Source organism: Rahnella variigena, from assembly GCF_003610915.1.
Classification (GTDB): Bacteria; Pseudomonadota; Gammaproteobacteria; order Enterobacterales; family Enterobacteriaceae; genus Rahnella; species Rahnella variigena.
The window spans coordinates 2,073,567-2,131,237 of record NZ_NSDJ01000001.1 but is presented as its reverse complement, the minus strand read 5'-3'; the positions used below and the strand labels follow the sequence as shown (position 1 = coordinate 2,131,237).

50 protein-coding genes and 6 tRNA genes (2 of these 56 cut by a window edge) are annotated in these 57,671 nt (G+C 52.8%); 36 read left to right on the top strand and 20 right to left on the bottom strand.

Going from position 1 to position 57,671, the window contains the following annotated elements:
• The 5 genes in view from nei to pxpB are tightly spaced (at most 15 nt apart) and all read right to left on the bottom strand, a layout consistent with a single transcriptional unit that may run on beyond the window.
• A protein-coding gene (gene nei, locus CKQ54_RS09815; RefSeq protein WP_120160383.1) for an endonuclease VIII crosses the window boundary here: on the bottom strand, positions 1-716 show its 5' portion. The gene continues 79 nt to the left of window position 1, outside the view; the window shows 716 of its 795 coding nt (coding positions 1-716); the start codon lies at positions 714-716; its stop codon lies off the left edge, out of view.
• Positions 716-1,366 (bottom strand): pyroglutamyl-peptidase I, encoded by a 651-nt coding sequence (gene pcp / locus CKQ54_RS09810; protein WP_120160381.1) that lies wholly within the window; start codon positions 1,364-1,366, stop codon positions 716-718. Before pcp ends, nei begins: the two co-directional genes overlap by 1 nt.
• Before the next feature lie 15 nt (positions 1,367-1,381).
• Complete coding sequence (gene pxpA, locus CKQ54_RS09805) at positions 1,382-2,119, bottom strand: 5-oxoprolinase subunit PxpA (RefSeq protein ID WP_120160379.1); 738 nt, start codon at positions 2,117-2,119, stop codon at positions 1,382-1,384.
• The gene (pxpC, locus tag CKQ54_RS09800; protein ID WP_120160377.1) at positions 2,109-3,038 is read right to left on the bottom strand and encodes a 5-oxoprolinase subunit PxpC; all 930 of its coding nucleotides are present in this window, start codon (positions 3,036-3,038) and stop codon (positions 2,109-2,111) included. Before pxpC ends, pxpA begins: the two co-directional genes overlap by 11 nt.
• Positions 3,032-3,697, bottom strand: coding sequence for a 5-oxoprolinase subunit PxpB (gene pxpB, locus CKQ54_RS09795; protein WP_120160375.1), 666 nt, complete (start codon positions 3,695-3,697; stop codon positions 3,032-3,034). Before pxpB ends, pxpC begins: the two co-directional genes overlap by 7 nt.
• A gap of 276 nt (positions 3,698-3,973) precedes the next feature.
• Here pxpB and CKQ54_RS09790 point away from each other — a divergent pair, with 276 nt between their 5' ends.
• Positions 3,974-5,380, top strand: a complete 1,407-nt coding sequence (locus tag CKQ54_RS09790; protein ID WP_425272808.1) for an MFS transporter — start codon at positions 3,974-3,976, stop codon at positions 5,378-5,380.
• A gap of 116 nt (positions 5,381-5,496) precedes the next feature.
• On the opposite strand, the gene CKQ54_RS09785 is transcribed toward CKQ54_RS09790, so the two are convergent.
• The 5 genes from CKQ54_RS09785 to CKQ54_RS09765 form a co-directional block, all read right to left on the bottom strand.
• Positions 5,497-6,240, bottom strand: a complete 744-nt coding sequence (locus CKQ54_RS09785) for a type 2 GTP cyclohydrolase I (protein WP_112289171.1) — start codon at positions 6,238-6,240, stop codon at positions 5,497-5,499.
• Positions 6,241-6,267: 27 nt separating this feature from the next.
• A complete protein-coding gene (locus CKQ54_RS09780) occupies positions 6,268-7,251 on the bottom strand; it encodes an MBL fold metallo-hydrolase (protein ID WP_120160371.1) in 984 nt (327 codons plus the stop codon).
• Between the two features lie 31 nt (positions 7,252-7,282).
• On the bottom strand, positions 7,283-8,713 hold the full coding sequence (gene phrB / locus CKQ54_RS09775) for a deoxyribodipyrimidine photo-lyase (protein WP_120160369.1): 1,431 nt from the start codon (positions 8,711-8,713) through the stop codon (positions 7,283-7,285).
• Between the two features lie 10 nt (positions 8,714-8,723).
• Entirely contained in the window at positions 8,724-9,677 is a 954-nt protein-coding gene (locus CKQ54_RS09770) for a YbgA family protein (protein WP_120160367.1), read from the bottom strand.
• A gap of 279 nt (positions 9,678-9,956) precedes the next feature.
• Positions 9,957-10,163: a YbfA family protein gene (locus tag CKQ54_RS09765; RefSeq protein ID WP_095921190.1), complete on the bottom strand. Its 207-nt coding sequence runs from the start codon at positions 10,161-10,163 to the stop codon at positions 9,957-9,959.
• 303 nt (positions 10,164-10,466) lie between these two features.
• Here CKQ54_RS09765 and CKQ54_RS09760 point away from each other — a divergent pair, with 303 nt between their 5' ends.
• The 6 genes from CKQ54_RS09760 (at position 10,467) to kdpE (ending at position 18,516) form a co-directional block, all read left to right on the top strand.
• Positions 10,467-10,556 (top strand): K(+)-transporting ATPase subunit F, encoded by a 90-nt coding sequence (locus CKQ54_RS09760; RefSeq protein WP_071823630.1) that lies wholly within the window; start codon positions 10,467-10,469, stop codon positions 10,554-10,556.
• The gene (kdpA, locus tag CKQ54_RS09755) at positions 10,557-12,245 is read left to right on the top strand and encodes a potassium-transporting ATPase subunit KdpA (protein WP_120160365.1); all 1,689 of its coding nucleotides are present in this window, start codon (positions 10,557-10,559) and stop codon (positions 12,243-12,245) included. It begins immediately after the preceding gene.
• Positions 12,246-12,288: 43 nt separating this feature from the next.
• Positions 12,289-14,355 (top strand): potassium-transporting ATPase subunit KdpB, encoded by a 2,067-nt coding sequence (gene kdpB, locus CKQ54_RS09750; RefSeq protein ID WP_120160363.1) that lies wholly within the window; start codon positions 12,289-12,291, stop codon positions 14,353-14,355.
• Positions 14,356-14,388: 33 nt separating this feature from the next.
• Positions 14,389-14,967 (top strand): potassium-transporting ATPase subunit KdpC, encoded by a 579-nt coding sequence (gene kdpC, locus CKQ54_RS09745; RefSeq protein WP_208644616.1) that lies wholly within the window; start codon positions 14,389-14,391, stop codon positions 14,965-14,967.
• 166 nt (positions 14,968-15,133) lie between these two features.
• The gene (gene kdpD, locus CKQ54_RS09735; protein ID WP_113876041.1) at positions 15,134-17,830 is read left to right on the top strand and encodes a two-component system sensor histidine kinase KdpD; all 2,697 of its coding nucleotides are present in this window, start codon (positions 15,134-15,136) and stop codon (positions 17,828-17,830) included.
• Positions 17,827-18,516 (top strand): two-component system response regulator KdpE, encoded by a 690-nt coding sequence (gene kdpE, locus CKQ54_RS09730; RefSeq protein ID WP_120160358.1) that lies wholly within the window; start codon positions 17,827-17,829, stop codon positions 18,514-18,516. The genes kdpD and kdpE overlap by 4 nt, the downstream gene beginning before the upstream one ends.
• On the opposite strand, the gene CKQ54_RS09725 is transcribed toward kdpE, so the two are convergent.
• The 3 genes from CKQ54_RS09725 to seqA all read right to left on the bottom strand — a co-directional run bounded on the left by CKQ54_RS09725 (position 18,506) and on the right by seqA (position 21,629).
• Positions 18,506-19,222, bottom strand: a complete 717-nt coding sequence (locus CKQ54_RS09725) for a PadR family transcriptional regulator (RefSeq protein ID WP_112287657.1) — start codon at positions 19,220-19,222, stop codon at positions 18,506-18,508. The genes kdpE and CKQ54_RS09725 overlap by 11 nt on opposite strands.
• A 183-nt stretch (positions 19,223-19,405) precedes the next feature.
• Positions 19,406-21,049, bottom strand: coding sequence for a phosphoglucomutase (alpha-D-glucose-1,6-bisphosphate-dependent) (gene pgm, locus CKQ54_RS09720; protein ID WP_113876044.1), 1,644 nt, complete (start codon positions 21,047-21,049; stop codon positions 19,406-19,408).
• A gap of 25 nt (positions 21,050-21,074) precedes the next feature.
• A complete protein-coding gene (gene seqA, locus CKQ54_RS09715) occupies positions 21,075-21,629 on the bottom strand; it encodes a replication initiation negative regulator SeqA (RefSeq protein WP_112287655.1) in 555 nt (184 codons plus the stop codon).
• Positions 21,630-21,867: 238 nt separating this feature from the next.
• Here seqA and ybfF point away from each other — a divergent pair, with 238 nt between their 5' ends.
• Together ybfF and ybfE are read left to right on the top strand one after the other, a co-directional pair.
• On the top strand, positions 21,868-22,650 hold the full coding sequence (gene ybfF / locus CKQ54_RS09710) for an esterase (RefSeq protein ID WP_113876247.1): 783 nt from the start codon (positions 21,868-21,870) through the stop codon (positions 22,648-22,650).
• A gap of 261 nt (positions 22,651-22,911) precedes the next feature.
• A complete protein-coding gene (ybfE, locus tag CKQ54_RS09705; protein ID WP_056772022.1) occupies positions 22,912-23,193 on the top strand; it encodes a LexA regulated protein in 282 nt (93 codons plus the stop codon).
• 75 nt (positions 23,194-23,268) lie between these two features.
• Here the strand turns inward: ybfE and CKQ54_RS09700 are convergent, their stop codons facing one another.
• A complete protein-coding gene (locus CKQ54_RS09700; RefSeq protein WP_120160356.1) occupies positions 23,269-24,951 on the bottom strand; it encodes a methyl-accepting chemotaxis protein in 1,683 nt (560 codons plus the stop codon).
• 408 nt (positions 24,952-25,359) lie between these two features.
• On the opposite strand from CKQ54_RS09700, the gene fldA reads away from it, so the two are divergent.
• Positions 25,360-25,887: a flavodoxin FldA gene (gene fldA / locus CKQ54_RS09695; RefSeq protein WP_112287653.1), complete on the top strand. Its 528-nt coding sequence runs from the start codon at positions 25,360-25,362 to the stop codon at positions 25,885-25,887.
• A 313-nt stretch (positions 25,888-26,200) separates the two neighbouring features.
• Positions 26,201-26,656 (top strand): ferric iron uptake transcriptional regulator, encoded by a 456-nt coding sequence (fur, locus tag CKQ54_RS09690; RefSeq protein ID WP_015698140.1) that lies wholly within the window; start codon positions 26,201-26,203, stop codon positions 26,654-26,656.
• A 183-nt stretch (positions 26,657-26,839) separates the two neighbouring features.
• Here fur and chiQ read toward each other — a convergent pair whose 3' ends face one another.
• The 4 genes from chiQ to nagE all read right to left on the bottom strand — a co-directional run bounded on the left by chiQ (position 26,840) and on the right by nagE (position 32,875).
• Positions 26,840-27,181, bottom strand: a complete 342-nt coding sequence (gene chiQ / locus CKQ54_RS09685) for a ChiQ/YbfN family lipoprotein (protein ID WP_167459665.1) — start codon at positions 27,179-27,181, stop codon at positions 26,840-26,842.
• A 13-nt stretch (positions 27,182-27,194) separates the two neighbouring features.
• Positions 27,195-28,616, bottom strand: coding sequence for a chitoporin ChiP (chiP, locus tag CKQ54_RS09680; RefSeq protein ID WP_113876047.1), 1,422 nt, complete (start codon positions 28,614-28,616; stop codon positions 27,195-27,197).
• Between the two features lie 448 nt (positions 28,617-29,064).
• Positions 29,065-30,735, bottom strand: coding sequence for a glutamine--tRNA ligase (glnS, locus tag CKQ54_RS09675; RefSeq protein WP_120160352.1), 1,671 nt, complete (start codon positions 30,733-30,735; stop codon positions 29,065-29,067).
• A gap of 193 nt (positions 30,736-30,928) precedes the next feature.
• The gene (gene nagE, locus CKQ54_RS09670) at positions 30,929-32,875 is read right to left on the bottom strand and encodes a PTS N-acetyl glucosamine transporter subunit IIABC (RefSeq protein WP_120160350.1); all 1,947 of its coding nucleotides are present in this window, start codon (positions 32,873-32,875) and stop codon (positions 30,929-30,931) included.
• A 501-nt stretch (positions 32,876-33,376) separates the two neighbouring features.
• Between nagE and nagB the strand changes: the two genes are divergently transcribed.
• The 11 genes from nagB to CKQ54_RS09615 all read left to right on the top strand — a co-directional run bounded on the left by nagB (position 33,377) and on the right by CKQ54_RS09615 (position 40,470).
• Entirely contained in the window at positions 33,377-34,177 is an 801-nt protein-coding gene (gene nagB, locus CKQ54_RS09665; protein WP_112287648.1) for a glucosamine-6-phosphate deaminase, read from the top strand.
• A gap of 143 nt (positions 34,178-34,320) precedes the next feature.
• Positions 34,321-35,460, top strand: a complete 1,140-nt coding sequence (gene nagA, locus CKQ54_RS09660; protein WP_120160348.1) for an N-acetylglucosamine-6-phosphate deacetylase — start codon at positions 34,321-34,323, stop codon at positions 35,458-35,460.
• A 20-nt stretch (positions 35,461-35,480) separates the two neighbouring features.
• Positions 35,481-36,704, top strand: a complete 1,224-nt coding sequence (gene nagC, locus CKQ54_RS09655; protein WP_120160347.1) for a DNA-binding transcriptional regulator NagC — start codon at positions 35,481-35,483, stop codon at positions 36,702-36,704.
• Between the two features lie 57 nt (positions 36,705-36,761).
• Positions 36,762-37,514, top strand: a complete 753-nt coding sequence (locus tag CKQ54_RS09650; protein ID WP_113876248.1) for an HAD-IIA family hydrolase — start codon at positions 36,762-36,764, stop codon at positions 37,512-37,514.
• A gap of 362 nt (positions 37,515-37,876) precedes the next feature.
• Positions 37,877-39,541 (top strand): asparagine synthase B, encoded by a 1,665-nt coding sequence (asnB, locus tag CKQ54_RS09645; RefSeq protein WP_120160345.1) that lies wholly within the window; start codon positions 37,877-37,879, stop codon positions 39,539-39,541.
• 228 nt (positions 39,542-39,769) lie between these two features.
• Positions 39,770-39,846 (top strand) — tRNA-Met (locus tag CKQ54_RS09640).
• 8 nt (positions 39,847-39,854) lie between these two features.
• A tRNA-Leu gene (locus tag CKQ54_RS09635) sits at positions 39,855-39,939 on the top strand.
• Positions 39,940-39,962: 23 nt separating this feature from the next.
• Positions 39,963-40,037: transfer RNA gene (locus CKQ54_RS09630), tRNA-Gln, on the top strand.
• Positions 40,038-40,107: 70 nt separating this feature from the next.
• A tRNA-Gln gene (locus tag CKQ54_RS09625) sits at positions 40,108-40,182 on the top strand.
• A gap of 92 nt (positions 40,183-40,274) precedes the next feature.
• A tRNA-Met gene (locus CKQ54_RS09620) sits at positions 40,275-40,351 on the top strand.
• Between the two features lie 44 nt (positions 40,352-40,395).
• Positions 40,396-40,470 (top strand) — tRNA-Gln (locus CKQ54_RS09615).
• 99 nt (positions 40,471-40,569) lie between these two features.
• On the opposite strand, the gene ubiF is transcribed toward CKQ54_RS09615, so the two are convergent.
• On the bottom strand, positions 40,570-41,754 hold the full coding sequence (gene ubiF / locus CKQ54_RS09610; protein WP_120160343.1) for a 3-demethoxyubiquinol 3-hydroxylase: 1,185 nt from the start codon (positions 41,752-41,754) through the stop codon (positions 40,570-40,572).
• A 187-nt stretch (positions 41,755-41,941) separates the two neighbouring features.
• On the opposite strand from ubiF, the gene miaB reads away from it, so the two are divergent.
• The 9 genes from miaB (at position 41,942) to CKQ54_RS09560 (ending at position 51,419) form a co-directional block, all read left to right on the top strand.
• Positions 41,942-43,366, top strand: coding sequence for a tRNA (N6-isopentenyl adenosine(37)-C2)-methylthiotransferase MiaB (miaB, locus tag CKQ54_RS09605; protein WP_120160721.1), 1,425 nt, complete (start codon positions 41,942-41,944; stop codon positions 43,364-43,366).
• Positions 43,367-43,690: 324 nt separating this feature from the next.
• A complete protein-coding gene (locus tag CKQ54_RS09595; protein ID WP_120160341.1) occupies positions 43,691-44,767 on the top strand; it encodes a PhoH family protein in 1,077 nt (358 codons plus the stop codon).
• Positions 44,764-45,237: an rRNA maturation RNase YbeY gene (ybeY, locus tag CKQ54_RS09590; protein ID WP_120160339.1), complete on the top strand. Its 474-nt coding sequence runs from the start codon at positions 44,764-44,766 to the stop codon at positions 45,235-45,237. The genes CKQ54_RS09595 and ybeY overlap by 4 nt, the downstream gene beginning before the upstream one ends.
• Positions 45,238-45,337: 100 nt before the next feature.
• Positions 45,338-46,216, top strand: a complete 879-nt coding sequence (corC, locus tag CKQ54_RS09585) for a CNNM family magnesium/cobalt transport protein CorC (protein WP_015698153.1) — start codon at positions 45,338-45,340, stop codon at positions 46,214-46,216.
• Between the two features lie 6 nt (positions 46,217-46,222).
• The gene (gene lnt / locus CKQ54_RS09580) at positions 46,223-47,752 is read left to right on the top strand and encodes an apolipoprotein N-acyltransferase (RefSeq protein WP_120160338.1); all 1,530 of its coding nucleotides are present in this window, start codon (positions 46,223-46,225) and stop codon (positions 47,750-47,752) included.
• Between the two features lie 438 nt (positions 47,753-48,190).
• Entirely contained in the window at positions 48,191-49,087 is an 897-nt protein-coding gene (locus tag CKQ54_RS09575; RefSeq protein WP_112287639.1) for an amino acid ABC transporter substrate-binding protein, read from the top strand.
• 189 nt (positions 49,088-49,276) lie between these two features.
• Positions 49,277-50,017 carry an amino acid ABC transporter permease gene (locus CKQ54_RS09570; protein ID WP_112287638.1) on the top strand — a complete coding sequence of 247 codons (741 nt, stop codon included), beginning with the start codon at positions 49,277-49,279 and terminating at the stop codon, positions 50,015-50,017.
• A 2-nt stretch (positions 50,018-50,019) separates the two neighbouring features.
• Complete coding sequence (gene gltK, locus CKQ54_RS09565; protein ID WP_013576487.1) at positions 50,020-50,697, top strand: glutamate/aspartate ABC transporter permease GltK; 678 nt, start codon at positions 50,020-50,022, stop codon at positions 50,695-50,697.
• Positions 50,694-51,419, top strand: a complete 726-nt coding sequence (locus tag CKQ54_RS09560; RefSeq protein WP_095921160.1) for an amino acid ABC transporter ATP-binding protein — start codon at positions 50,694-50,696, stop codon at positions 51,417-51,419. Before gltK ends, CKQ54_RS09560 begins: the two co-directional genes overlap by 4 nt.
• Positions 51,420-51,481: 62 nt before the next feature.
• Here CKQ54_RS09560 and CKQ54_RS09555 read toward each other — a convergent pair whose 3' ends face one another.
• A complete protein-coding gene (locus tag CKQ54_RS09555) occupies positions 51,482-51,985 on the bottom strand; it encodes a zinc ribbon-containing protein (RefSeq protein ID WP_112287636.1) in 504 nt (167 codons plus the stop codon).
• Positions 51,986-52,253: 268 nt separating this feature from the next.
• On the opposite strand from CKQ54_RS09555, the gene leuS reads away from it, so the two are divergent.
• The 5 genes from leuS to rsfS all read left to right on the top strand — a co-directional run.
• On the top strand, positions 52,254-54,836 hold the full coding sequence (leuS, locus tag CKQ54_RS09550) for a leucine--tRNA ligase (RefSeq protein WP_112287635.1): 2,583 nt from the start codon (positions 52,254-52,256) through the stop codon (positions 54,834-54,836).
• A gap of 14 nt (positions 54,837-54,850) precedes the next feature.
• Positions 54,851-55,489, top strand: a complete 639-nt coding sequence (gene lptE / locus CKQ54_RS09545; RefSeq protein ID WP_112287634.1) for an LPS assembly lipoprotein LptE — start codon at positions 54,851-54,853, stop codon at positions 55,487-55,489.
• Positions 55,486-56,526 (top strand): DNA polymerase III subunit delta, encoded by a 1,041-nt coding sequence (holA, locus tag CKQ54_RS09540; protein WP_112287633.1) that lies wholly within the window; start codon positions 55,486-55,488, stop codon positions 56,524-56,526. Before lptE ends, holA begins: the two co-directional genes overlap by 4 nt.
• 15 nt (positions 56,527-56,541) lie before the next feature.
• Entirely contained in the window at positions 56,542-57,222 is a 681-nt protein-coding gene (nadD, locus tag CKQ54_RS09535; protein ID WP_120160336.1) for a nicotinate-nucleotide adenylyltransferase, read from the top strand.
• 206 nt (positions 57,223-57,428) lie between these two features.
• On the top strand, positions 57,429-57,671 hold the 5' portion of the coding sequence (gene rsfS, locus CKQ54_RS09530) for a ribosome silencing factor (protein ID WP_015698163.1). 75 nt of this gene lie beyond the right edge of the window; 243 of the gene's 318 nt are visible here — the first part of the coding sequence; its start codon is at positions 57,429-57,431; the stop codon falls past the right edge of the window.

Genomic DNA, 57,671 nt, shown 5'->3' with positions numbered 1-57,671 from the left:
CAAGGCATACCCGTGCGGCCAAACACCTTAAAGCGAAACAGCGCGCCGTGATGCACATTTTCATCCATCGTGCCGCGTGTAGCATAAGATAACCGCGCAACAGACAAACAGGCATCCGCCAGCGCATCCAGTTCCGCTTCGTTCAGTTCTTTCGGTTTATGATCTGGCAATAGTTTCGCCAGCCAGAGAATTTCCGCCCGCAGATAGTTGCCCAGCCCGGCCAGAAAAGCCTGATCCAGCAACATTCCGCCTAACTGCCGGTTGCAGAATTTAGGTGAAAGTAACCGCTCACGTACCTGTGCGACCGTCAACGTCTCATCCAGCACGTCGGGGCCGATACGTTGCAGGAACGGATGATTCTCGATTTCCGCCGAATCGTAAATACTGATTTCCGACGCGCTGTACAGCAGGATCGCCGCGCCGGTGGTCTGCAATTTTACCCGCAGCGAGCGTTTGGTTTCTTTCGCCACTTCACCGGCATTCACCACCCGCCAGACACCATAGAGCTGATTGTGGCTGTAGAGCGTCAGTCCGTTAGAAAAGTGCGTCAGCAGCGCTTTGCCACGCGTTTCAATCGAGGTGATTTTCGTTCCGCGCAGTGCAGACTGATATGGTTTTAATGAGGGAAACGCAAACCACGCTTCCGTAAGCGGTTTATTGACCACCGCTTCTGCCAGTAAATCGGCAGCGCGGCGGATTTCAGGACCTTCTGGCATCAGTGAGTCGCACCCTCAGCAATTTTCAAATCTTGTTCCGTGTGCAGCGCGATAGCGATAGTCAGCTCAAGGGCGTTCAGGACAGTGTGTACTGACATACTCGGCGCGCCAGGATGCTTCGCCGCCTGTTCCGGCAGATAAGGAATATGGATAAAACCGCCCTTCACCACCTTGCATGACGGCTGGGCCAGCCGGTGCATCAGCCCGTACATCACGTGATTACAGACATAGGTACCGGCGGTTTGTGATACGCACGCCGGAATACCAGATTCGCGTAATCCGCTGACAATCGTTTTGATCGGCAGTGAGGAAAAATAGGCCGCAGGTCCGTCGGCGACAATGGTTTCGTCCACCGGCTGATTGCCTTCGTTATCAGGAATACGCGCATCATCGACGTTGATCGCCACACGTTCGAGACTGAAATCGACGCGCCCGCCCGCCTGTCCGACGCAAATCACCATTTCCGGCAGGATTTCATCAATTGCCGTATTCAGCGCATCAATGGCTTTACCGAACACACACGGCAACTGACGCACCACAATCTGCGCGCCGGATAACTCCAGATCGCCGAGTTGTTTGACCACTTCCCATGACGGATTCACACGCTCGCCGCCAAAAGGCTCAAAACCGGTTACCAGAACTTTACGCATTGATATTCCCTAAGATCAGCCCGCGCTGATCTGAATGTTTTGCTCACCAAACGCTTCCCGCAACCGGCGGGCGAAAGTCAGTGCGTGCTCACCGTCGCCGTGAAGGCAGACAGTATCGGCGCTGACCGGCACCCAGAGGCCTTCGCGGCTGAGAACTTTGCCTTGTTGCACCATCGCCAGCGTCTGGTCCAGCGCCAGTTCGTCGCTTTCAATCATGGCATCCGGCTGACTGCGCGGCACCAGCGTGCCGTCACTTTGATACCGGCGGTCAGCAAATACTTCCTGACGCGTTTGCAGCCCGAGCCGCTCACCCGCGCGGATCAATTCACTGCCCGCCAGTCCGACCAGACGCAGCCCCGGGTTGATGGTATGCACCGCACGGGCAATCGCATCAGCCAGAATAGCGTCGGTCGCAGCCTGATTGTAAAGCATGCCGTGCGGCTTCACGTGAACCATTTCCCCGCCTTCCGCACGGGTGATGGCGGCCAGTGCGCCGAGCTGATACACCACCTGTGCGTACACCGTTTCAGGAGGCAACCGCATCGCAGTACGGCCAAAGTTTTCCCGGTCGGGAAACGACGGATGTGCGCCAATCGCCACGCCGTATTTCAGCGCCCAGCGTACAGACTGACGCATGGTCTGCGCGTCACCGGCATGGAATCCGCAGGCAATATTGGCGGAACTGACCAGTTGCAACAGTGCCTCATCGTTGGCACAGCCTTCGCCTAAATCCGCGTTGAGATCAACGACCATGCAGCCCCCGTTTTACCTGCTCAATAAACAGCGATTGCTCACGCAGCGCTTTCTGCGCCTCTTCTGGCGTACATTTCACAAAGTGAACGGGTTCGCCAAGGCGGATTTGCGCCAGATTATATAAATCGGCTTCGATGACACAGGCGATACGCGGATAACCGCCGGTAGTCTGGGCATCGGCCATCAGCACAATCGGTTGTCCGCCGTGCGGCACCTGTACCACGCCCGGTAACAAGCCGTGCGACAACATTTCGCGATCAGTTTCGCGCTTCAGGACATGCCCGTGCAGACGATAGCCCATACGGTTACTTTGCGGACTAAGCTGCCAGGAAGCACGCCAGAATTCTTCACGCGACTGCGCGCTGAATTCCTGATATTCCGGTCCCGGCAAGGCACGGATGCGGTTGCCGAAGAGCAACTGTTTAATGCCGCCGGAATGCTTCGGCTGCTGGGATGAGTCGCCGGTGGGAAGCTGATCGCCATCCTGCAACTGACGCCCCTGAAAACCGCCAAACCTGGCTTTCAGATCCGTACTGCGCGACCCCATGACTTGTGGCACATCAATCCCGCCGGAAATTGCCAGATAACTGCGCATACCGCGCGTCGGCATTTTCATCGTCAGAATCTGTCCCGGCTTCACCGGATAATTCCAGCCGGTCCAGAGATCTTTGCCATCGAGTTGCGCGTGACAGCCCGCGCCGGTCAGCGCAATCCATCCTTCACGGTGAAACTCTGCGCTGAACTGACCGAGCGTGATTTCCAGACCGGCGGCATTCTCGTCATTGCCGACCAGCAGATTAGCAATCCGCAACGCCGGCGCATCCAGCGCACCGGACTGGCTGACGCCCTGCTGGCGATAACCGTTACGGCCTAAATCCTGCACGGTGGTCAACATCCCTGCGCGTAAAACCTTCAGCATACGCCCTCCTTTTGTGGCACGAAGCGCACGCTGTCACCCGGCAGGAGTAATGTCGGAATTTCGCGCAGCGGATCAAACATTGCCAGCAACGTTTGCCCGATCAACTGCCAGCCGCCCGGCGTGGCCAGCGGATAAATACCCGTCTGGCTGCCGCCGATACCGACCGAACCTGCGGGTACAGAAAGACGCGGTTCACCATGACGCGGTGTGCTCAGTTTCTCCGGCATGCCGCCCAGATAAGGGAAGCCGGGCTGGAAACCCAGGAAGAAGACGGTGTAATCAATGCCACTGTGGCATTCGACCACCTGACGCGGCGTCATACCGGTATGCTGCGCCACATGCTCTAAATCCGGGCCCTGCGTGCCGCCGTAAATCACCGGAATTTCAATCAGCCGTGATGCCGGCTCAATCGCTTCACTCTCTTCCCACCAGGTTTGCAGGCGTTCAATCGCATCCAGCGCCGAACTTTGCGCGTCGGTGAGTAACACCGTCAGGTTATTCATACCGGGTATGACTTCGCGGACACCGGGATAGGTCGCCCGATCCTGTAAACGCTGAGCCAGTCCCCAGATACGCTGCTGGCTCGCCAGCGAAACCGGAGGTTCCAGTTCCAGCACTACCGCGCGTTCACCCAGCAGGTAACATCGTGCTCGTTGCACTCAGGCACTCCTCAAAGAAAGGTTGTGGATCATCAGGTTATTTACTAAATCAATAGTGTGTGATTTGTTATCAGTTATGCGTGAAATCGAGTGGTGATGTCAACTCATCTGCCCTTTTGCACGGGACACTGAGGTTTCGCCCGCCGTCCGCAACTGGTACTCTCATAAAAGTTGCTGTTTTTTTAGCGTTTGGATAACGCCTTCGTTACACAATAGGGATGGCCTGTGAGAAAACCGTTAGCACTCTTCTTTCCGCTGTACACCACGACATTACTGATGCTGCTGGGCTCCGGCCTGCTGACTACCTACATTTCCCTGCGTTTGTCCGCTGTCCACGTCAGCGGCGCGATGATCGGGGCAATCATTGCGGCCAACTACATCGGGCTGGTGATCGGCGGTAAAGTCGGCCACATTCTGATTGCCCGCGTCGGGCACATTCGCGCATACGTTTCCTGTTCCGGCATCATTACCGCCGCCGTGCTAGGTCATGGCCTGACCGACATTATCCCGATCTGGGTGGTGCTGCGCCTGATCATCGGCTTGTGCATGATGGTGCAATATATGGTGCTGGAAAGCTGGCTTAACGACCAGGCCGAATCCAGTCAGCGCGGCGTGGTATTCGGCTTTTATATGGTGGCGTCTTATCTCGGGATGGCACTTGGTCAGGTGGTGCTGATGCTCAACAGCGATTTAGGCGTCAGTACGCTCATCGTTATCGCGCTGTGTTTCGCCCTGTGTCTGGTGCCGATTGCCCTGACGACGCGCACCAACGTCGGACATATGTCTCCGGCGCCGATGGAGCTGAAATTCTTTATCGGCGCGATCCCCAAAGTGCTGGCTATCACGTTGCTGATTGGCATGGTCGTCGGGTCGTTCTACGGGCTGGCGCCGATTTACACCAGCCAGCAATCGCTGAGCACACAACAAACCGGTCTGTTTATGGCGCTGGCGATTTTCGCCGGATTACTGGCGCAGTTCCCGCTGAGCTGGCTGTCGGATCGGTATAACCGCAACATGCTGATGCGCATTAACGCGATTCTGCTGGCCGTGGCGGCATTGCCGCTGGCGCTGCTCACGCATATCTCCTTCCCGCTGCTGCTTGGCATCGGTTTTATCGTCAGCCTGATGCAGTTCACGTTGTACCCGCTGGTCGTCGCGCTGGCCAATGACATGATCGAGCCGGAACGCCGTGTTTCGCTGTCCGCCTGTCTGCTGATGGCGTTCGGCGTCGGTGCCTGTATCGGTCCGCTGGCGGTCGGCGCGCTGATCGAGCCACTGGGTGGCAATATTTTGTACGCATTTTTTGCGATTTGCGGCGGCGGCATTGTGGCGCTGAGCCGGACATCGAAAAAAGAAGAAGAGACGCAGATGGCGGTCGATGCACCGGTTCCGCACATCGCCATGCCGGACAGCCTGAGCAGTTCCCCGCTTTCTCCTGCACTGAATCCGGCCTTTGATGAGCAGATGATTCAGGACACCATGCCCGCGCCGGAAAATGTGGTTGAACCGCTGGTTGAGGAAAGCGAAGCCGCAGAGCAAGAAGAGGAAGAAGAGGAAGAAGAGGAAAGTAAGTATCCACCGCAGGGCGCAGACCCCGAAGTGGATACCGGATTACAGCGGGCGTTTACCCTGCTGGAAGACAGCGTTCCTGAAGAGACAACTGATAAAACGATACATAAGTAAGGGGCGTAATCGTTGCAGGCAGTTTGGATTCGGCCAGCGCGCAGGGACAGGAGCGTACAATGAGTACGTGACTGTCACGAGCACTGCCCGGATTCAGAATGGCAAATAAGATAGCCCTAGGCAGGGTTATCAATGTCGATAAACATGACGTCCAGCCCATGTTCCGCTGCCAGCCATTCGCCCAGCGCCTTCACGCCATAACGTTCTGTGGCGTGATGGCCGGCGGCGTAGAAATGCAGCCCCATTTCGCGGGCAATATGTATCGTCTGTTCGGACACTTCGCCGCTGATAAAGGCATCGACGCCATATTCCGCCGCTTTCTGAATGTAGCCCTGACCGCCACCGGAACACCACGCCACACGGCGGATTTCAGCCGGTGCATTCTGTGAACTGTGAAGGACGTTGCGATCCAGCGTCACTTCGATGCGCTGTCGAAACTCTTCACCGGTCAGCGGTTTTTCCAGCTCGCCCCACGGCAACAACACGGCAATTTCGCCCTGCACGTTAATTCCGAACAGCTTTGCCAGTTGCGCGTTATTGCCCAGTTCAGGATGGCCGTCAAGCGGCAGATGATAGGCGTACATGTTGGTGTCAGTCGCCAGCAACGTCTTGAGACGGTTGCGTTTCATGCCACGAATTTCAGCCGGTTCGTCTTTCCAGAAGTAACCGTGATGCACCAGCACCGCATCGGCTTCCACCGCAATCGCGGCATCCAGCAAATCTTGCGACGCCGTCACACCGGTCACCACGCGTTGTACTTCGCGACGGCCTTCAACCTGTAATCCGTTCGGCGCGTAATCTTTGTAGTTGCTGATGTCCAGTTTCTGATTAATCAGGCGTTCAAGCTGGAGATTATTCATGGCGTTTCTCGTTATTAAATGAATGGTCTATTTGACCTCTAATTTATCACCCTGCGCCATTCTGACAAACTTCACGCCAAATTTATTGCCTTTCTCCAGCTGTGCCATGATCTCTTTTTCAGGATCCGCACCCGCTTTCAGGCCCGGTTTGACATGGCTGATGATCACCGTCAGATCTTTCAGCGAACCCTCGCCCCCAGCGTATTGCTGCAAAATCCCCAGTTCTTTGAGCAACCAGTCCGGTGTCAGGTGCCCGAACAGTTTGCTGTCAGGCACACCATCAGGATAAGAGGTCTCGATGATGATGCCTTTCAGCCGTTTGGCTTTCACCTCATCACCCAGAACGCGCCAGACGGTATCCAGGTTCTTCGATTTTTCGACTTCATCCGGGCCGGTATCGCCGAAGAAGGCAAACGACTCTTTATTGCGGCTCACCAGAATCATGCTCGATGGTGTGCCGCCATGGCTGAGCGGATAAATATTGCCATCCAGCCCGGTCAGCCCGAGAGAAAAACGTTGCGCCGGACGCTGCTGATTCAGGCGATAAGTGCCGATGCGCAAACCGCTGCCGGAGTCGGTGAAGTTCGGCCAGACGCGGCCATTGAAATAATGCTGGCGCAGCGTACCGATGGTATCCGCCGTGCCGTAAATCGGTTTTTTGCTGTCTTCCGGGGAGCTGATAATCAATCCCGCAAGATGGTCGAGATGACCGTGACTGATAAAGTATCCGCCAATCAGATTGCGGAAAATCGCGCCCTGCGGGGTCAGCGGCGCGGCATTTTCAGCGGTCACCTGCGGAAAACTGCCCTTATCCAGCGCCTTGCGGATGCCCGGCAAAACAGAACCGGCATCCAGCCCGAGATAGAGTTTTTGATCATCACTTCTGATCAGGTACGAGGTGAGATTGCCTTCTTCGACGCCGCCGTTCACGCCCAGCGCCACCACATCAAATCCTGCGGTGGCCTGTCCCGCCCAGCATGCCAGCATCAGCGCCAGCAGGTACTTTTTCATCACATCGCTCCTTGTCGTGGTGAGAGTAAGGTCAGTCAGACCGGTTTTTTGCCGCCTCAAATGCCGCGAGCGTATCTTTTCTCGCCCGCGCATGATCAATAACCGGCAGCGGGTAGTCTAGCACGCGATGTTGTTTTTCCGCCCAGCGATGGGGTTGATGAATGTCTCTTTCTGGCACATCCGCCAGTTCAGGCACCCAGGCTTTGATAAAGCGTCCTGCTTTGTCAAAACGTTCACCCTGCGTGGTCGGGTTGAAAATACGGAAATACGGTGCGGCGTCGGTGCCGGTAGAAGCGCCCCACTGCCAGCCGCCATTGTTGGCCGCCAGATCGCCGTCGAGCAGTTGCGACATGAAATAACGCTCGCCTTCGCGCCAGTTAATCAGCAAATCTTTCACCAGAAAACTGGCGACAATCATACGCAGGCGGTTGTGCATCCAGCCTGTTGAATTCAGCTGACGCATTGCCGCATCCACAATCGGATAACCGGTTTTACCGTCTTTCCACGCCTGTAACTCTTCCGGTGCATGACGCCAGCGTACATTGTCGGTCCATTCCACGAACGGCTGATGCTTACAAAGCTTCGGCCAGGCAACAATCAGATGACGGTAAAACTCACGCCACACCAGCTCATTCAGCCAGCCGAACGCGCCGCCGTCAGTTTTCTCCAGTACATCCGGGCATTCGGTGCGCAGACGGTTAAGACACTGACGCGGCGAAAGCACGCCGATAGCCAGATAAGGCGACAGCGAACTGGTGCCGTCGACCGCCGGTAGATCGCGTTGTTCGAGATAATCCTGAACCTGTTCCCGGCAGAAACTGCGCAGCTGATGACGCGCAGCTTCTTCGCCAATCGCAAAGTCGTCACCAATATCGGCCAGCGGATAATCGAAGGGCATCAGCCGGTGCATCACCACTTTTCCGGCATTTCCCCGGACTTGTGGCGCAGGCAGGGAACGGCTGTCGGACTCGGTCAGGCGGGATAAAAACGCGCGGCGAAAAGGCGTATACACCTTGTACATTTCATTATTGCCGGTCGTGACCGAACCCGGCGGCAGCAGCAAGCTGTCGTCAAACGCGTGGCAGATGACCGATTCACTGACCGCTTTTTCAACTGCCGCATCCCGCTGACGTTCATTGAATTCATACTGTTTATTGTAAAACAGTGCATCCACTTTTTCGGATTTACAGAAATCCTTCAGCCAGTCCACGCTGTCAGCAAAATCATCACACTGATGGTAATGCAGTCCGATACCGCGCTCTGCCAGTGAATGTTGCAGTGCCTGAAGATGCTGATAAATAAACATCGCCTGCCGTGGTGCCATCTCATGCTGTTTCCACTGTTCCGGCGTGGCGATAAAAAGGGCAATCACTCGCGCCTGCGGGTCTTCACAGGCAGCATGCAACGCGCGGTTATCGGTTATCCGCAGATCATTACGGAACCAGACTAAATGCGTGGTCATAACACTCCTTTTAATGTCCGTATCGAAGTTTTAGTGCTTCCGGGTAAGGCTCGAAATAACGCTGGTCAGCCAGATAAGCGTCCGGATATTCCGACATGTAATGCTTGAGCAACGTGATTGGCGCCAGCAGCGGCTGCATGCCCTGACGGTAACGGTCGATCAGTCCGGCCAGTTCCTGACGTTGTGGCGAACTCAGCTGTTTACGGAAATATCCCTGCACGTGCATCAGCACGTTGGTGTGATTGCGGCGCGTGGCCTTATGACTCAGCAGATTCATCAGCCGCAGGCGATATTCTTTAAAGTATTCTTCAAGGGAATCCCATTCGGCCATCGCGGCAACAAAGCGCCCCAGCTCGCGGTATTCCGGCTGCGAATGGGCCAGCAAAATGAGTTTATAACGGCTATGGAAAGCCATCAGTTTGCCGCGCGTCAGACCGCTTTCCCGCAGCTGATTGAGTTCAAACAGCGTAAAAATGCGCTCGACAAAATTCTCACGTAACACCGGATCATTAAGACGCCCGTCCTCTTCTACCGGCAGCCACGGATGCTGCTTCATCAGCTCGGCGGTATAAATCCCGACGCCGGATTTTTTGGCGTCTTTACCGTTGGCGCTGTAAACGCGCACCCGCTCCATTCCGCAGCTGGGAGATTTTGCACAAACGATATAGCCACAAAGGTGATCGAGCGGTGCAACGCGTTTTTCCGCGTAGGCCTGCATCTTCTCAGTGATATCGGTCGTTTCATCGTTGCTGAAACGCATGATCACGCCGTCGTCGTGTTTAATCAGACGCAGTGCCGCGCGGGGTGCGGGTAAGCCGATGGCCATTTCCGGACAGATCGACTCAAAGCGCACATAAGGTGATAACTGCTCGACGGCAAACGCCAGGCGTTTATGACCGCCATCAAAACGCACGTTGTCGCCCAACAGACATGCACTGATGCCAACTGGAATTGTTTTCGCCATGGTCAGCTCCCGGTATTAAGAAAAAAGAGGGGTGCCTTAACTTCATCACCTGCATGTATAACCTTAGCACAAGTTATACATAAAAATAATGTTGTACAGGTTTATCGACCAGCAATAAAAAACCCCGCGGGGAAACGGGGTTTTTGGCTCCTCCCCCTGCGAAGGGGGAGGATGGGAGGGGGTTTAGCAGACCGAACAACGGTTTACGCAGACTTCAAATCGGGTGTTTGAACTTAATACCCCACCCCAACCCTCCCCTTCGCAGGGGAGGGAGCTAAATTAATAAAAATCCTGGGTCGCCATCTCAGCATGACTCAGCCACACCGGCTTATCGCTGGTTTTCATCCAGACGCGGTGTAAATAGCTGTAAAAACGAGCGCGGTCAGCGCGGAACAGCATGACCGGCAGAGCCAGCACACCGGCTGCGATAACAAAAGCGCGGCGGGCCAGTATGCGGGTCATTGTATATGGCGTGTATTCATTCATCGCGTTGCTCCTGTGAAATTTGGAAAGTTTTCGGAAACTGTAAGTTGCGAAAAATATACTGCAATTGATGAAATTTTACTACTCATCTGACCACTTAAAAGTGTAAATATTCGCCAATTTTGCCCTGACACTGTAATTAAGTTACAGAATGGTTAAATAAATACGCAATTAAAGTTTCTTTATGGTTTCATTTTTGCGCATTTTTATACTTTTTTTACACTGCGGTTATGTTTCTTTTCAGGATCTTTTCCCGCCTTTCCTTATTCTCGCCACAACATAAAAACACACCTGTGGAGGTGGATTGTGAGTGTTGGCGTAATCTGCGGCGCATTACTGGTTCTTCTGCTGCTCGGCTATCTGGTTTATGCCCTGCTGAATGCGGAGGATTTTTAAATGGCCGCAACCGGATTCTTACTGATTGCCAGTTTTATGCTGGTGCTTTTGCTGCTGGCAAAACCACTGGGTAATTTTATTGCTCAACTGATCGAAGGACAGCCCGGCGCATTTATTCAACGCATTGAAAACGGTGTTTTACGCACGTCTGGCAGCAGCCATGCTGAAATGAACTGGTGGCAGTACGCGCTGGCGATCATGGTATTCAACATTCTGGGCATTATTGTGCTGACGGCGATGCTGATGGCACAGGGCGCGTTGCCGATGAATCCGCAGCACTATGGCGGACTGTCATGGGATCTGGCCTTTAACACCGCGGTAAGTTTCGTCACCAACACTAACTGGCAGGCTTACAGCGGCGAAAGTACGCTGAGCTATCTCAGTCAGATGGTCGGACTGACCGTGCAAAACTTCCTTTCTGCTGCCACCGGTATCGCCGTAGCGTTCGCTCTGATCCGCGCTTTTGCGCGTCCTTCAGCGCAGACCATCGGTAACGCCTGGACTGATTTATGGCGCATCACGCTGTATCTGCTTCTGCCGGTGTCCTTCCTGCTGGCGCTGTTTTTCGTCAGTCAGGGCGTACTGCAAAACTTCGAAGCGTATCAGCACATCACCACGCTGGAAGGCCTGCAACAAACATTGCCGATGGGGCCGGTGGCTTCTCAGGAAGCGATCAAAATGCTCGGCACCAACGGCGGTGGCTTCTTTGGCGCTAACTCCGCGCATCCGTTTGAGAACCCGACGGCGCTGACCAACATGGTGCAGATGCTGGCAATTTTCATTATCCCTTGTGCGCTGTGCTTCGCGTTTGGCCGGGTGGTCGGCGACAACCGTCAGGGACACGCGCTGGTCTGGGCGATGTCGGTGATTTTTGTCGTCTCGGTGGTAGTGGTGATGTACGCCGAACTCAAAGGTAACCCGCACTTCACGATGCTCGGTGCGGACAGCAACTTCAATATGGAAGGTAAGGAAAGCCGCTTCGGCATTCTGGCTTCCAGCCTGTATGCGGTGGTCACCACGGCGGCATCGTGCGGTGCGGTCAACGCCATGCACGATTCCTTCACCGCGCTCGGCGGCATGGTACCGATGTGGCTGATGCAGATCGGTGAAGTGGTGTTCGGCGGCGTGGGTTCCGGCCTGTACGGCATGCTGTTGTTCGTGCTGCTGACGGTGTTTATCGCCGGGCTGATGATCGGCCGCACACCGGAATATCTCGGTAAGAAAATCGACGTTTACGACATGAAGATGACCGCACTGGCGATCCTGGTTACACCGACGCTGGTGCTGCTCGGCACCGCGCTGGCACTGGTCACCGACGCAGGTCGCGCGGGGATTTTAAACCCCGGCGCACACGGTTTCAGTGAAGTGCTGTACGCGGTGTCCTCCGCGGCCAACAACAACGGCAGCGCGTTTGCCGGACTGAGTGTTAACACACCGTTCTACAACCTGTTGCTGGCAGCGTGCATGTTCTTTGGCCGCTTCGGGGTGATCATTCCGGTGCTGGCGATTGCCGGTTCACTGGTGGCGAAAAAGCGCCAGCAGGCAGGCAACGGCACCCTGCCGACGTCCGGCCCGCTGTTTATCGGCCTGCTGGTCGGCACCGTGTTGTTAGTCGGCGCGCTGACCTTTATTCCGGCACTGGCGCTGGGACCGGTCGCGGAACATTTGCAGGTCTGGTCAGCACAGTAATGCTGCGTAACTCGTTGAACTGATGAATATAGAGACTAAAAAGATGAGTCGTAAACAACGTGCGTTATTTGAACCCCGCCTGATCCGCACTGCCCTGCTGGATTCGGTGAAAAAGCTGGATCCCCGCGTTCAGTGGCGCAATCCGGTGATGTTCGTGGTGTATCTGGGCAGCATCCTGACCACCCTTATCTGGCTGGCGATCTTGCTGCACCGTACCGACGGCAGCGCGGCTTTTACCGGCAGCGTGTCGCTGTGGCTGTGGTTCACCGTGCTGTTTGCCAACTTCGCCGAAGCGCTGGCGGAAGGCCGCAGCAAGGCGCAGGCGCAGAGCCTGAAAGGCGTGCAGAAAACCAGCTGGGCGAAAAAAATCTACGAACCGCGCCCTGAATCGCCGGTGATCAAAGTCGCCGCCGATACGCTGCGCAAAGGCGATTACGTGCTGATCGAAGCAGGCGATACCGTGCCGTGCGACGGCGAAGTGCTGACCGGCGGTGCATCTGTGGATGAAAGCGCGATTACCGGTGAGTCCGCGCCGGTGATCCGCGAATCCGGCGGTGATTTCTCCTCGGTTACCGGCGGGACGCGCGTGTTGTCCGACTGGCTGGTTGTGGAGTGTTCGGCCAACCCCGGCGATACCTTCCTCGACCGCATGATTGCGATGGTCGAAGGCGCGAAACGCCGCAAGACCCCAAACGAAGTGGCGCTGACCATTTTGCTGGTGGCGCTGACGCTGGTGTTCGTGCTGGCAACGGCGACGCTGTATCCGTTCTCACTGTTCAGCGTGGGCGCTAGTCACGCCGGCATTCCGGTGACTGTCACCGTGCTGGTTGCGCTGCTGGTGTGTCTGATCCCGACCACCATCGGCGGCTTATTGTCGGCTATCGGCGTGGCGGGGATGAGCCGTATGCTGGAAGCCAACGTCATTGCCACCAGCGGTCGTGCGGTAGAAGCCGCCGGTGACGTGGATGTATTGCTGCTGGATAAAACCGGCACCATCACGCTCGGTAACCGTCAGGCTTCGCAGTTCCTGCCCGCCCCTCAGGTGACGGAACAGGAACTGGCTGATGCCGCGCAGTTATCGTCTCTGGCGGATGAAACACCGGAAGGCCGCAGTATCGTGGTACTGGCGAAGCAGCGCTTTAATCTGCGCGAACGCGATATTCATTCACTGAATGCGACCTTCGTGCCCTTCTCCGCGCAAACCCGCATGAGCGGCGTTAACGTCGGTGAGCGCAGTATCCGTAAAGGTGCGGTGGATGCGATCCGTCGTCATGTGGAATCCAACGGCGGCACCTTCCCGAAAGCCGTTGATGAGCTGGTGGAAAACGTAGCGCGCAAAGGCGGCACGCCGCTGGTAGTGGCGGAAGGCGCGAAAGTATTGGGCGTGGTCGAACTGAAAGATATCGTCAAAGGCGGCATTAAGGAACGTTTCGCCGAACTGCGCAAAATGGGCATCAAAACGGTGATGATCACCGGGGATAACCGTCTGACCGCCGCTGCGATTGCCGCCGAAGCAGGTGTGGATGATTTTCTGGCGGAAGCCACGCCGGAAGCCAAACTGGCGTTGATCCGTCAGTATCAGTCGGAAGGCCGTTTAGTGGCGATGACCGGCGACGGTACCAACGACGCCCCGGCTCTGGCGCAGGCCGATGTCGCGGTGGCGATGAACTCCGGTACGCAAGCGGCGAAAGAAGCGGGGAACATGGTCGATCTCGATTCCAACCCGACCAAGCTGATTGAAGTCGTGCATATCGGTAAACAGATGCTGATGACGCGCGGCTCACTGACCACCTTCAGTATCGCCAACGATGTGGCGAAGTATTTCGCCATTATCCCGGCGGCATTCGCGGCGACCTATCCGCAGCTGAATGCGCTGAACGTCATGCACCTGACGTCGCCGTCGTCGGCCATCATGTCGGCGGTTATTTTCAACGCCCTGGTGATTGTGTTTCTGATCCCGCTGGCGCTGAAAGGCGTGAGCTATAAAGCCATGAGTGCCGCCGCCCTGCTGCGCCGTAACCTGTGGATTTATGGCGTCGGCGGACTGCTGGTGCCATTTGCGGGTATCAAACTGATTGACGTGATCCTGACCGTTTTACATCTGAGCTGATTTTTGAGGAAGACCATTATGTCCGTTAAAAGAATGTCCTATGTCCGCCCGGCTCTGGTGATGACGGTTCTGCTGACGCTGGCGACCGGCGTGGTGTATCCGCTGCTGACCACCGGCGTCTCAGAACTGGTGTTCCGTACTCAGGCCATGGGTTCGCTGGTTAAAGACAGCGGGAATAAAGTGATTGGCTCAGAACTGATCGGGCAGAATTTTACCCGTAATGATTATTTCTGGGGACGTCCTTCTGTCACCTCCGACTCGCCATATAACCCGATGGCGTCCGCTGGCAGCAATCTGGCGGCCAGTAATCCGGCGCTGGATCAGGCGGTGAAAGACCGTGTGGCTGCGCTGCGCAAGGCCAACCCGCAAAGTCCGGCGGCGGTGCCGGTGGATCTGGTCACCGCCAGTGGCAGTGGTTTAGACCCGCAGATTTCGGTCGCCGCCGCCCAATGGCAGGCACCGCGCATTGCTGCCGCGCGTGGTCTGCCACTGGCGCAAGTGAATAAATTGATTGATGATAATACATCATCGCCGCTGATTGGTTTCCTCGGCCCCGACGTGGTTAACGTGCTCGGGATGAATCAGGCGCTGGATGAACTGAAAACCAATTAACCAATTAACCAATTAACCAATTAACCAATTAACCAATTAACCAACCAAAATAATTCGGGTTGCAGGAAGGCGACAAGTGAAGGAGTCCCGATGAGCTTACATAAGTAAGTGATTCGGGTGACTGAGTGAAGCCAACGCACCTGCAGCTCGAAGTATGAAGGGTGATATGACAGAAGAAAGACCCGATCCTGACAGCCTGCTGGCGCTCGCCAATGAGAAACCACGCGGGCAACTGAAAGTCTTTTTCGGCGCCTGTGCGGGCGTCGGGAAAACTTTTGCCATGTTGCAGGAAGCACAGCGTCTGCGCGCCACCGGTCTCGACGTGCTGGTTGGGGTGGTGGAAACCCACGGAAGGGAGGAAACGCAGGCGCTGCTGCCGGGGCTTTCTCTGTTACCACCGAAACGCATAAACCACCGCGGTCGTCAGGTGCAGGAATTTGACCTCGATGCCGCGCTGGCCCGCCGCCCTGCCCTGATCCTGATGGACGAACTGGCGCACAGCAATGCCGCCGGTTCGCGCCATCCGAAGCGCTGGCAGGATGTCGAAGAGTTACTCGATGCCGGAATCGACGTGTTTACCACCGTCAACGTGCAGCATCTCGAAAGCCTGAACGATGTGGTCAGCGGCGTCACCGGCATTATTATTCGCGAAACCGTTCCCGACCGTCTGTTTGATGACGCCAGCGAAGTGGTGCTGGTGGATTTGCCGCCAGACTCCCTGCGCCAGCGCCTGAAAGAAGGCAAAGTTTATATTCCCGGTCAGGCCGAACGCGCCATCGAACACTTCTTCCGTAAAGGCAATCTCATTGCCCTGCGCGAGCTTTCCCTGCGCCGCACCGCCGATCGCGTTGACGATCAGATGCGCGAATACCGCGACGATCAGGGCGTTAATCGTGTCTGGCATACCCGCGACGCACTGTTGCTGTGCATTGGTCACGGCGGCGGTAATGAAAAACTGGTGCGTGTTGCATCGCGCATGGCCGCACGTCTCGGCTGCGTCTGGCATGCGGTGTATGTAGAAACGCCACGTCTGCATCGTCTGCCGGAAGGTCAGCGACGCGCCATTTTGCACTCCCTGAAACTGGCGCAGGAGCTGGGCGCGGAAACCGCCACCCTCTCCGATCCGCAGGAAGAACAGGCGATTTTACGCTACGCCCGCGAGCATCGTCTGGGCAAAATCGTGACCGGCCGCCGCCGCGAAAAACGCTGGAAGTTCAGCGCCAGTTTTGCCGATAAACTGGCAAATATCGCGCCGGATCTCGATCTCATCGTGGTCGGACTGGAAGATTCCCCGCCCAATCCGGCACGCAAAGAACAGGACTCACGCACATTCGCTGACCGCTTCAGCCGCCAGCTCTGGGGCTGCTCGCTGGCAGTGGCGCTGTGTGCGGTGATCACCGTGATGTCGCAATGGCTGGTGCCGACCTTCGATCAAGCCAACCTGGTGATGGTGTATCTGCTCGGCGTGGTGATTGTCGCGCTGTTTTATGGCCGCTGGCCGTCGGTGCTGGCGGCAGTAATCAATGTCGTTAGCTTCGATCTGTTTTTCGTCCAGCCTCGCGGCTCACTGGCGGTCACTGATGCACAGTATCTGGTGACGTTCGGCGTCATGCTGATCGTCGGTATTCTGATCGGGAATCTGACCGCCGGTGTGCGTTATCAGGCGCGCATCGCCCGTCACCGTGAAAAACGCGCGCAGCATCTGTATGAAATGTCCAAAGGGCTGAGCCAGTCGCTGACGCCGGAAGCCATTGCGCAAACCAGCCGCCACTTTATTTCTTCCAGCCTGAATGCCAAAACCGCCATTTTGCTGCCGCAGGAGAATGGCGAACTGGCACAACCTGCCGGTGAAACCACGTCGATTGTGGTGGATGACGCCATCGCCCGCTGGAGTTTCGATAAAAAAATGCCTGCCGGTGCGGGCACCGATACCCTGCCCGGCGTGCCGTATCAGCTTTTGCCGCTGATTGCTTCCGGTGAATCCCGCGGTCTGCTGGCGGTCGAACCGCCGAATATCCGCCAGCTACTGGTGCCGGAACAGCAACGTCTGCTACAAACTTTCACCGTGCTGATTGCTAATGCCCTGGAACGCCTGCATCTGGCCGCCAGCGCGGAAACAGCAAGACTGGAAACTGAACGCGAGCAACTGCGCAACTCACTGCTTTCAGCGCTTTCCCATGACCTGCGCACGCCTCTGACGGTGCTTTTCGGGCAGGCGGAAATCCTGACGCTGGATCTGGCATCGGAAGGTTCGAAGCACGCCCCGCAGGCCAGCCAGATCCGCCAGCAGGTACTGAGCACCACACGGCTGGTGAATAATCTGCTGGATATGGCGCGCATTCAGTCCGGCGGATTTAATCTGCGCAAAGAGTGGCAGTCAGTGGAAGAAATCACCGGCAGCGCGCTGCGGATGCTTGAACCGGTGCTGGCTCACGACCACATCGAGATAGATTTGCCGAAGGAAATGGTGCTGGTGAACTGCGACGCCAGCCTGATTGAACGGGTGCTGATCAATCTGCTGGAAAATGCCCATAAATATGCCGGTATTGGCGCGACGATTGGCATAAAAGCCACACCGCTGGATGAGTGGCTGGAGATCGAAGTCTGGGATAACGGTCCGGGAATTCCGGCCGGTGCCGAACACGCTATTTTCGAAAAATTCGCCAGGGGAAATAAAGAGTCAGCTATTCCCGGCGTGGGGTTGGGATTAGCGATTTGCCGTGCCATTATTGAGGTGCACGACGGACGAATTTGGGCGGAGAATGGCCCTGACGGCGGCGCGCGTTTCCGTTTCAGGCTGCCGCTGGAAGCCCTGCCCGAGATGGAAGCGGATATGGACACTGACATCGACGAGGCAACGTGAGCGCATCCCCGGTAAATATTTTAATTGTTGAAGACGAAAAAGAGATCCGCCGCTTTGTGCGCACGGCGCTCGAGGCGGAAGGCTTGCGGGTATTTGAAAGTGAGACGCTGCAACGCGGGCTGATTGAGGCCGGCACGCGTAAACCGGATCTGATTATTCTCGATCTCGGTTTACCGGACGGTGACGGCCTGACGTATATCCGCGATTTGCGCCACTGGAGCGCGATCCCGGTGATTGTGCTGTCCGCTCGCACGAGTGAAGAAGACAAAATTGCCGCGCTGGATGCCGGTGCCGATGATTTTCTGACCAAGCCGTTTGGCGTTGGTGAGCTGCTGGCGCGGGTTCGCGTGGCGCTGCGCCGTCATGCGGGCAATTCACAGGAAAGTCCGCTGGTCACGTTTGCGGATGTGACGGTAGATTTGATCAACCGCCGCGTACAACGAAACGGGGAAGATTGTCATCTGACGCCGATTGAGTTTCGCCTGCTGGCCGAACTGCTGGCAAACAGCGGCAAAGTGATTACTCAGCGTCAGTTACTGAGTCACGTGTGGGGCCCGAATTACGTCGAACACAGCCATTATCTGCGCATCTACATGGGGCATTTGCGCCAGAAACTGGAGGCCGACGCCACCCGGCCGCGTCATTTACTGACTGAAACCGGCGTAGGCTATCGTTTTATGCCTTAGGTTCGTCAGTTTCCGGTTTGGCTTCGCCAAATTCAGCTTCCAGACTTTCCGCAGCCTGCTGCAAAATGGCACTCACCCGCACCACCTGCTCCGGCGTTAAATCCGAACGCATCATGTTGCCGCGCAGCGCGTGACGCAGGCGGTGCATCGATTCATGAATACCTTCTGCCAGATTGTTTTCACGCGGACGCTGAGCGCCAGCCAGACGGGCAAAAATCACATCCACCGCCGCCTGATGCTGCGCCAGTTCGACTTTTCCGGCTTCAGTTATCTGATAGCTTTTACGACCATTACCGGTGGCGACAGGCTCGAGGAAATCCTGCTCTTCCAGCAGCGTCAGCGTCGGATAAATGACGCCAGGGCTTGGCACATACAGACCGGAAGACGCTTCTTCGATGGCTTTGATCAACTCATAACCGTGGCTTGGTTTCTTCGCCACCAGCGCCAGCAGCACGCGGCGCAAATCACCGTGTTCAAACAGACGATGCACACCGCGCTCGCCACGACCACCGCGACGGCCTTCGCCACGTCCGCGACGTTCGCGCCCTTCTTCACCACGTTCTTCACCACGATGGCGGCCATCCCGGCGCAACATGTGACGCTCGCTGTGATCGCTGCGATCTGATTCATGACGGCAATGACCACGATGCCCTTCTTCCCGGCAACCGTGACCGCGGTGGCGGCCTTCAAACATTTTGCTAAACATAGTTTACGTCCTATTTAGATATATCGAATTATTTCGATATATCTAAACTAGATCGATTTTCAGAAACTGGCAAGCCGAAAAGCGCATTTAGATATATCTTTTTCGTCTCTGAACTGGCGGCAAGAAATGCGCAAAAAAAAAGCGCTGAATAATCAGCGCCTTTGATGAGAAACAGAAAACGGCTTATTTAGCGTCGGCAAGAACCTTGCTGACGATTTCTACCGCTTCTTTCTCAATTTGTTCGCGGTGTTCAGCACCGAGGAAGCTTTCACAATAAATTTTGTAGGCTTCTTCTGTACCGGACGGACGTGCCGCGAACCAGCCGTTTTTGGTCATCACTTTCAGGCCGCCGATTGACGCGCCGTTACCCGGAGCGTTGGTCAGACGGGCAGTGATCGGGTCACCGGCCAGCGTGTCGGCTTTCACCTGTTCAGGAGAAAGTTTAGACAGCGCGGCTTTCTGCGCGTGAGTTGCAGGTGCCTGAATACGGTTGTAGCTTGGCGCGCCAAAGCGGGCAGCCAGCTCGTTGTAATGTTCCTGCGGGTTCTTGCCGGTGACGGCGGTGATTTCCGCGGCCAGCAGGCACATGATGATACCGTCTTTGTCGGTAGACCACGGGGTGCCATTGAAACGCAGGAAAGAAGCCCCTGCACTTTCTTCGCCACCAAAACCGAAGCTGCCGTCAAACAGACCATCAACGAACCATTTAAAGCCTACCGGTACTTCTACCAGTTTACGGCCTAAATCTTCCACTACGCGGTCGATCATCGCGCTGGAAACCAGCGTTTTACCGACGGCAACCTCTTTGCCCCACTGCGGACGGTGCTGGAACAGGTACTGAATCGCCACCGCCAGATAATGGTTGGGGTTCATCAGACCGGCTGGCGTCACAATGCCGTGGCGGTCGTAGTCAGGGTCATTGGCAAAGGCCAGATCGAATTTATCACGCAGCGCCAGCAGACCGGCCATGGCGGATTCAGACGAGCAGTCCATGCGGATCACACCGTCGTGGTCGAGATGCATGAAACGGAAAGTCTGATCGACTTCATCGTTCACCAGCGTCAGATCCAGTTTGTAATGCTCAGCGATGCGCTTCCAGTATTCGATACCGGAACCACCGAGAGGATCCACACCCAGTTTCAGGCCTGCTTTCTGAATCGCGGCCATATCAACGATGTCGGTCAGGCCTTCGATAAACGGCTGAACCAGATCCTGCGCCACCAGATGACCACTTTTCCACGCCTGATCCAGAGACTGACGTTTCACACCCGCAAGCTTCGCAGCCAGCAGTGCGTTAGCGCGTTTCTCAATCACGGAGGTCAGGTTGGTATCTGCCGGGCCACCGTTGGTCGGGTTGTATTTGATGCCGCCATCTTCCGGTGGATTGTGCGAAGGGGTGATGACGATGCCATCAGCCAGCGCGCCGCCGTTGCGGTTGTGGGTCAGGATAGCGTGAGACACCGCAGGCGTCGGCGTGAAGCCGTTGTCTTCCTGCACGATGACATCCACGCCATTCGCCGTCAGCACTTCCAGCACAGAGATAAACGCCGGTTCAGACAACGCATGTGTGTCTTTACCCACGTAGCACGGGCCGGTGGTGCCCTGCTCTTTACGCACTTCAGCAATTGCCTGAGCAATGGCCAGGATGTGCGCTTCATTAAAGCTGTGACGCAACGAACTACCGCGATGACCGGACGTGCCGAATTTCACAGCGTGTGCTGTATTAGCCGGATCCGGTTGCAGAACGTAATACTGTGACGTTAACTGCGCCACATTAATCAAATCGCTTTGCTGAGCAGGTTGCCCTGCACGGGGGTGATTAGCCACTGGCGCTTCTCCCTTACGCTGAAATTTAGAGGGTGCCGCACACTTTGTCAGTCAGTTCCGCCGGGAACTGCATGAGTTGCATGATGTGTTCGATCATGCTGCGTTTGCGACCTGTGTTGGTATTCGTAATAACCCAATACGGCGTTCCGGGAACGTGTTTAGGCTTGGTATGAATGCCGTTTTGCAGCAGGGTTTGCTGGTCACCGGCAAAATAGGTACGTGTGCGGCCCGTTAATGACTCGGTCGCAACGGCAAATTCTTTCGGGTTCAGGCCATACAAGGTCGACAGGATCAACATAAAGCGGTTCACCGCTTTGGTCTGCTCTGCGTATTCGTCAGACAGCAAAAGTTCACGGACGGCGCGGACTTTATCACGCGACGTCGGTGCTGCAGCGGCGACAGGTTTTTCCTGTGCAACGGTGCCGGCAATAATGGAAGCATTCACTGTCGCGGCAGGAGCGGTCTGTCCGGCAGTAAACTTCAACATACGGCGTAAAATATCAGACGCACTTTCACCGATAGCCTGCGTGTGGCTGGCAATGTAGCGGTAGAGTTCTTCGTCAACCTCAATAGTTTTCATCTTTATCCAGTACTGTTTTTCTACTTAATTCAAAAGGATTATACAAATTTCTACACAGTAACAAACAGGGGAATTGCGCCGCGAAGCAAAAACCAGACTACTTCCCGTTTTTGCTGCATGCAGGCTCCGGCCTGTTCTTGCTTCTGGTAGTCAAATCCCGCTCAGGCATCTGGCAGAAACTTTCTGTTCTAAAAAATCATCCGCAACTCATGATAACCTAATGGAATCGTTTATCAGTATGAACTTCGCCATGAAATTACATTATCGCCTGCAAGAACCTGAAGTCGCTGGCAGCCATGCCCTGCCGGTTTTGTTAATCCACGGCCTGTTCGGAACCCTTGATAATCTGGGCGTTCTGGGCCGCGACCTGAAACAACAGCATAGAGTGTTACAGGTCGATTTGCGTAACCACGGCCAGTCCGGGCGTTCTGATGAGATGTCATACGCCGCGATGGCGCAGGATTTAGCAGAAACGCTGGATGAAGTGGGTTTCCAAAAAATCATTGTTATCGGCCACTCGATGGGCGGCAAAGCAGCGATGGCGCTGACCGCGCTGATCCCTGACCGTATCGAGAAGCTGATCGTCATTGATGTCGCGCCGGTCGATTACCGCGTGCGCCGTCACGATGAGATTTTTGCCGCGATTAACGCCGTCACCGCTGCCGGATTACGTGACCGCACGTCGGCTGCCGCCTGTATGCGCGAGTATATAAAGGAAGACGGCGTGATTCAGTTTCTGCTGAAATCTTTCCAGCAGGGAGAATGGCGCTTTAACGTTCCGGTGCTGCTCAGTGAATACGAAACCATCACCGGCTGGGAAGACGTACCGGCGTGGGATCACCCGGCGTTATTTATCCGCGGCGGATTGTCGCCGTATGTGCAGGACGCTTACCGCGAAGATATCGCCCGTCAGTTCCCGCAGGCCAAAGCCTATGTCGTCGCCGGAACCGGACACTGGGTTCACGCGGAAAAACCTGAGGCCGTGCTGCGCGCTGTTCACCGTTTCATCGATGTGGACTAAGGTTTAACATCCTGGGGATAAATTGTGCAAAAAGTCTGCACAACTTAGAAAGTTATCATGAAATCAGGGCAATCAGGCGTTGTGAACCCCAGGCGCGCCAGTGTATGATTGCGCGCTATAATTTTGCCGCCCCGTTCACTCAGGCTGAGTCGCGGGGGGTAAATTGGGTCAGGGTTTCTTAGCCCGAAATGTGTGAAACGCTCGTCAGGAATCGGCTTGCCGTTTTCCGATGTAAAAACTTCCCTGGTTGTACCGCTACCTATGGCAAAAGAACAACTGGATCGCACGACGATTGATCTGTTCGCAGATGACCGCCGTCCGGGGCGTCCAAAAACAAATCCGCTATCCCGTGATGAACAGCTCAGGATCAACAAGCGCAATCAGTTACGCCGCGATAAAGCGAGCGGTCTGCGTCGCGTTGAGCTGAAAATGAATGCCGATGCTGTTGATACGCTCAATAAGCTGGCTGAAGAACGTAACATCAGTCGTAGCGAACTGATTGAAGAGATGCTGCTGGCACATCTTAACGGTCATGAAGGCTGATTAAAAACGGGTAACCTTTTCAGGCTACCCGTTTGTTTTTTCTTACTTATTCAACGCTCACTCTCTTCGTGCTTCTCAAAACGTTTCCCAGTTCTCAGCACTTTTCGCGCTATTCGCCGAAAGCAACCCGCCCATCCCGGTATCCGGACGCAGCAACGGAGCGGAAACCGCTTTCGCTGGACGTCCCTTCACGTTGGTGACGCTGTCTTTGAGTTTGAACGTGGCCACGGCGTTGTTGAGTAATGCAGCCTGTTCTTCCAGAGAAACCGCAGCCTGCGATGCCTCTTCAACCAGCGAGGCGTTCTGCTGCGTCACACTGTCCATCTGAGTGATCGCCACCGCCACCTGACCGATGCCTTTGCTTTGCTCATCAGATGCCGAAGCAATTTCCGCCATGATATCCGTGACATGCGTAATTGAGCGCACCACTTCATTCATCGTCAGACCGGCGTTTTCAACCAGTTTAGAACCGCTGTCGACGCGGGAAACCGATTCGCTGATCAGGGATTCGATTTCTTTCGCCGCCTGGGCGCTGCGCTGTGCCAGATTGCGCACTTCGCTGGCGACCACCGCAAATCCACGCCCCTGTTCGCCCGCACGTGCGGCTTCAACTGCGGCGTTCAGCGCCAGAATGTTGGTCTGGAAAGCTATGCTGTTGATGACCGACGTAATTTCAGCAATTTTCTTTGAGCTGCCGGAAATGTCTTTCATGGTACTGACCACGTCCGCCACAATATTTCCGCCCTTCTGCGCTGTGCCGGAGGCTTCAATCACCAGCTGGCTGGCGTGATGTGCGTTATCGGCATTGTGTTTCACCGTCGCTGTCAGTTCTTCCATGCTGGCTGCAGTTTCTTCCAGAGCAGAAGCCTGTTCTTCGGTACGCGAAGACAAGTCATTATTCCCTGCTGAAATTTCCGATGCGCCCTGATAGATATGGTTAGTACAGTTACGGATCGTCTGCACCGTATTCACCAGACTCGCCTGCATCACATTCAGCAGCGGGATCAGTTTACCGGCGCAGTTTTTACCGAACTCTTCCATATACTGCGTCAGGTCACCGCTGGCGATCACCGCGAACTGATCGCGGATTTTATCCAGCGGTTTCACCAGCGCCATCACCAGATAGCGGTCGGTCAGCAGCAACAGGAGCAAACCAATACCAAATGCGCTCAGCTGGATCACTTTGCTCATGTAGGTCAGATGATTGGATTCATTTTGTGCGGCCTGAAAATCAACTGAAATCTGGCTGCTGACTTTTTCCATTGATGAACCAAAAGTGCGGCTCAGCGCCGGAACCGTGGTGTTGGCTAACTGGTTATAGGTGTCGATATTCTTACTGCTGGCAGCATTGAATAACGGCGTAACGCCCTGTGTCAGCAGGTTTTCCCAGCTGGTCTGCAGTTCCTGAATGGCTGATTCTTCCAGGCCCGGATGGGGTACTGATTTAAAATCAGCCAGCGCCTGAGTCAGTCCATCAAGAGATTGTTTGGCGCTGTCAAAAATTTCAGGGCCCTTTGACGGGTCAGCCTGAAGCTGTGCAACCGCACGACTCAGACGCGTCACGGTACGGAAATACTGATCGTTACCTTTGCTGATCAGCGTCATGTTGTTGACCAGTTCGGTACTGTTCCTGGTATTTTGCGTTAATGTGCCAAGTGATGTGACGGTATAAAGGGAAACACCGGCCCACATCACGCAGAAGATGCCAAGAATGGTTAATAAAGCGGCCCTGATGGTAATATTTTTTAAAAACTGCACGATATGCCTCTCTCGAAACAGGACTGTTTCTGGTCTGAGGATTGACGGGGATGCGGAGAATCAAAACAGGTAACCAGCAGGCTTACGCCCCCGGACATGTTTGAACACCTCTCCGGGCATCGATTTCTTTATTATGTTGAGATTGCTCTCGCATCATCTATCGGCGGGACATGCGTAAACTTAAGGAAGGAGCCGGTTTATTTCTTCACTTTGCTTATGACCTCAGGAACCCTGTGGTTGATAAGCACACGATGGCGATAACACTTTAAAATATTGCCCGATAAACTTATTCCCCAGTTAAGAAGGCGAGCAGAAGCATATTCTCCGCCTCGCGAGTTTGTTATCATCTTCGCTATTATTGCCTGCAATGCAGGGCACTTCATTTAGAACAAGAGGTTAGATAATCTTATGGCCGTTGTAGGTATCTTCTTTGGATCCGATACAGGTAACACCGAAAACATCGCTAAAATGATCCAGAAACAATTGGGTAAAGATGTGGCTGAGGTGCATGACATTGCGAAGAGCAGCAAAGAGGATCTGGAAAAATTCGATATTTTGCTGATCGGAATTCCAACCTGGTATTACGGTGAAGCGCAGTGTGACTGGGATGACTTTTTCCCGTCGCTCGAAGAGATAGATTTCGAAGGTAAGCTGGTTGCCCTGTTTGGCTGCGGCGATCAGGAAGACTATGCCGAGTATTTCTGCGATGCACTGGGTACCGTGCGCGATATCATTGAGCCACGCGGCGCAGTGATTGTCGGACACTGGCCAACTGAAGGTTACCACTTTGAAGCATCCAAAGGCCTGGCAGATGATAAGCACTTCATCGGACTGGCAATTGACGAAGACCGTCAGCCGGAACTGACCGCTGAACGTGTTGATGCGTGGGTGAAACAGATCACAGAAGAACTCAGCCTTTCAGAAATTATCGGCTAAAACCCTGTTGGCCCTGAGGATTTATTCTACAATTGAAGGGCCAAACTATTACTGAAATTAACAATTTAACCGCTACAAAATTGTAACTTTCGGTCGTATCAAGGTACACTGAGTTCATCTGTTTTTTCTATCGATCAAGTCGTTGCATTATTAGTGTGACAGGCAATTTGTGATCTTTATTAACAGGCTGTCGTTTACGAGAATGGGCACACTTCCCTTAAACGAAGAACAGTAAACGAACAATTTTGTGCCGCCGATGCCACAGGCTGCATGCCTCAACTTGATTAGCACATAGTAACAGGACTGAATCCGCATGACTGACAACAACACCGCACTGAAGAAAGCCGGCTTAAAAGTCACGCTTCCGCGCCTCAAAATCCTGGAAGTGCTGCAAGCGCCGGAAGGTCATCACGTTAGTGCGGAAGATCTGTACAAGCAACTGATTGATATGGGCGAAGAAATTGGTCTGGCCACGGTATACCGTGTTCTGAACCAGTTTGATGATGCTGGTATCGTCACCCGTCATAACTTCGAAGGCGGCAAGTCCGTATTCGAACTGACTCAGCAACATCACCACGATCACCTGATCTGCCTGGATTGCGGTCGTGTGATTGAATTCCGTGACGAATATATTGAAGGTCGTCAGCGTGAGATTGCTAAAAAACATGGCATCAAACTGACCAACCACAGTCTGTACCTGTACGGTCACTGTGAAGCAGGCGACTGCCGTGAAGATGAATCTTTGCACAATGACAAACCTGCGCATTAATTTGCACAGCTTCGATTGTCGCAAATGTTCTAAATAAACTAACCGCTGGAAAGCGGTTTTTTTATGCCTGTGCTTCACCCCGAACACAGACGCCGCTTGCCGACGTAAAAAACCCCGGCAAGCCGGGGTTTCGCTTTTGATAATGATGTTTTTGCCAGCTAAGGCTTTTACAAAAATCTGCTATTAGTTCGCCATTGCAGGCGCGTTATTGGATGTGATTTCCTGCCAGATTTTACCGCAATCCGCCGCATATGCCTGACCATCACCGGTTTTGCGCGCCGTCAGACAGCGCTGGTAATCCAGCACGCGAACTGTTTCCTGTTCCGCAAATTTCTGGTGTGCTTTTTCCTGTTTCAGCTTGTTCAGCAACACCTGACAGGTCGCCAGTTTGTCCGGATTACCTTCTGAAGAGTTAATACAGGTGCGGTAGTCTTCACGCGTTTGCGAAATCTGTGCCTGATCGGCGGTAGGCGCACAGCCTGCCAGCAGAACAGCCGATACCGCCATCATCAGTAATTTATTCATCGACATAACGACCTCAGAAAATAGTGAATGGAGCAATAACGATGAATTTCACGTCTTTTTCATCCTGGAATATGTTGCCGTAACCCCCGCCCCAGCTCGGAATATCCGAGTGGTTGTCGTACTGGGTGTAATGCAGTTTGAACAGTGTCCCCTTCGCGCGGCCTTCCTGAATGGTGTAAAGCGCATCCAGGCTCCAGGCGCTCTCTTTCAGACGCTGGCTCTGGTCATAAGCGGCGTTGGTACTCGGTTTGGCGTCCCACGCGTAAACGTAAGAACCCCCGACGGCAAAGCCCGGCAGATCCCATTTCGCCAGATCGTAAAGTACGCCGGCGTACACCGCTTTCTCGCCGTTGGCGTTGAAGTCCGAACGGTTATCCCACCACACGTCAAGACGACCGTTGGAGGAGGAATACGTCGGGGTCATACGTTGCAGGAAGTAGCCCTGATTACCTTCCGCTTTGACCATCGTACCTTCCAGCCGCCAGTTAAACTGACCGGTGGTGTAACCGAAAGTCAGCGCCTGCAACCAGGCCATCCCGTCATACAAGCTGTTCGGATCGTTCTTATTGCTGATGCGATCTTCCGCACCGTAGAACTGGTAGCTGGTGGTCAGCGGATTGCCCATCAGATCGATTTTGTAAGACGCTTTGGCAAAATACTGATCGACGTAACTTTCAGCCTGACCAAAAGCGCCTTCCAGCACAAAGTCGTTTTTGAAGTCGTATTTCGCTCCAAGAGAGTGGATGTATGAAACGCCCGTTTTCTTATCGTTCTGGCGGAAATCATCCATTTCCAGATGCCACGGAGATTTATATTCATCCGCCCACATGTAGGAGAAACTCAACTCTCCCGGATCACCGAAATCGTGCTTGTAGCCCGCTTCCGCACCGCGGTAAGTTCCCGGCATGAAGCTCCAGTGCGGTGCAATCAGTGTCTGGCCCGTTGGCTGGATGTAACCGGCATGCCCCCAGAATCCGCCGTATTTAAATTTACCGGCGGCTTTGTACAGGCTGACCCCACTTTTATCGCCGGAGTAATCTTCGTCGTAAGCACGGTTGCTGTTGGAGAAAGCGATTTCGTTGGGATGTCCGCTTTCGCTGCTTTCGGCCATTTCTATCGCCGTAAAGGCTGCGATATCAATACCAAACATGTCCCAGGCATAGCCGGAAGAAAAATCGAGATTCAGGTTAGCGGTAGAATGTGAAAGGTTGGTTGTGTAGTCTTTGTAGTTGTCGCTCGCCGGATCCATGTCCTTGCGGTCACGCTCACGCTGCCAGTAATACACACCGCCGGTCAGCGTCGAATCATCAATAAAACCTGCCGCTTTGGCATCTTCAGAAAACATCATTCCGCCACCCAATAAGGTGCCGGCAAGAGAATATAGTGCAGGTTTCAGGTAAGCCGATCCCCTGCCCCTGTTAAGGTGCTTGTGCATAGAAATTCCTCATCTTTGACTAAAAAATACCAACAAAACCCAAACGGGTATTAAAAGCGGCCGCCAAAGGCGTAACCGGTTAAATCACGTTCAAGAGTATTTTTCGCGACGCGAATTATCAATGAGTAATTACTCATTGATCGCTGAAGTATGACAAAGTGCACATAAAGATGAAAAAGTGTAACAAAATGCCATAGGAAAGAGTTAAGCGGAGGAGTAACTAAAATAAATAACATAATCAGTGAATTGATAGTTTTAAGCGTTCATTTAAACGTTTCAGCACACAAAAAACAGGGTTTAAAAGTAAACATCAAAAACACATTAATTCGCGATGAAAAACAAAATCACCATGCACATGTCATTACCAGCAGACAGAAATAGCAGACATAAAAAAAACGCAGCCGGAGCTGCGTTTCATCAGTCGTTCAAACAAGCCATTCAGAGGCAATTACGCGACGGGTTTGCTTTCCCAGGTATCACGCAGACCAACGGTACGGTTGAACACCAGATTGTCAGCGCTTGAGTAGCGGCTGTCGGCGCAGAAGTAACCTTCACGCTCGAACTGCAGGCTGATTTCAGCCTGAGCTGCCACCAGAGAAGGTTCAACAAAACCGTGAGCAATCACCAGCGATTCCGGGTTGATCGTGGTCAGGAAGTCCTCTGCCTGGCCAGGATTCGCCACGCTGAACAGACGGTCATACAGACGGAATTCCGCCGGTTTACCTTCTGTCGCAGAAACCCAGTGGATCACACCTTTCACCTTGCGGCCATCAGCGGGATCTTTGCTCAGCGTTTCGATATCGTAAGAACAAAAGATGGTGGTGATATTGCCTTCTGCGTCTTTCTCAATGCGTTCCGCTTTAATCACATACGCATTGCGCAGGCGAACTTCTTTGCCCAGCACCAGACGCTTGTACTGTTTATTCGCTTCTTCACGGAAATCAGCCTGATCGATGTAAATCTCGCGCGTGAACGGCACTTCGCGGGTACCCATTTCCGGCTTGCTCGGATGGTTCGGCATTTTCACCATCTGCACGTCATCACCGGTAAAGTTCTCGATGATCACTTTAACCGGATTGATAACCGCCATGGCGCGCGGTGCGTTTTCGTTCAGATCGTCACGAATACAGGATTCCAGCGCCATCATTTCGACGTTGTTATCTTGTTTCGTCACGCCAATACGACGGCAGAATTCACGGATAGACGCGGCAGTGTAGCCACGGCGACGCAGACCGGAAACGGTCGGCATACGCGGGTCATCCCAGCCTTCAACGATTTTATCCGTCACCAGCAGGTTCAGCTTACGCTTGGACATGATGGAGTATTCGAGATTCAGACGGGAGAACTCGTACTGACGCGGATGGCATGGAATGCTGATGTTATCCAGCACCCAGTCGTACAGACGACGGTTGTCCTGGAATTCCAGCGTACACAGTGAATGGGTGATCCCTTCCAGCGCATCGGAAATGCAGTGGGTAAAATCGTACATCGGATAGATGCACCATTTGTTACCGGTCTGATGGTGTTCTGCAAATTTGATACGGTAAATTACCGGATCACGCATCACGAAGAATGGCGAAGCCATATCGATTTTTGCACGCAGACACGCAGCGCCTTCAGCAAATTCGCCGTTACGCATTTTTTCGAACAGCGCGATGTTCTCTTCTACGCTGCGATCGCGATACGGGCTGTTTTTACCCGGCGATGTCAGGGAACCACGGTATTCGCGGATCTGATCAGGAGACAGTTCATCTACATACGCCAGACCTTTATTGATCAGTTCCAGCGCATAGGCGTGCAGCTGATCAAAATAGTCTGAAGAATAGTGAATATCACCACTCCAGTCGAAACCTAACCATTGCACGTCGTGTTTGATCGACTCAACGAATTCAATATCTTCTTTTGCCGGGTTGGTATCGTCAAAACGCAGGTTGCACTGCCCCTGATAGTCTTGCGCGATGCCAAAATTCAGGCAGATAGATTTCGCATGACCAATATGCAGATAGCCATTAGGCTCAGGCGGGAAACGGGTATGAACGGTATTGTGTTTCCCGGTCGCCAGATCTTCATCAATAATCTGACGGATAAAATTTGTTGGGCGGGCTTCTGCCTCACTCATTGTGCAATTCCTCTACGCGACATTTGACTCTACGGATAACCGCTTATGTTCCAACAAGCCACGTAAGGAAACAACCGTTAGTTGCATAAAATCGTGGTTATCTGCATGACTTCTGCTTAGAAGCAATAAAAACGCGGGAAGAGATTACTCTCTTCCCGCGACAGGGCTTTCTACTGTGAATCAATCAACAGAGTTACTTACTCTGGATCTCGAACAGTTTGGTCTGACCGGCAACCACTGAGCCGCTGGCCAGAGAAATCACACCGGTATAATCGTCGATGTTGCTGACCACAACCGGGCTTATCATTGAGCGCGCATTGGCGTTCAGATAATCCAGATCCAGTTCCAGTACAGGCTGACCAGCGACGACCGTTGCACCTTCTTCAACCAGGCGGGTAAAGCCCTGACCATTCAGTGCAACCGTATCAATCCCCATATGCACCACGATTTCAGCGCCGGAAGTGGTTTCCAGGCAGAACGCATGGTTGGTATTGAAGATTTTCACCACAGTACCGGCCGCAGGAGAAACGACGATTTTATCTGTCGGACGAATAGCGACGCCATCACCGACCGCTTTGCTGGCAAATGCTTCATCAGGCACCTGATCCAGCGCAACGATGTCACCGGTAACCGGCGAAACCAGCGTCTCTACGACGGTTTTGACGCTGTTTGGCACAGCCTGCGGCGCTGCTTTAACCGCAGCCACTGGCGTAGCAACACCGGCAGCAATCGGGCCACGCGCCATCACTTTCTTCATGGCATCTGCCAGAGATTCTGCTTTAGCGCCGACGATAACCTGAATACTTTGTTTGTTAAGACGAACAATACCTGATGCCCCCAGACGTTTACATGCGGCGTCATCAACGGTGCCGGCATCTTTCACGTTCAGACGCAGACGGGTAATACAGGCATCAATACCTTTGAAGTTATCAGAACCCCCCAGAGCACCGATGTAGCTCACAGCCAGCTGATTCAGACCTTCTTCAGTGTTGCTGTTTGCTTCCGGCTCACCGATATGATCAACTTCGTCTTCACGACCTGGCGTTTTCAGGTTGAACATACGGATGATAACGCTGAACAGAACGAAGTAGATGATGAAGAAGATCACACCCATCACCAGCAACATCCAGACGTTTTTACTTGCTGCTGGCAGGTTGTACATCAACGCATAGTCGATGGCGCCTGCAGAGAAGGAGAAGCCTGCGTGAATGCCCAGCGCGGTTGCGATGTACAGGCTGATCCCGGTCAGGATGGCGTGCACTAAGTACAGCAACGGAGCAAGGAACATGAACAGGAATTCTAATGGCTCGGTCACACCGGTCAGGAATGCAGTCACCGCGACGGATACCAGCATACCGCCAACCAACGGACGACGTTCTTTTGGTGCAGCAAAGTACATTGCACATGCTGCGCCTGGCAGACCAAACATCATGATTGGGAAGAAGCCGGACATGAACATCCCTGCAGTGCCGTCACCCGCGTAGAAGCGGTTGATGTCACCGTGGAATACAGTACCTGCAGCGTTAGTGAAGTCACCAATCTGGAACCATGCGATGGTGTTCAGAACCTGATGCAGACCGGTTGGGATCAGCAAACGGTTGACGAAACCAAAGATACCCGCACCGAATGCGCCAGCACCTACGATCCACTCCCCGCCCGCACGGATTGCATCCTGCACCGGAGGCCAGACGTAACCGAAGATAGCGGCCAGAATCAGACAGAAGAAGCCGGTTGCGATAGGAACGAAGCGTTTCCCACCGAAGAAGCTCAGGAAGTCAGGCAGTTTGATATCTGACCAGCGGTTGTAAACCATACCGCCCACCAGACCGGTGATAATACCGGCCAGCACGCCCATGTTTACCGCAGGGTTGATGGTGATCATCGCTTTAGTCAGGATGAAGTAACCAATACCGCCGGCTAATGCTGCTGCACCCGCATTGTCTTTAGACCAGCTGGATGCCACACCAATAGCAAAAATTAATGCGAGGTTATCGAAAATCCCGCCACCGGCTTGCGCGATGAAAGGCATATTAAGAAGATCAGGCTGACCGAAACGCAGCAATAAAGCAGCGACCGGCAGTACGGCTATCGGCAGCTGTAGCGCTCTGCCTAAACGCTGAAAGAATCCAAGAATATTCACATTTCCCCCTATCCGCCGTCAGGCGAATCACCTAAGTAGTTTAATTAGTATGGTTACTACCTTTACATTTACCGTTCCGATTTAACCAACTGCACTTATAACTAACAGCACTGCGAGTGTAAAAAGATTATTTCGTATCGCAAATTAAAACCTCTCTTTTTGTGAGAAATGTCACCAAAAAGAGGTCATAACATGCCATCAGACTGGTCAACACACAAAACTTATTTTATCATTAAAAAAATCTAGACGGCATTGTGCCAGTCATAAACCGCCGCGGTGGTTTACGCTTAACAAGACCGCCTTTGAACTGACGAACTTAGTTTTTACTTTGACTACGTATATCCGCAGTCATTGACGTTGCAGGAAGGCGGCAATCGAGTGAAACCCGATGAGCTTACACAGGTAAGTGATTCGGGTGAGCGAGAGCAGCCAACGCCCCTGCAGCGTCAAGGACAGAGGATATCAACAGTATATTCAATATTCTGAAACTAGAGGTACGTGATGAGACTTATTCCTTTAAACACCACCACTGAAGTTGGCAAATGGGCTGCACGTCATATCGTTGAACGTATTAACGCTTTCAAACCTACCGCCGACCGTCCTTTCGTTCTGGGCCTGCCTACCGGTGGTACCCCTCTCGAAGCTTACAAACATTTAATCGCCATGCATAAAGCAGGCCAGGTTAGCTTCAAGAACGTCGTCACCTTTAATATGGATGAATATGTGGGTCTGCCGCAGGAACACCCTGAGAGCTACCATACCTTCATGTATAAAAACTTCTTTGATCACGTTGATATTCCACGTGAAAATATCAACTTGCTGAATGGTAATGCACCAGACGTCGACGAAGAATGTCGCCAGTACGAAGCGAAAATTAAGTCTTACGGCAAAATTAACCTGTTCATGGGTGGCGTGGGTAACGACGGTCATATCGCGTTCAACGAACCGGCTTCATCCCTGGCTTCACGTACGCGTATCAAAACCCTGACCCATGAAACCCGTATCGCGAACTCCCGTTTCTTCGACAACGATGTGTCTCAGGTGCCAAAATTCGCCCTGACCGTTGGCGTGGGTACGCTGCTGGATGCGGAAGAAGTGATGATTCTGGTTACCGGTCACGCGAAAGCGCAGGCGCTTGAAGCCGCTGTTGAAGGTAATATCAACCACATGTGGACCATCAGTTGCCTGCAATTACACGCAAAAGCCGTTATGGTGTGTGATGAACCTTCCACCATGGAACTGAAAGTCAAAACTGTTAAATATTTCCGCGAGTTAGAAGCGGAAAATATGAAAAACCTTTAATTAACTGAGTCCCCGAAAGCATTGGAGTTGCAGCAAGGCGGCAACGGAACGAGTCTCCGGGAGCTTACTCAAGTAAGTGACCGGAGTGAGTGAAGGCAACCAACGCTGCTGCGGCTCAAAGGATTTAGGGGAATGGGGGCATGATGTACGCATTGATTGAGGGCCGGGTCTATACCGGTCATGACGTTCTGGATAACCACGCGGTAGTGATTGCCGATGGCAAAATCGAACGTGTCTGTCCGGTGAGTGAATTGCCGGCGAATGTGGAAACCCGCAGTCTGGACGGCGCCATTCTTGCCCCCGGATTTATCGATCTGCAACTTAATGGTTGTGGCGGCGTGCAGTTCAACGATTCTCTGGAAGCCATTTCAGTAGAAACGTTAGAAATCATGCAGAAAGCCAATGAAAAATCCGGCTGTACTAGTTTCTTACCGACGCTGATCACCTGTAGCGACGACTACATGAAACACGGTATCAGCGTGATGCGCACCTATCTGGAAAAATATCCGAACCAGGCTTTGGGTCTGCATCTGGAAGGGCCATACCTCAGCCCGGCAAAAAAAGGCACGCATAATCCTGCCTTTATCCGCCTGCCAGACAGCGCCATGATTGATTTCCTGTGCGCGAATGCCGATGTGATTACCCAACTGACGCTCGCACCGGAACAGGTTGATGCGAAATATATCCGCCAGTTGCGTGATGCCGGGATTGTAATTTCCGCAGGCCATTCAAATTCAACGTATGCTGAAGCCCGTGCCGGTTTTGCGGCAGGTATCAGCTTTGCGACGCACCTTTATAATGCAATGCCCGCCATTACCGGTCGTCAGCCTGGCCTTATTGGTGCAATCTTCGATACGCCTGAAGTGTATACCGGCGTCATTGCAGACGGTTTGCATGTGGACTGGGCCAACATCCGCAACGCGAAAAAGCTCAAAGGCGAGAAGCTGGTGCTGGTCACTGATGCTACCGCGCCAGCGGGTGCGAATATTGATGAGTTCATTTTTGCCGGTAAAACAATATACTACCGTGACGGACTCTGTGTGGACGAAAACGGTACGCTGAGCGGCTCTGCGCTGACGATGATCGAAGCGGTGCAAAACAGCGTCGAACATGTCGGAATTGCTCTGGATGAAACGCTGCGTATGGCATCGCTTTATCCGGCTCGCGCCATTGGTGTTGAAGATCAGCTTGGCAGCATCGAAGCAGGTAAAGTCGCCAACCTCACCGCGTTCACTCATGATTTTAAAATCACAAAAACTATCGTTAATGGTGACGAAGTTTAATTGAGCGGAATACAGCATTGATGACAACTGGCGGACAGCAGGCACAAATCGGCAACGTTGATCTGGTTAAGCAGTTAAACGGCGCAGCCGTTTACCGCCTGATTGACCAGCAAGGGCCCATCTCGCGCATTCAGATTGCCGACATGAGCCAGCTGGCACCCGCCAGTGTCACCAAAATTACCCGGCAATTGCTTGAGCGCGGGCTGATCAAAGAAGTGGATCAGCAGGCTTCCACGGGAGGCCGCCGCGCAATTTCCATCATTACTGAAACCCGCCCTTTCCACGCTATTGCGGTGCGCCTTGGCCGCCACGATGCAACGATTACCCTCTACGATCTCAGTGCCAAATCGCTGGCTGAACAACATTACGCCCTGCCCGAGCGCACTCAGGAAACTCTGGAGAACGCGCTGTTCGAGGCTATTGCCCAGTTCATCGAGCTGAATCAGCGTAAAATCCGCGAACTGATTGCCATTTCTGTCATCCTTCCGGGGCTGGTCGATCCTAATAAAGGAATTGTGCGCTACATGCCGCATATCAGCGTCGGTGCGTGGAAATTAGTGGATGCGCTGGAAGCAAAATTCAAAGTCACCAGTTTTGTTGGCCACGATATCCGCAGTCTGGCGCTGGCTGAGCACTATTTCGGTGCGACCCGTGACTGTCAGGACTCGATTTTGGTTCGTTTACACCGTGGTACAGGTGCAGGGATCATCGTTAACGGGCAGATTTTCCTGGGCAGCAACGGCAATGTGGGGGAAATCGGGCATATCCAAATTGATCCGCTGGGCGAACGCTGTCATTGCGGTAATTTCGGCTGTCTGGAAACCGTTGCGGCCAACGCCGCCATCGAAAATCGTGTGCGCCACCTGCTTACGCAAGGCTATGCCAGCAAACTGACCCTGGAAGACTGTTCGATTTCCGCCATTTGTAAGGCCGCCAATCGCCACGATGCGCTGGCAACCGAAGTCATTGAGCATGTGGGGCGCCAGTTGGGTAAAGGCGTTTCGATTGCGATTAACCTGTTTAATCCGCAAAAAGTGGTGATTGCGGGTGAAATCACGGAAGCCGACAAAGTGTTGCTTCCTGCGATTCAGAACTGTATTAATGCGCAAGTTCTGAAAGATTTCCGCCGCAATTTACCGGTAGTGACTTCAGCCCTGAATCATCAGTCTGCGATTGGCGCTTTTGCACTGGTCAAACGGGCGATGCTGAATGGCGTTCTGTTGCAGCGTCTGATGGAAAATTGAGACGTGCTATAGTATCAGGCTGCCAGGAATGGGACTGAAAATGTGGGTTTGGAAATCATGACAATAAAGAACGTAATTTGTGACATTGATGGCGTGCTGTTGCACGACAATACCGCAGTACCCGGCGCCGACCGTTTTCTCGCGCGAATTCAGGAACAGGGAATGCCGTTAGTGATCCTCACTAACTACCCTTCCCAGACAGCGCAGGATCTGGCTAACCGCTTCAGCGCAGCCGGTCTTGAAGTGCCTGAAAGTGCATTTTTCACCTCCGCGATGGCGACCGCCGATTTCCTGAAACGCCAGGAAGGCAAAAAAGCCTATGTCGTCGGCGAAGGCGCATTGATTCATGAACTGTATAAGGCCGGTTTTACCATTACCGATATCAACCCTGATTTCGTGATTGTTGGCGAAACCCGGTCTTACAACTGGGATATGATCCATAAAGCCGCGTATTTTGTGGCTAACGGCGCACGTTTTATCGCCACCAATCCTGATAATCACGGACACGGTTTTGTCCCGGCCTGTGGCGCGTTATGCGCACCTATCGAAAAAATCACCGGGCGCCAGCCGTTTTACGTCGGTAAGCCAAGCCCCTGGATCATCCGCTCGGCGTTGAATAAAATGCAGGCGCATTCCGAAGAGACGGTCATTGTGGGTGACAATCTGCGCACCGACATACTTGCGGGCTTCCAGGCCGGTCTGGAAACCATTCTGGTACTGTCCGGCGTTTCCACTCTCAATGATATTGAGGGAATGCCATTCCGCCCGACCTGGATTTATCCTTCCGTTGCCGATATTGACGTAATTTAACGGCCACTGATAAGTCTATGAAAACGAGCCCGGATTTGACTCCCGGCTCGTTTTTTTTCGTCTTGCCGCCTGATTTTTATCCACTTTTCTCTTTTTTTGAATCCTCCTCAATTTTTGGCAATTAAATTAATAATTCGCTAATGAAAATGCCATAAAACTGATAATTCGTTAAAGATCACCCTCCCTCTACCAACTTTTTATCAGAAGAGCGTTAAACCACTTGCACAACATGGGGGTTTTGACGCATTTTCATAGTCAGCAACGCAACAACCGCCGGTTAAAACTGCAAGAACGGCAACGTTGATCCTCATTCATAAACATAAAAATGACAGCCAGAGAAACGTCGTTAGGGAGAAAGCAATATGTGTTCAATTTTCGGTGTGCTCGATATCAAAACTGACTCCGTCGAGTTGCGCAAAAAAGCGCTGGAACTGTCGCGCCTGATGCGTCACCGCGGACCAGACTGGTCCGGCGTGTTTGCCAGCGATAAAGCGATTCTGTCGCACGAGCGTCTGTCCATCGTTGACGTCAACAACGGCGCACAGCCTCTGTACAACGCTGCACATACACACGTACTGGCTGTTAACGGCGAAATCTACAACCACCAGGCTCTGCGCGCAGAACTGGGCGATAAATATGAATTCCAGACCGCATCTGACTGCGAAGTTATTCTGGCGCTGTATCAGGAGAAAGGCCCTGCCTTCCTGGATGAACTGCAAGGCATGTTCGCCTTTATTCTGTATGACACAGAAAAAGACGCGTACCTGATTGGCCGTGACCATCTGGGCATCATTCCGCTGTATATGGGTTACGACGAACACGGCAACATGTATGTCGCTTCTGAAATGAAAGCACTGGTGCCGGTTTGCCGCACCATCAAAGAATTCCCGGCAGGCAGCTATCTGTGGAGCCAGGACGGTGAAATTCGCGAATATTACCAACGTGGCTGGTTTGACTTCGAAAACGTCAAAGACAACGTCACTGACGCTGCGGCGCTGAAAGATGCACTGGAAGAAGCAGTGAAAAGTCACCTGATGTCCGACGTGCCTTACGGCGTACTGCTGTCAGGTGGTCTGGATTCCTCCGTGATTTCCGCGATCACCAAGAAATTTGCAGGTCGTCGTATCGAAGATAAAGATCAGAGCGAAGCCTGGTGGCCGCAACTGCACTCCTTTGCAGTCGGTCTGGAAGGTTCTCCGGATCTGCGCGCAGCTCAGGAAGTGGCAAACCATTTAGGTACCGTGCACCACGAAATTCATTTCACCGTGCAGGAAGGTCTGGATGCTATCCGTGATGTTATCTATCACATCGAAACGTATGACGTGACGACTATCCGTGCATCAACGCCGATGTATCTGATGTCGCGTAAAATCAAAGCGATGGGCATCAAAATGGTGTTGTCTGGCGAAGGCGCAGATGAAGTGTTGGGCGGCTACCTGTATTTCCATAAAGCACCAAACGCCAAAGAATTCCACGAAGAAACCGTGCGTAAATTGCTGGCCCTGCACATGTATGACTGTGCGCGTGCCAACAAAGCCATGTCAGCCTGGGGTGTGGAAGCCCGCGTACCGTTCCTGGACAAAAAATTCCTCGACGTTGCGATGCGTATCAACCCTAAAGACAAGATGTGCGGCAACGGCAAGATGGAAAAACATATCCTGCGTGAATGTTTCGAGTCTTACCTGCCACACAGCGTGGCATGGCGTCAGAAAGAACAATTCTCTGATGGCGTAGGCTATAGCTGGATCGATACCTTAAAAGAAGTGGCCTCTCAGCAGATCACCGATCAACAGCTCGAAACTGCGCATTTCCGTTTCCCGTACAACACGCCGACGTCCAAAGAAGGCTACCTGTACCGTACGATTTTTGAAGAATTGTTCCCGGTCCCAAGCGCGGCAGAATGCGTGCCTGGCGGCCCTTCTGTAGCCTGTTCTTCTGCGAAAGCGATTGAGTGGGATGAAGCGTTCAAAAACATGGACGATCCATCCGGGCGTGCTGTTGGCGTGCACCAGTCCGCCTACAAATAATCCATTCCCCGGTAAATATCCTTGTAACAAACGGGCCGCTTATGGCCCGTTTTTTTGTGGGTAAAGCCACTAAAAATAATGTCTTTTGTCCAATTAATCACCAGAGTGGTTATAAGCCAGACAAATGGACGCCATCAGGGCTTTTTCTCCAAAAAAGGTGTTGACGCAAAACGGTCATATACGCATAATGCGCCCCGCAACGCCGATGAAGGTAGCGCGAAAAAAGATGGCTACGTAGCTCAGTTGGTTAGAGCACATCACTCATAATGATGGGGTCACAGGTTCGAATCCCGTCGTAGCCACCATCTTTTTTGCGGGAGTGGCGAAATTGGTAGACGCACTAGATTTAGGTTCTAGCGCCGCAAGGTGTGCGAGTTCAAGTCTCGCCTCCCGCACCATTTCCAGACATCGGTAGCACAGTTGGGGTATCGCCAAGCGGTAAGGCACTGGTTTTTGATACCAGCATTCCCAGGTTCGAATCCTGGTACCCCAGCCATTTTCTTATCTTTCACATTGCTTTACTGATGTGTTTGTGAGGAAAATCCAATTTGAAGAAGTTGTACTGTTGGGGTATCGCCAAGCGGTAAGGCACTGGTTTTTGATACCAGCATACCCTGGTTCGAATCCAGGTACCCCAGCCATACTTCTTTCTGTATAATTGGTAAGCACTTGAAATTTATTATTAAGTTAGTTAAATTAGTGCTTGAAGTTTTGAAGTAAGTCAGTAAAATTTGGCTACGTAGCTCAGCTGGTTAGAGCACATCACTCATAATGATGGGGTCACAGGTTCAAATCCCGTCGTAGCCACCATTTTACTTGCAGTACACTGCTCAAAAGGTAGTGAGAAACAAAATTGGGGTGTCGCCAAGCGGTAAGGCTCTGGTTTCTGATACCAGCATACCCAGGTTCGAATCCTGGCACCCCAGCCACATTAAGAAAGCCCGCCTCGTGCGGGCTTTTTGCTATTTATTTTTTAGTCAGCAAACAAGAAAGGCAAACCAGTATTTCTCCGGTTTGCCCTGAGCTGATTAAATCCCTAAAGCATATTTTAGTGCTTTGGTTTTCAGTGCGCCGGCACGCTGTGCGGTCATCAGCGCCAGATTACGCAACGCTTTCACCGGTGGCAGATCGTTGCTGAAGGCGGTATAGAACAAATCCATGCCGCTTTGCATCAGCAAATTATCCAGACGACGCTGACGCTGATAGCCTAACAACACTTTTTCACTGCTCCACGCCTCATCATGATCCCGCGCTTTCTCCAGCACAGACAGCAATGCTTCCACGTCACGATATCCCAGATTCACGCCCTGCCCTGCCAGCGGATTGATGGTATGCGCCGCGTCACCCACCAGCGCCAGCCCCGGCAAGACGTAACGCTGAGCATGACGGCGAACCAGCGGAAACGCCCCTGCCGATAACGCTTTGACCGTGCCAAGTCGCGCAGGGAACGCCTGCATCACTTCTGTTGTGAGCTGCTGCATATTAAGCGTTTTCAGATAACGGATACGCTGCGGACTGTCATACCAGACCAGCGAGGCCTGATTGCCGAACAGAGGCAGAAACGCCCGCGGGCCGGAAGGGAAAAATTGCTGCCAGGTGACGTCCTGATCCGACGTTTCAGTTTCAACGTTAATCAGCATGCAGTGCTGGCGGTATTCCCAGCCATCCACGCCAATGCCCGCCAGCTGCCGTACCAGTGAGTTCGCCCCATCGGCGGCAATCACCAGTTTCGCGCGCAGTAAATCCCCTGTGGTCAGCTGAAGCGACCAGGTTTTATCATCGTGCTGCAAGAGATGACGTAACTTTGCAGGACAAAAACGCGTCAGGTTTGTGAGTGCGTCGAACTGCTGCCACAACGCAAGCTGCAACACACGGTTTTCGACCATAAATCCCAGCTCCGGCAATCCGAGGGACTGCGCGTCAAATTTCACCTCAGAACCGTCCACTTCCCAGGTTTCCAGGCGGCGGTACGGTACTGAGCGCATTTTCTCAACAGATCCCCATGCGCCCAGTTTCTGTAAAAAGCGGGCGGATGCACAGCCAATGGCGGAAATACGCAAATCAGCCGGTGCTGACGGGTCAAATCCGGCAGGCGCTTCATTCTCTATCAGTGCGACTTGCAGACCTTGTTTTGCCAGTCCCAGCGCCGCGGCTGCGCCGACCATGCCGCCGCCGACAATTACTGCATCAAATGTCTTCTCAGAATTATTCATTTTATTCCGGCTTTCTGTTCAGTTCATTATGCGAAGTGTACCGGATTTTTATGTCAGCATCAGGGCCTAAGCTGCTTTCCTGCACTGGTCAGCACCGGAGTGAGGGTTTACAATAGCGCCCCTGAACTATGCTATGCACTGCGGCATTGCCGATCTCACGTTCCCCGTATTGAGTACTGACACGCTGATGACTAAAAAACTGCACATAAAAACCTGGGGCTGCCAGATGAATGAATATGATTCATCCAAGATGGCTGACCTTCTCGACAGCACCCATGGTTACCAGCTGACGGATAACGCTGAAGAAGCAGACATTCTGCTGCTGAACACCTGCTCAATCAGGGAAAAAGCGCAGGAGAAAGTCTTCAGCCTGCTCGGACACTGGAAATTACTGAAGAAGAAAAATCCGGATATCATTATCGGCGTCGGTGGCTGCGTAGCCTCGCAGGAAGGCGAAATGCTGCGTAAACGCGCGCCTTGTGTTGATATCGTCTTCGGCCCGCAAACCCTGCACCGCTTGCCAGAAATGGTGAACCATGTGCGTGGCACTAAAAGTCCTGTCGTCGATATCAGTTTCCCTGAAATCGAAAAATTTGACCGACTGCCGGAACCGCGCGCCGACGGCCCGACCGCTTTCGTTTCCATCATGGAAGGCTGCAACAAATATTGCAGCTTCTGTGTGGTGCCTTATACCCGCGGCGAAGAAGTCAGCCGCCCGTGCGATGACGTGCTGTTCGAAGTCGCCCAGCTGGCCGCGCAAGGCGTACGTGAAGTCAATCTGCTGGGCCAGAACGTCAATGCGTATCGCGGCGATTCTTTTGACGGCGGCATCTGCACCTTCGCTGAGCTGCTGCGTCTGGTGGCGGCCATTGACGGCATCGACCGTATCCGTTTCACCACCAGTCACCCGGTCGAATTTACCGATGACATTATCGATGTGTACAAAGACACGCCGGAAGTGGTGAGCTTCCTGCATCTGCCGATTCAGAGCGGTTCCGACCGCATTCTTACCATGATGAAACGCCCTCATACGGTGCTGGAATACAAATCGACGATCCGTAAGTTACGCGCTGCGCGTCCTGATATTCATTTCAGTTCAGATTTCATCATTGGCTTCCCTGGCGAAACCAATGATGATTTTGAGCGCACAATGGATTTGATCGCACAGGTCAATTACGACGTCAGTTTCAGCTTCATCTACTCTCCGCGCCCTGGTACACCGGCGGCGGACATGGTGGATGATGTGAGCATGGACGAGAAGAAACAGCGTCTGGCGCTGTTGCAGGACAGAATCACTCAGCAGGTCATGCGTTTCAGCCGCGCCACGCTGGGCACCGTTCAGCGCATTCTGGTGGAAGGCACGTCCCGCAAGGATATTATGGAGCTGACCGGGCGTACCGAATGTAACCGCGTGGTCAACTTCGAAGGCACACCGGATATGATCGGTAAGTTCGTGGATGTCGAAATTGTCGATGTGTATGCCAACTCGCTGCGCGGTGTGGTTGTCCGCACCGAAGAACAGATGGCGCTGCGCCTGCATGAATCTCCGCAATCGGTCATCGAACGTACCCGTAAAGAAAATGAATTGGGCGTTGGAATGTATCAACCCTGAACCATAGTAATGATGTATGACCCGATATCGACAGGGCGCTCCGGCGTCCTGTTTCTTTTGAGATTTTCGCTAATACCTTCATCACAAGGGTTTAATTTTCCAGCAAAGGCCGCATATCCGGATGAAGGTCCCTGCAACTGCTGCCACGGCGCAGCATATTTTGCCAAGGGCATGTATTATTAAGTCAGGTATGGTTGACGGCTGAAAGCAGTAATCAGCCGGGTGCTTCATAAAACGTACCCGAAATAATTCGAGTTGCATAAAGTCGAGTGAATGCAGCCAACACACTCTGTAGCTTCAGTATGAAGGGTAAACTGGTCCGAAGTGACCCAAAGGATTCGTTTGAACGTTGTAACACAAGAGATTTTACTGGAGCCCGAAGACAACCAGCGTTTGCTGAGCCTGTGCGGGCCGTTTGATGACAATATCAAACAACTGGAGCGCCGGTTGGGCGTTGAAATCAACCGTCGTGATAACGCGTTTAAATTGGTCGGAAAGAGTCTGCCTGTTGCGGCAGCCGCCGACATCCTGCGTGATTTATACGTAGACACTGCGCCGCTGCGTGGTGAAATCCAGGATATCGACCCTGAAAAAATCCATCTGGCGATCAAAGAAAGCCGGGTGCTGGAACAAACCGCAGAAAGCGTGCCGGATTTCGGCAAAGCGGTCATTATCAAAACCAAACGCGGGATGGTGAAGCCGCGTACGCCAAATCAGGCGCAATACATCGCTAATATCCTCGACCACGATATCACCTTCGGGATTGGTCCTGCGGGTACGGGTAAAACCTATCTGGCCGTGGCTGCTGCGGTGGATGCGCTGGAGCGTCAGGAAGTACGCCGTATTCTGCTGACCCGCCCTGCTGTTGAAGCCGGTGAAAAGCTGGGCTTCCTGCCGGGCGATCTCAGCCAGAAAGTCGACCCGTATCTGCGCCCGCTGTATGACGCATTATTCGAAATGCTCGGCTTTGAAAAAGTGGAAAAACTGATTGAGCGCAACGTCATTGAAGTCGCCCCGCTGGCTTACATGCGTGGCCGTACGCTGAACGACGCCTTTATTATTCTCGATGAAAGCCAGAACACCTCTATCGAACAGATGAAGATGTTCCTGACCCGTATTGGTTTTAACTCCAAAGCGGTGATCACCGGTGACGTCACGCAAATCGACTTGCCGCGTCATCAGAAATCAGGGCTACGTCATGCCATTGAAGTGCTGTCTTCCGTTGATGAACTCAGTTTCAACTTCTTCCACAGTGAGGACGTCGTCCGTCATCCGGTGGTGGCGCGCATTGTTGTCGCGTACGAAGCCTGGGAAGAAGAAGATCAAAAACGCCGCGATGCGATTGCCGCAGAGCGTAAACATGAACACCAGAACAGCTCAACACAACAGGCCGGTCAATGAATACGGTAATTCTCGATTTACAAATTGCCTGCGAAGAACCCGCAGGTTTACCGTCTGAAAATGACTTTCAAAAATGGCTCGAAGCTGTTCTTCCGCAATTTCAGGAAGAATCGGAAGTGACCATCCGTCTGGTCGACATCCCCGAAAGTCATGAACTGAATATGACGTATCGTGGCATGGATAAACCGACCAACGTGTTATCCTTCCCGTTCGAAGCACCTCCGGGTATGGAGATGCCACTTCTTGGCGACCTGATTATTTGTCGTCAGGTCGTTGAGAAAGAAGCGAAAGAGCAGGATAAAGAGCTTCTGGCCCACTGGGCGCATATGGTGATTCACGGCAGTTTGCATTTGCTGGGCTATGACCATATCGTTGACGAAGAAGCCGAAGAAATGGAATCGATTGAAACTGAAATCATGCAGGGTTTGGGTTATCCGGATCCGTACATTTCAGAGAAAGAAGACCACTGATTTATCAGTAAACTCGCGCAGCGCCTGCCCGGTGAAGGTTTATCATCCGCAGGCGTTTCGCATAATTTTCACTAACTACGAGTAAAAAAAACCAAACGCCATGAGCGATGACCATTCACAAAATAGTGACAGCCCCAGTCCCAAGAAGGGCTTCTTTTCCCTTATCCTTAGCCAGCTTTTTCACGGTGAACCTAAAAACCGTGGCGATCTGGTTGAGCTGATCCGTGATTCAGAACAAAACGATCTGATCGACCCCGATACCCGAGACATGCTGGAAGGCGTGATGGATATCGCCGAGCAGCGCGTGCGGGACATCATGATCCCGCGTTCCCAGATGATCACGCTAAAACGCAATCAGCCGCTGGAAGAGTGCCTCGATGTCATCATCGAATCCGCACACTCACGCTTCCCGGTGATCAGCGAAGATAAGGATCACATTGAAGGCATCCTGATGGCCAAAGACCTGTTGCCGTTTATGCGCACAGAGTCTGAACCCTTCAGCATCGATAAAGTGCTGAGAACCGCGGTCGTTGTTCCTGAAAGCAAACGCGTAGACCGCATGCTGAAGGAATTCCGCTCCCAGCGTTATCACATGGCGATTGTCGTAGATGAATTCGGCGGCGTTTCCGGTCTGGTCACCATCGAAGATATTCTCGAACTGATCGTCGGCGAAATCGATGATGAGTACGACGAAGCGGAAGATCTGGATATTCGCCAGCTCAGCCGTCATACGTATACCGTCCGCGCCCTCGCGCCGATTGAAGATTTCAATGAAGTGTTCCAGACCCACTACAGTGATGACGAAGTCGATACCATTGGTGGTCTGGTGATGCAGTCATTTGGCCATTTACCGGCGCGTGGCGAAAGCATTGAAATTGACGGTTACCTGTTCAAGGTTGCGATGGCTGACAGCCGCCGTATCATTCAGGTTCACGTAAAAATACCGGACGACGCGCCGCAACCGATACTGGAAGAATAATTCTCCATGGCAATTGCCTCTTTATATCAACGCCAGCGGGTTCGCGCCCTGCTGGCGCTCTTTTTCGGTGCCTGTGGCACGCTGTCATTTTCCCCTTATGACTTCTGGCCTGCGGCGATTATTTCGCTGTGCGGTCTGCTGGCATTAACGCTCGATCGCCGTCCGGGTCAGGCCGCGTTGATCGGCTTCTTCTGGGGGATGGGACTGTTTGGCAGCGGCGTAAACTGGGTGTATGTCAGTATCGCCACCTTTGGCGGCATGCCGGAAGCGATTAACCTTTTCCTCGTCGTGTTGCTGGCAGCCTATTTGTCGCTGTACACCATGCTGTTTGCCGGATTGTTCAGCAAACTGTGGCCAAAAACCACCTGGTGGAAACTGGCTCTTGCCGCGCCCGCCCTGTGGCAGATGACGGAATTCCTGCGCGGCTGGGTACTGACCGGTTTCCCGTGGCTACAGTTTGGTTACAGCCAAATCGACGGTCCGCTGAAAGGCCTTGCCCCCATCACTGGCGTCGACGGCATCACGATTTTGCTCACTTCGCTGAGCGGCCTGATTGTGTATGCGGTGCATCAGCGTCGCATCACGCCGGGGATCATTGCTGTTGCTATGTTGCTGCTGCCGTGGCCGTTGCGTTATATCCACTGGTATCAGGAACAGACCGATAAAACGGTCGATGTGGCACTGGTTCAGGGCAATATTCCGCAGTCGATGAAGTGGGATCCAAAGGCGCTGGAAAGTGCCTTACAGACCTATCTGGATCTCAGCCGTCCGTACGTGGGCAAATCCAGCATGATCATCTGGCCGGAATCGGCGATTTCCGACATTGAGTCCGATCAGCAAGGTTTCCTGAGCATGGTAGATAATATCTATCGCTCACACGGCACCCAACTCATCACCGGCATTATCGATGCGCGCCGTAACGAAGAAGGCATGAAGGTGTATAACAGCGCCATCGTGCTCGGCGGGGAAAAGCCGTATCGCTATCCCGACGAAAACCGCTTCAACAAGCATCATCTGGTGCCGTTCGGTGAATTCGTGCCGCTTGAAACAATTCTTCGCCCTCTGGCACCGTTCTTTGATTTGCCGATGTCAGGACTGACCAGCGGTGATTACGTGCAGAAACCGCTGGTGGTCAGCGGCCTGAATCTGACCACGGCAATATGTTATGAAGTGGTCTTCGGTGAACAGGTGCGTGATAACCTGCAACCGGACACTAACTTCCTGCTGACGATTTCCAACGATGCCTGGTTCGGACATTCAATCGGCCCGTGGCAGCATTTTCAGATGGCACGTATGCGTTCGCTCGAACTGGGTCGCCCGTTGCTGCGCAGCACCAACAACGGTATTACTGCCGTGGTAAATGCGCAGGGCGATGTGACACACGAAATCCCGCAATTCACCCGTCAGGTGCTGAACGTGAAAGTCACGCCGACAACCGGTATGACACCGTATGCCCGGGTGGGCTGGTGGCCGGTATGGTTCGCAACCGTAGTGATGGCGGGCGCAGCCTTGTGGCTTGGCCGTCGTAAATCCTAAATAAACGCATTTCGCAGTGAAAACAGGCACCTCCTGGTGCCTGTTCTTTTATGTCGCACCCTGTTCTGCCCCGCTCTTCCCGCTCCCTTTTACCTGCTGCCGATTATTGAGACTGCCGCATTTAGCGCTGCAGGAATGACCGCTAATGAAGTTAAATCGGGCTATCTGGCACGAGTCTTGCTACATCTGATTGAAAGATATCTGTTTAGTGATTTTTTGCGACGGGATGCATCATTTTGATACAAACAGGCTGATCCTCATGCACTTTTTCAGTGCACAGCCATTTGATTGCTTCGAATTGGTGCGCGTCTCGTCTCAAAAAAGAAACAATATGGTTTCATAATATTCACATTCAGCTATTTTCTAGCTTCATATGACGAGGCATTAGTACTTTCTGATCCCTGAGTTTGGATCCCTAATGACAGCAAGGAGTTGGACATGCAATTGCGCAAATTGGCATTATCAGTACTGTTGGCAAGCGTTACCGTAAGCAGCTTTGCTCACGCAGAAGAACTGACCGGTACCCTGAAAAAAATTAAAGACAACGGCGTTATCGTTGTGGGTCACCGCGAATCCTCAGTGCCCTTCTCTTATTACAATAACGAACAAAAAGTCGTGGGTTATTCACAGGACTACTCTGACGCTATCGTCGATGCCGTGAAGAAAAAACTCGACCTGCCAAACCTGCAAGTCAAGATGATGCCGATCACTTCCCAGAACCGTATTCCGCTGTTGCAAAATGGGACCTACGATTTTGAGTGCGGTTCAACCACCAACAATCTGGAACGTCAACAACAGGCCGCGTTCTCTGACACCATCTTCGTGATTGGTACCCGCCTGCTGGTGAAAAAAGGCTCCGACATTAAAGATTTTGCTGATCTGAAAGGCAAAACTGTGGTGGTGACTTCCGGTACTACCTCAGAAGTGCTGCTCAACAAGCTTAACGAAGAGAAGAAACTGGATCTGCGCATCATCAGCGCGAAAGACCACGGTGACTCCTTCCGTACGCTGGAAACTGGCCGTGCTGTTGCCTTTATGATGGACGATGCCCTGCTGGCTGGTGAACGTGCTAAAGCCAAAAAACCTGATAACTGGGAAATCATCGGCACGCCGCAGTCCAAAGAAGCTTATGGCTGCATGATGCGTAAAGACGATGCGGAGTTCAAAAAACTGGTTGATGACACCATCGTGAAAGCGCAGACCTCCGGTGAAGCCACTAAATGGTTTGAAACCTGGTTCAAAAAACCAATCCCTCCGAAAAACCTGAACATGAACTTTGAACTGTCTGACGACATGAAAGCCCTGTTCAAAGCGCCAAACGATAAAGCGCTGTAAGAAATACCAGACAGACAGGTATAACCAAGAGAAGAGTGAAAAGTGACTAAAATATAAGGCTGGCCCACCAGCCTGTGATGATAAAGATGCGGGGTGGTCGTTCCCCACCCCGCGTTTCTTCCCATTCACTTTAGGCGGAATTACGTCATCACTCAGAGGGTAATTCATTACCCGTTTTACGGAGTTTTTATGTCAATAGATTGGAACTGGGGCATTTTTCTGCAACAAGCCCCCTTCGGCAATACCACTTATCTGGGCTGGATTTGGAATGGATTTCAGGTCACTGTCGCACTGTCAATTTGCGCATGGATCATCGCCTTCTTCGTCGGCTCTCTGTTCGGTATCTTACGTACCGTCCCCAATCGCGTCCTCTCAGGCATTGGTACCTGTTACGTTGAGTTATTCCGTAACGTTCCATTGATCGTTCAGTTCTTCATCTGGTATCTGGTGGTCCCTGAATTACTGCCGGAAAATATCGGCATGTGGTTTAAATCTGAACTGGCACCGGACGTGCAATTCTTCACTTCATCTGTGATTTGTCTCGGTTTGTTCACCGCTGCCCGCGTGTGCGAGCAGGTGCGTGCTGCGATTCAGTCACTGCCAAGCGGGCAACGCAATGCGGGACTGGCGATGGGTCTGACCCTGCCACAAACCTACCGTTATGTGCTTTTGCCGAATGCTTATCGTGTGATTGTGCCGCCGATGACTTCTGAAATGGTCAACCTTGTTAAAAACTCCGCCATCGCCTCGACGATTGGTCTGGTCGATATGGCGGCACAGGCCGGTAAATTGCTGGATTACTCCGCGCATGCGTATGAGTCTTTCACCGCGATTACCCTGGCTTATGTCCTGATTAATGCCGTCATCATGCTGCTGATGCACTTTGTAGAACGGAAAGTCCGCCTGCCGGGCAACATGGGAGGTAAATAAGCATGCATGAATTTGACTGGAGTTCTATTGGTCCCGGTCTGCCCTATCTGTGGCAAGGCATGGTCATTACGCTGAAGATTACGTCACTGGCGATTGTGGTCGGTATTTTGTGGGGTACGTTGCTGGCGGTGATGCGTTTATCGACGTTTAAACCGATCAGCTGGTTTGCTTCTGCCTACGTCAATCTGTTCCGTGCCGTTCCGCTGGTGATGGTGTTGTTGTGGTTCTATCTGATTGTGCCGGGCTTTTTACAGAAAGTGCTCGGGCTGTCACCGAAAACCGATATCCGCCTGATTTCAGCGATGGTGGCATTTGCGCTGTTTGAAGCGGCCTACTATTCCGAGATCATCCGCGCAGGGATTATCAGTATCGCCCGTGGCCAGTCTTCTGCCGCACTGGCGCTGGGTATGACGCAGTGGCAGTCGATGAAGCTGGTTATATTGCCGCAGGCTTTCCGCGCCATGGTGCCGCTGCTGCTGACACAGGCAATCGTATTATTCCAGGATACTTCGCTGGTGTACGTTCTGGGCCTCGCGGACTTCTTCCGCAGTGCATCCAACATTGGCGACCGCGACGGTACGCTGGTTGAGATGGTGCTGTTTGCAGGACTTATTTACTTTGTTATCAGCCTTTGTGCTTCCTTGCTGGTGCGTTATTTGAAGAAAAGGACCGTTTCATGATTTCACTGAAGAATGTTTCTAAATGGTACGGGCACTTTCAGGTGCTTACCGATTGCAGCACCGAAGTTAAAAAAGGTGAAGTTGTGGTGGTTTGCGGGCCTTCCGGCTCAGGTAAATCGACGCTGATCAAAACCGTTAACGGTCTGGAGCCGGTTCAGAAAGGCCAGATCCTGGTTAACGGCACTCCAGTAAATGATAAGAAAACCAATCTGGCGCAACTGCGTGCCAAAGTGGGTATGGTGTTCCAGCATTTTGAATTGTTCCCGCACCTTTCTATCATCGATAACCTGACGCTGGCACAGGTCAAAGTATTGAAACGTGATAAAGCCGCAGCCAAAGACAAAGGCCTGAAATTATTGGATCGCGTGGGTTTATCCGCACATGCCAATAAGTTCCCGGGTCAGCTTTCCGGTGGTCAGCAGCAGCGTGTGGCGATTGCCCGTGCGTTATGTATGGATCCTATCGCCATGTTGTTTGACGAACCGACTTCTGCGCTTGATCCGGAAATGATCAACGAAGTGCTGGACGTGATGGTTGAACTGGCAAACGAAGGCATGACGATGATGGTGGTCACGCACGAAATGGGCTTCGCCCGTAAAGTGGCTAACCGCGTGATTTTCATGGATGAAGGTAAAATTGTGGAAGATCGTAATAAAGACGATTTCTTCAATAATCCGGAATCAGACCGTGCGCGGGACTTTCTGGCGAAAATCCTGCACTGATCAGAAGAATTCCAGCGACAGGAACAAATCAGCCCCGCAAATGCGGGGCTGATTATTGAGACTTAAGGCTCAAACGGACGGCGCGTAAACTCTGTATGGCCGCACTTAGGACATTTGCTCAGAATTTCCGGCGTATACACCGCTAAATTGAAATGACAGTTTTCACAGACCAGATTTCCCAGCCCGACCACTTCTCCGCTGTGATAAATCCCGTGATGGCTGACATCTTTAAAGACTTCTTTCCACTCCAGCTGAGTTTTGTCGGTCATATCCGCCAGCTCTTTCCACAGGCTTTCTTTAATCACCCGCATAAATACGCTGTCCGTGCCGTCATCTTCAGCTTCTGCTACTGCCTGCTGATTTTCAGAATAACTGCGCGCAAACTCATGCAGGTCGCGTCTTACCGCTGACGTAAGCTGCTCAATCTGGATTTCAGACAGTTTGCCTTCGTTTTGCAGCTCAATACGGGCATCCTGCACCAGCGCGCTGATATCACGTTCCCCATTTTTTAACCGTTCAGTGAGTGAAGCCACCAGCTGGCGGTAAGATTGCGTAATATTGCTCATAATTTCTTCTCCTTGAACTGACGTGATCATTTGCCCGACGAAAGCGCATTGACTTTATTTTAGCCGTAAATCCCTGATCCGTTGCGCAGATTATGTCGTGCCGGCTCGCAGATTATGAATATTGCGCCAATAGCGGACAGAAATCCCCTTTAGCCTTCGCTGGGTGTTGTTGCACCATCCGCTTATCAGCTATGCTATGCGGATCTTTTGATTAAAACTTTTTGAGCTACAGGCGTAGCTGTTTTCACTCACAGGACCACCGGCCGCCATGCAAGAGCAATACCGTCCAGAAGACATCGAGTCACACGTTCAGCTTCACTGGCAAGAGAAGCAAACCTTCAAAGTTACCGAACAGCCTGGCAAGGAGAAATATTACTGCCTCTCCATGTTGCCTTACCCGTCGGGTCGTCTCCATATGGGACACGTGCGCAACTACACCATCGGTGACGTGATTTCCCGTTATCAGCGTATGCTCGGCAAAAACGTTCTGCAGCCAATCGGCTGGGATGCTTTCGGCCTGCCTGCTGAAGGTGCTGCGGTGAAAAACAACACTGCGCCTGCTCCGTGGACGTACGAAAACATCGAATACATGAAGAACCAGCTTAAATTGCTGGGCTTCGGCTATGACTGGGATCGCGAAGTGGCGACCTGCAAACCGGATTATTATCGCTGGGAACAATGGTTCTTCACCAAGCTGTATGAAAAAGGCATGGTTTATAAGAAGACCTCCGCGGTGAACTGGTGCCCGCATGACCTGACCGTTCTGGCGAACGAACAGGTTATCGATGGCTGCTGCTGGCGTTGTGATACCAAAGTAGAACGCAAAGAAATTCCTCAGTGGTTTATCAAAATCACCGATTACGCCGATCAGCTGCTTAACGATCTGGACACGCTGGAAAGCTGGCCAGAGCAGGTTAAGACCATGCAGCGTAACTGGATTGGCCGTTCCGAAGGCGTGGAAATCACTTTTGACGTGGCAGACAGCGACGAAAAAGTGACGGTTTACACCACCCGTCCGGACACCTTCATGGGCGCGACTTATGTCGCCGTGGCTGCGGGTCATCCGCTGGCGCAACAGGGTGCACAAAACAATCCTGCCCTGACCGATTTCATCGATGAATGCCGAAATACCAAAGTTGCCGAAGCAGAAATGGCAACGATGGAGAAAAAAGGCATGGCAACTGGTCTGTTTGCTATTCACCCGCTGTCTGGTGAAAAGCTGCCAATCTGGGTCGCTAACTTCGTTCTGATGGAATACGGCACCGGCGCCGTGATGGCCGTTCCAGGTCACGACCAGCGTGACTGGGAATTCGCCACTAAATATGACCTGCAAATTAAACCGGTTATCCTGAACCTTGATGGCAGCCAGCCTGACGTCAGCGCAGAAGCGATGACCGAGAAAGGTACGCTGTTCAATTCAGGCGAATTCGACGGTCTGAGCCACGAAGACGGCTTTAATGCCATTGCCGACAAACTGGTTGCTCAGGGCGTAGGTCAGCGCAAAGTCAACTACCGCCTGCGCGACTGGGGTGTTTCCCGTCAGCGTTACTGGGGTGCACCAATCCCGATGATCACGCTGGAAGACGGTACCGTTATTCCTACACCAGAAGATCAACTGCCGGTTATTCTGCCGGAAGACGTCGTAATGGATGGCATCACCAGCCCGATCAAAGCCGATCCTGAGTGGGCAAAAACCACCGTGAACGGTATCCCGGGTCTGCGTGAAACCGACACCTTCGATACCTTCATGGAATCTTCCTGGTATTACGCGCGTTACACCTGCCCGCAATATGACGAAGGTATGTTGGATCCGGCTGCTGCCAACTACTGGCTGCCGGTTGATCAGTATGTCGGCGGTATCGAACACGCCATCATGCACCTGATGTATTTCCGCTTCTTCCACAAACTGATGCGTGACGCAGGTCTGGTCGATTCTGACGAACCGGCAAAACGTCTGCTGTGCCAGGGTATGGTTCTGGCTGACGCCTTCTACCACACCGGCAGCAACGGCGAACGTATCTGGGTTTCTCCGACAGATGCCACGGTTGAGCGTGACGAAAAAGGCCGCATTACTAAAGCCACTGATCCGCAGGGCCGCGAGCTGGTTTATGCCGGCATGAGCAAGATGTCCAAGTCTAAAAACAACGGCATCGACCCGCAGGTCATGGTAGATAAATACGGCGCCGATACCGTGCGTCTGTTTATGATGTTCGCTTCACCGGCTGAAATGACGCTGGAATGGCAGGAATCAGGCGTTGAAGGGGCAAACCGCTTCCTGAAACGCGTCTGGAAACTGGCCTTCGAGCACACTGCAAAAGGCGCTACCGTTGCTCTGGACGCGGCTTCTCTGAACGAAGCGCAAAAAGATCTGCGTCGTGACCTGCACAAAACGATCGCTAAAGTGACCGATGATATCGGCCGCCGTCAGACCTTCAACACCGCTATTGCAGCCGTGATGGAGCTGATGAACAAGCTGGGGCGTGCGCCGCAAGAGACCGAACAGGATCGTGCGTTGCTGCAGGAAGCGTTGCTGGCGGTTGTGCGTATGCTTTATCCGTTCACTCCACACGTTTGCTTCACCCTCTGGCAGTCACTGAAAGGTGAAGGCGATGTCGATACCGCGCCGTGGCCACAGGCTGACGAAAAGGCAATGGTTGAAGACTCTAAGCTGGTCGTGGTACAGGTGAACGGTAAAGTGCGTGCTAAAATCACCGTAGCCGCTGATGCTACCGAGCAGCAAGTGCGCGAGCGTGCGGCAGAAGAGCATTTGGTCGCAAAATATCTGGATGGGGTTACGGTTCGCAAAGTAATCTACGTCCCGGGCAAACTTCTTAACCTGGTTGTAGGTTGAGTCAAGGAGGATCTGTGCGACATCCCTTAGTGACACTGCTGCTGACCGCCGCAGTTATGGTGACAGCAGGTTGCGGATTCCATTTACGTGGAAAAACCAACGTTCCCGACGAACTGCAAACAATCGTTTTAGACAGTGGGGATCCGTATGGTCCGATGACTCGTAATATCAGGACTCAGCTGCGCCTCAGCAATGTGACCATTGTTGATGATCCAACCAAACAGCAGCGTAAGGATATTCCTTCGCTGCGCGTGGGTGCAGAGTCAGTAGGTCAAAGTACCGCGTCGATCTTCCAGGACGGTAAAACCGCTGAGTACCAGATGGAAATGAATCTGAATGCAACCGTACTGATGCCGGGTAAAGATATTTATCCAATCCACGTGAAAGTGTTCCGTTCGTTCTTTGACAACCCGTTAACGGCGCTGGCAAAAGATAACGAGCAGGACATCATTATCGATGAAATGCGTCAGCAGGCTGCACAGCAACTGATCCGTAAGTTGCTGACCGTTCATGCGTCTGAACTGCATAAAGCTGAAGATGTCGGCGGACGTGAGGTAGAAGTCATTTCTACCAGTACATCCGCTGCCAGCAAGTCGTCTGAGGATACCAAAGAGGTACCACCAACGACGTCGTCCAGCACGTCTGTAAAATGATCCGAGTTTATCCGGAACAACTTGCCGCGCAGCTCCGTGAGGGGCTGCGCGCTTGTTATGTGTTATGTGGCAACGATCCTTTGTTGCTGCAGGAAAGTCAGGACAGCATCCGCAAAGCGGCGCAGCTGGCTAATTTTGAAGAGCATTACACCTTTATCATTGATAACCATACTGAATGGGAATCAATCTTCAGCATCTGCCAGGCGCTCAGCCTTTTCGCCAGCCGTCAGACCCTGATGCTTATCCTGCCCGAAAATGGTCCGACAGCGCCGGTTGCCGAACAACTCCTTAAACTCACGACGTTATTGCATGATGACATCCTGCTGCTGTTACGCGGAACTAAGCTGACCAAAGCTCAGGAAAACAGTGCATGGTTTAAAGCGCTGAGTGACAAAGGCGTTTTCGTCAGTTGCCAGACGCCCGAACAGGCTCAGTTGCCGCGTTGGGTTTCACGCCGTGCGAAAGAGTTATCTCTGGAGCTTGATGAGCCCGCCAACCAGCTTTTGTGTTACTGCTACGAAGGCAACCTTCTGGCGTTAGCGCAGTCTCTGGAGCGCCTCTCCCTGCTTTATCCGGATGGTAAACTCACGCTGCCACGCGTGGAAGAAGCCGTGAATGATGCTGCGCATTTTACGCCATATCACTGGCTGGATGCTCTGCTTGCGGGTAAAAGTAAACGTGCCTGGCACATTTTGCGTCAGCTGCAACAGGAAGACAGCGAGCCGGTTATTTTACTGCGCACCGTACAACGTGAACTTCTGATGCTGTTGAATCTGAAACGTAAAATGGATAACACGCCACTCCGCACATTGTTTGATCAGCAAAAAGTCTGGCAAAATCGCCGGGCACTGGTGACACAGGCACTGCAACGCTTATCGCTAGCGCAACTTTCTCAGGCCGTACGTTTACTGACTCAAATGGAAATCACGCTTAAACAAGATTACGGTCAGTCAGTCTGGTCGGAGCTTGAAAGCCTCTCCATGCTATTATGTGGAAAACCATTACCCACCCATTTCGCTGGTTTGGGTTCGTATTGAAGTCAGGTATCCGTTATGCCGCGTAACACCTCTCTTACTTCTTCCTCCGGCCCAGCACTGTTGCTGGCCTTTTTTGGCGGCACCTTCGATCCGATCCATTACGGTCATCTGAAACCGGTGGCCAGTCTGGCGAAAATCGCCGGCTTTAATCAGGTGATCCTGCTGCCTAATAATGTCCCGCCGCATCGTCCGCAGCCCGAGGCCACGGCGCAACAACGCCTGCAGATGGTTGAGCTTGCCGTCGCCGCCGATCCGCTGTTTTCGGTTGATCCCCGCGAACTGATGGTGGATACGCCCTCCTACACCATCGAGACACTTGCAACGTTACGTAAAGAACATGGCGATGATTGCCCGCTGGCGTTTATCATTGGGCAGGATTCATTGCTGACGTTGCATAAATGGCACCGCTGGGCGTCACTGCTGGATTTCTGTCATCTGGTGGTGATGGCGCGACCGGGATACAAAGAGCATCTCGATACGCCAGAATTACAGAAATGGTATGACGCCCACCGGGTGACTGATGCTGAAAAGCTGAAACAGAAACCCTGCGGATTCATTTATCAGGCCAATACGCCCCTGCTGGATATTTCAGCGACGGAAATCCGGGAACGGCGACATGCGGGGCTAGATTGCTCAGATTTACTGCCAGCAGCCGTTGAGCACTATATTGAATCGCAGGGCTTGTACCGCCAGTAGCGAACGCGTGCTATACTGCGCCGCTTAATTTCGGCTCTCGATAACGCTACGTGACTCACCAATACAATGTATTGATTGTTAAACGTTTTAGGCTGTTTTCCTGATAACCGCTATGTTTATCCATCATGAGACTGACTGTCGCTTCGGTGCCGCACCGGCGAACGTCTTGTGGTGTCAATTGTTTCAAACATCCCCAGGGGGAACCTTTGCAAGGTAAAGCGCTCCAAGATTTTGTTGTCGATAAAGTCGACGACCTGAAAGCACAAGACATCATTGCCATTGATGTTAAAGGTAAATCAAGCATCACTGACTGCATGATTATTTGTACCGGCACATCAAGCCGCCATGTTATGTCCATCGCCGGGCATTTGGTTGAAGAAATCAAAGCCGTCGGTCTCGATGCGATGGGCGTGAAAGGCATCAACGAAGCTGACTGGGTCGTTGTCGAT

Bases quoted from the DNA above. Each gene is read 5' to 3' on its own strand.
- CKQ54_RS09575 (WP_112287639.1), top strand. From the start codon at position 48,191: ATGCAATTGCGCAAATTGGCATTATCAGTACTGTTGGCAAGCGTTACC.
- CKQ54_RS09770 (WP_120160367.1), bottom strand. From the start codon at position 9,677: ATGGCGAAAACAATTCCAGTTGGCATCAGTGCATGTCTGTTGGGCGAC.
- CKQ54_RS09560 (WP_095921160.1), top strand. From the start codon at position 50,694: ATGATTTCACTGAAGAATGTTTCTAAATGGTACGGGCACTTTCAGGTG.
- CKQ54_RS09785 (WP_112289171.1), bottom strand. From the start codon at position 6,240: ATGAATAATCTCCAGCTTGAACGCCTGATTAATCAGAAACTGGACATC.
- CKQ54_RS09555 (WP_112287636.1), bottom strand. From the start codon at position 51,985: ATGAGCAATATTACGCAATCTTACCGCCAGCTGGTGGCTTCACTCACT.
- nadD (WP_120160336.1), top strand. From the start codon at position 56,542: ATGCCGCGTAACACCTCTCTTACTTCTTCCTCCGGCCCAGCACTGTTG.
- kdpC (WP_208644616.1), top strand. From the start codon at position 14,389: ATGTCCTATGTCCGCCCGGCTCTGGTGATGACGGTTCTGCTGACGCTG.
- CKQ54_RS09780 (WP_120160371.1), bottom strand. From the start codon at position 7,251: ATGAAAAAGTACCTGCTGGCGCTGATGCTGGCATGCTGGGCGGGACAG.
- ubiF (WP_120160343.1), bottom strand. From the start codon at position 41,754: ATGAATAATTCTGAGAAGACATTTGATGCAGTAATTGTCGGCGGCGGC.
- kdpD (WP_113876041.1), top strand. From the start codon at position 15,134: ATGACAGAAGAAAGACCCGATCCTGACAGCCTGCTGGCGCTCGCCAAT.
- nagA (WP_120160348.1), top strand. From the start codon at position 34,321: ATGTACGCATTGATTGAGGGCCGGGTCTATACCGGTCATGACGTTCTG.
- CKQ54_RS09650 (WP_113876248.1), top strand. From the start codon at position 36,762: ATGACAATAAAGAACGTAATTTGTGACATTGATGGCGTGCTGTTGCAC.
- nagB (WP_112287648.1), top strand. From the start codon at position 33,377: ATGAGACTTATTCCTTTAAACACCACCACTGAAGTTGGCAAATGGGCT.
- CKQ54_RS09790 (WP_425272808.1), top strand. From the start codon at position 3,974: ATGCTGCTGGGCTCCGGCCTGCTGACTACCTACATTTCCCTGCGTTTG.
- phrB (WP_120160369.1), bottom strand. From the start codon at position 8,713: ATGACCACGCATTTAGTCTGGTTCCGTAATGATCTGCGGATAACCGAT.
- pxpC (WP_120160377.1), bottom strand. From the start codon at position 3,038: ATGCTGAAGGTTTTACGCGCAGGGATGTTGACCACCGTGCAGGATTTA.
- ybfE (WP_056772022.1), top strand. From the start codon at position 22,912: ATGGCAAAAGAACAACTGGATCGCACGACGATTGATCTGTTCGCAGAT.
- fur (WP_015698140.1), top strand. From the start codon at position 26,201: ATGACTGACAACAACACCGCACTGAAGAAAGCCGGCTTAAAAGTCACG.
- lnt (WP_120160338.1), top strand. From the start codon at position 46,223: ATGGCAATTGCCTCTTTATATCAACGCCAGCGGGTTCGCGCCCTGCTG.
- holA (WP_112287633.1), top strand. From the start codon at position 55,486: ATGATCCGAGTTTATCCGGAACAACTTGCCGCGCAGCTCCGTGAGGGG.
- miaB (WP_120160721.1), top strand. From the start codon at position 41,942: ATGACTAAAAAACTGCACATAAAAACCTGGGGCTGCCAGATGAATGAA.
- pxpA (WP_120160379.1), bottom strand. From the start codon at position 2,119: ATGGTCGTTGATCTCAACGCGGATTTAGGCGAAGGCTGTGCCAACGAT.
- kdpA (WP_120160365.1), top strand. From the start codon at position 10,557: ATGGCCGCAACCGGATTCTTACTGATTGCCAGTTTTATGCTGGTGCTT.
- nagC (WP_120160347.1), top strand. From the start codon at position 35,481: ATGACAACTGGCGGACAGCAGGCACAAATCGGCAACGTTGATCTGGTT.
- seqA (WP_112287655.1), bottom strand. From the start codon at position 21,629: ATGAAAACTATTGAGGTTGACGAAGAACTCTACCGCTACATTGCCAGC.
- gltK (WP_013576487.1), top strand. From the start codon at position 50,020: ATGCATGAATTTGACTGGAGTTCTATTGGTCCCGGTCTGCCCTATCTG.
- chiQ (WP_167459665.1), bottom strand. From the start codon at position 27,181: ATGAATAAATTACTGATGATGGCGGTATCGGCTGTTCTGCTGGCAGGC.
- chiP (WP_113876047.1), bottom strand. From the start codon at position 28,616: ATGCACAAGCACCTTAACAGGGGCAGGGGATCGGCTTACCTGAAACCT.
- corC (WP_015698153.1), top strand. From the start codon at position 45,338: ATGAGCGATGACCATTCACAAAATAGTGACAGCCCCAGTCCCAAGAAG.
- CKQ54_RS09725 (WP_112287657.1), bottom strand. From the start codon at position 19,222: ATGTTTAGCAAAATGTTTGAAGGCCGCCACCGCGGTCACGGTTGCCGG.
- CKQ54_RS09765 (WP_095921190.1), bottom strand. From the start codon at position 10,163: ATGAATGAATACACGCCATATACAATGACCCGCATACTGGCCCGCCGC.
- ybeY (WP_120160339.1), top strand. From the start codon at position 44,764: ATGAATACGGTAATTCTCGATTTACAAATTGCCTGCGAAGAACCCGCA.
- CKQ54_RS09570 (WP_112287638.1), top strand. From the start codon at position 49,277: ATGTCAATAGATTGGAACTGGGGCATTTTTCTGCAACAAGCCCCCTTC.
- glnS (WP_120160352.1), bottom strand. From the start codon at position 30,735: ATGAGTGAGGCAGAAGCCCGCCCAACAAATTTTATCCGTCAGATTATT.
- ybfF (WP_113876247.1), top strand. From the start codon at position 21,868: ATGAACTTCGCCATGAAATTACATTATCGCCTGCAAGAACCTGAAGTC.
- asnB (WP_120160345.1), top strand. From the start codon at position 37,877: ATGTGTTCAATTTTCGGTGTGCTCGATATCAAAACTGACTCCGTCGAG.
- leuS (WP_112287635.1), top strand. From the start codon at position 52,254: ATGCAAGAGCAATACCGTCCAGAAGACATCGAGTCACACGTTCAGCTT.
- kdpB (WP_120160363.1), top strand. From the start codon at position 12,289: ATGAGTCGTAAACAACGTGCGTTATTTGAACCCCGCCTGATCCGCACT.
- fldA (WP_112287653.1), top strand. From the start codon at position 25,360: ATGGCCGTTGTAGGTATCTTCTTTGGATCCGATACAGGTAACACCGAA.
- pcp (WP_120160381.1), bottom strand. From the start codon at position 1,366: ATGCGTAAAGTTCTGGTAACCGGTTTTGAGCCTTTTGGCGGCGAGCGT.